Below are 57448 nucleotides of genomic sequence, written 5' to 3' on the forward strand. Positions count from 1 at the left end.
CGGCGATCGCGCCTGAGGTCAGCACGGTGGGCTGTCTCATGCACTGCGGACGACTTTAACACAGCCCAGCGGCGGGGTGGCACAACGGGGTGCCTGCTGGTCGGCTAGGGTAAGTGACGTGCTTCTTTCCGACCGAGACATCCGCGCAGCCCTCGGTTCAGGTGACCTCGCCCTGGACCCGTTCGACCCGTCCCTGATCCAGCCGTCGAGCATCGACGTACGTCTCGACCGCTACTTCCGGGTGTTCAACAACTCCCGGTACACCCACATCGACCCGCGCCTCCCGCAGGAGGACCTCACCACCCTCGTCGAGGTCGGTGACGGCACGGGGGAGGACGGTGTGCCCGTCAACGACGGCGGAGTGGAGTCTGAGGCGTTCATCCTGCACCCCGGCGAGTTCGTCCTCGGCTCCACGCTGGAGTTCGTCACCGTGCCGGACAACCTGGCGGCCCGGCTCGAGGGGAAGTCGTCCCTGGGGCGCCTCGGCCTGCTCACCCACTCGACGGCCGGGTTCGTCGACCCGGGCTTCAACGGCCACATCACCCTGGAGTTGTCGAACACGGCGAACCTGCCGATCGCCCTGTATCCCGGCATGAAGATCGGGCAGCTGGCGCTGTTCAACCTCTCGAGCCCCGCGGAGGCTCCCTACGGCTCCGGCCCCCTGGGCTCGAAGTACCAGGGGCAGCGCGGCCCCACCCCGTCGAAGGCGTACCTGAACTTCCGGAAGTAGCCCCAGAGCTTCTCCGCACACACCTCGCCCCCGGGAGCATTGCTGCTGCCGGGGGCGAGGTGCTGACGTTTCAAGAGGAGAATGCTCAGCTACCGTATACGGGTCCTTTCGCCGGGACGTGTCTATGCGATGATGACGTTTCACTGCGTAGGTTCCGGTGACCACCGTGACTGTGGTGTCTCAGCGACCTCCGGAGGCGCTGATATTCAATCTACGAACCCAGCATTAAAGGATCATGGCAACGCGGTGCGGTGTCGCTGGGGGCTCACTGCCGTGTCTGTAGGACGTCGTCCGGACGGAATCCGGCCTCGGTCGCCAGCACGGCGAGCTGCACGCGGGACGACGCCCCGAACCGGCCCAGCAGCTGCGAGACCTGCTTCTTCACCATGCTGGACGACCGGCCGGTCTTCCTGCTGATCTCCGCGTTGGACATGCCGACGCACAGCAGGGCCAGCACGCGCTCCTCCGAGGCGGGCAGGTGCGGGAGCGTCGGGGCACCCGGATACCGGGGCGGCTCGGCTGCAGGTGGCGCGTGGTTGGCGCCCTGCAGAGCCGAGTTGTCCGGGGAGTCCTGGGACAGGTGCCGAACCAGGTTCGACGCCGGCTGTGGACTGACCACAGTTCCGCCGCCGACGGTGGCGAGCACCGTATCGATGATGAACTCGGGACGTGAACTCTTCAGAATGTAACCCCGCCCGCCCTGGGCGAGGACGGAGAGCATCGTCTCCTCCTCGTCCAGAGCGGTCATCGCCACGAAGACCGGGGGGTCCGGTAGCTCCTGGATTCTTCCCAGGAGTTCCACGCCGTCCATACCGGGCATGTGGATGTCGGCGAGGACGACGTCGACAGGGGTCTCCGGGGTGCAGGCGTCGAGGATCTCGAGTGCGCCTTGGCTTGTGGACGCCTCGCCGACGACCTCGATCTGCTCGCCCGCAGGCGAGCCGAAGTAGAGGCGCAGCGACGAGAGGACGAGTGGGTCGTCGTCCACGATCAGTAGGCGGACAGGGCTTGAGTGCATGTCAGACAGATTGCTGGTGATATGTCTCAGCGTCCGCGGCACCACGGGTGGTACGGGTGGTACTTGCAGTTGAAGATGTCGAAGGCGGCGCGCTTGGCGTCAACGGTCCACGACCCGGAAAGGCCCGAGGATACGGCTGACGACGAGGTGGTGGAAGCTTCGGGGAGTGCGGTGTCTGCGGATGCCACGCCGGAAAGCAACCCGCCTGTGAGGATCGCGCTGGTGGCTGCCAGGACGAGCTTGCGGCCCAGTGGTGTCGAGTGGGACATAGGTGCTCCTTGGATCGAGGTGAGGGGTGTTTATCAAGATTTGGTAACAACTATAGGCAGTCTGAGGGTTGTACGCCAGAAGTACGTTTCCCCTCCCCCCGCTCCGGGTAGCTCGGGGGCTTCAACAGTGCTATCACCGGTGCGCCCGCCGTGAAGTCGGGCGGTCAACGTACCCCCGGCCTTTGTCGCTCGGGCTCGCATGGAACCCAGCCCCATACCCCCGGACGTCAATTCGTCCGGCGGGGTGGGGCGTCGCGTCGGGTTCGTCATACTGACTTCGAACACGTCGCCATCGACCCGGCACTCCAGGTGGATGGTCGCGCGAGGAGAGGAGTGCTTCGCCGCGTTGGACGTCATCTCCGTGAGGACCTTGATGACGGTGTCGCGGTCTGTCCACGCGGCGGCATCGGCCTTGGTTGACTCCGCCGGTGCAGGGTCGTTCAGTACCGCAGCTATGCCTGGTGGCAGTTGAAGTCTCGCGCGGAGTTGCAGCGAGTGAGCCTCGAGTTCCTGCTCGATCCTTCCGACGGCGACATCCAGGGGAGGACTGGCGGTGCGGGTGCGGAAGGACACTCTGTTCGGCTTCTCGTTGAGCAACTGCAGCATGGTGCGGAGATTCGACAACGCTTCGCGTGAAGACTCGGAGATATTCTCCAGACTCTGCCGATGGTTGTGCTCCTCGCCGGGGGGCAGCAGGGTGAGCGCCTGGGCCTGCATCACCACGCTGGTCAGCGAGGTGGCCACCGAATCGTGCAGCTCGCGGGCCAGCTCGAGGCGCTGTTCACGCTCCTGTTCGGCGAGCGAAGCCCGCATGTTCTTCTGCTGACGTTGGTGCCGGTCGCGGGTGTATCCGAGCAGGAGAGCGGCGGTGAGCATGATGCCACCGACCGTGAGCGAGACTATGTCAGTCATGAGTGCCTGGGCCACCGGATCGATCGCGGCGAGGACCCAATGGGCGAAAGTGAGGCAGACCGCAAGCAAAATCTGGCCACTGGCGGCGACGATCTCCACGATCAGCATCGTGAAGAAGACCGAGTACAGCGGAAGGAGATCAGCTACCAGAAAGGACGACAGGACCATCAGCAGGGACAACGTCGAGACTGCCACCGGGAACTTTGCGGCGCAGGCGATGAGCGCCAAGGTGACTACCGCGTAGCCCGTCGTTCCTGCCGAGGCGGGGCTGGGGGCCTCCATCAGCTCGAAACCCATGAGCGATGCGGCGAGCACGGTCTCGACCACACCGAGCCGGGTGATCCGGCTGGCCCGCAGCATGCGGAGCAGCCGGTTGGGGCGGTGAGGCGCCCGGGTTGGAGAGTTCACGTTCGGTGCGTCCTACTGCCGGTACGAGGACAGGAAGTTGCCCAGGCGCTCGATCGCCTCGGCGAGGTCCTGCTTCCACGGCAGGGTGACCACCCGGAAGTGGTCCGGAGATGGCCAGTTCATGCCCGTGCCCTGCACCATCTGGATCTTCTCCGAGCGCAGCAGGTCGAACATGAACTGCTCGTCGTCGTGGATCTCGTGGACCTCGGGGTCGATCTTCGGGAACGCGTACAGCGCACCCATCGGCTTGACCACGCTGATGCCCGGGATCTCGTTGAGCTTCGTGTAGGCGGTGTTGCGCTGCTCCAGCAGGCGGCCGCCGGGGAGCACCAGGTCGTCGATGGACTGGCGTCCGGACAGGGCGACCTGGATGCCGTACTGGGCGGGCACGTTGGCGCACAGACGGGTCGACGCCAGCAGCGTGAGCCCCTCGATGAAGCCCTTCGCGTGTTCCTTCGGTCCGGTGATCACCGCCCAGCCGGCACGGTAGCCGGCGACACGGTAGGCCTTCGACAGGCCGTTGAAGGTGATGCACAGCAGGTCGGGGGCCAGCGACGCGGTGTTCACGTGCACGGCGTCGTCGTAGAGGATCTTGTCGTAGATCTCGTCGGAGAGCAGCAGCAGGGAGTGCTCGCGGGCGATGTTCACGATCTTCTGCACCACCTCGCGGCTGTACACCGCGCCGGTGGGGTTGTTCGGGTTGATGATCACGATCGCCTTCGTGCGCTCGGTGATCTTCGACTCGATGTCCTCGATCGAGGGGGCCCAGTCGTCCTCCTCGTCGCAGAGGTAGTGCACGGGCTTGCCGCCGGACAGGGTCGTCGCCGCAGTCCACAGGGGGTAGTCCGGTGCGGGGATGAGCACCTCGTCGCCGTCGTTGAGCAGCGCCTGGGTGGTCATCGTGATCAGCTCGGAGACACCGTTGCCGATGAAGACGTCGTCGATGTCGAAGCTGGGGAACCCGGGCACGACCTCGTAGCGCGAGACCACGGCGCGACGTGCCGAGGGGATGCCCTTGGACTGGGAGTAGCCCTGGGCGAACGGCAGGGCGGCGATCATGTCCTGGACGATCGTGTCCGGGGCGTCGAAGCCGAAGGCTGCCGGGTTACCGGTGTTGAGCTTGAGGATCCGGTGCCCGTCGGCCTCCATCCGCTCGGCCTCGGAGTTCACCGGGCCACGGATCTCGTACAGGACGTTCTGGAGCTTCGTCGACTGGTCGAGCGGACGGAGTTGACCGGATCCGCCGAGCCCCTGCGCGTTGTTCTCTTCAGTGCTCATTCCAGTAATTGTGCCAGTCCACCTGTCGCCGTGACAGCCGACTACCGGAACTGGGGCACCGATCCGGCCGAAAAGGTCGGCGGAACCGGTGGCTCGCTACTGGGGGCTGTCCTCCCCTGACTCCCCGCCGCCGGTTCCGGCACCGCCGGACTCGCCGTTGTCGGTGCCGTCACCGGTGTCGGTGCCGCCACCGGTGCCATTGCCGGTACCGCCGCCGTTGTTCCCGGTACCGGTCCCGTTTCCGGAGTTGTTTCCGGAGTTGTTGCCGTTCCCCGAGTTGTTCCCGTTCCCGTTCCCGTTGTTGCCGCTGTTGCCGCTGTTGCCGCCACCGGAGTTTTCAGAGGGGGAGGACGGTGCCTGCGACGACGGTGACGCCGGCGCGGAATCCTCGGACTCCTCCGGGGAGGGGGAGTAGTACTCGTCGGGCTCGTCGTACTCGGGTTCGTAGTAGGTGGAACCGGAGTCGGAGCCACTGTTCGGCTGCGCGGTGGGGATCGGGCTGCTGGGGTCCCAGGCCTCGCGGGTGGGGTAGTTCGGTTCCACGCTGCTGTAGGGCGACTGGCGCTCCTGGTCGCTGCCGGAGTTCATCATGGCGACGGCGGTCGCCGCCCCGCCGACGGACAGCACCCCGCCGATCACGAGGATCCACCCCCAGGTGGGGAAGCGCCCGTACCAGGGGCGCGAGGAGTTCTTCGTGGACGTCCCGTCGCCACTACCACTGCCGCCACTGCTGCTGCCGGTCCCCGTGCCGGACGCCGCGGCGGCGCTGCCGGACGCGGCCGACTCTCCGGTCCCGGTGGACGCTGCGCTGGACGTGGTCGGGGCGTCGGCTGACGCTTCGCCCGACGTTCCGGTCGACGCGCTGGCCGCGCCTGCCGACCCTGCGGCGCCAGCCGCTCCCGCCGCACCGGCGACACCGGCCAGGGGGAGGACGCTGGTCGCGGAATCCTCGTCGGAGCCCGCGTCCGTGCTTGGGCCGGCATTCGGGCCGGCGTCCCCGCCCGGGGCGTGCTTGAGTTCGTGGCCGGAGATCTGCTCGTCGTCCACGACGGGGATGATGCCGGTGACCTCGGGGTCGTTGGTGGACCCCAGGGGCGCCTCGGCCTCCCCGGCGTCCCCGGTGTCGTCGGTCACCTCGGCGGATTCGGCGTCGATGACCTCGGTGTTCTCGTCGGAGTCGTCGCGCGCGCCGGAGTCGTCGATCTCGGCGGCGAAACCGTCGGTGCCGTCGGAACTCCCGGAACCGGCGGCATCGCCGCCCATGGTGAACTCGGTGTCCTCGAACGCGTCAGTGTCGCGCGGGAGGTCGTCACCATGGTGGCGGTGGGGGTCTGAGGGGTTGCTCATCTGGTCTCTTCGTCTCGTCACACGGTTCTGCGACGTGCCGAGTGGCACCGGCGCGGGGAACGGTCGCGTCCATTCTAGCCCCCGTCGACCGTCTCACTAACCCACGGCGGCGTCGGACGTGTCGCCGGCACCGCTCACGGGGCCAGCCAGGACAGGATCTCGGCGCGTCCCGCCCGGCCTTCGGGGACGGGCAGCAGCGGGTAGTTGTGCAGTGCACCGTCCACGACGGTGGCCTCGCAGCCGGTGCGCTGCGCCAGCAGCACCGCGTCCGCGTGCAGGACGTCACGGGTGCCGCTCCACACGCGGACCGGGGGTAGCGTCCCCAGCTGGGCGTCGGACGCCGCGAGCGGGCTGACCAGCGGGTCGTCGACGCCCACGTGGCGTCCCCACGCCTCCCCGGCGACGCGTAGCGCGTCCGGGTGCAGCAACGGGTCGGTGTCGACGAGGTCGTCGGTGCCGGGGCTGTGGCAGGTGGCGTCCAGCCAGGGGCTGATCAGTGCGATCCGGTCGATCCTGCCGGCGGTCCCGGACCGGTCCTGCCGGTCGATCAGCCAGCCCAGGGCGAGTCCGGCGCCGGCGGAGTCCGCAGCGAGGGTGACGCGCAGGCACGAGGTCCCGGCCTCGGCGAGGGCCCGGTCCACGACCACGTCGAGCAGACGTGCGGCGGCGGTGGCGTCGAACTCCGGGGCGAGCCCGTAGTCCGGGACGACGACCTTCATCCCGGCGCCGGCGATCTCGCTGACCAGTGACCAGTGCCGGGCGCTCAGGCCGTTCACGTAGCCGCCGCCGTGCACGTACACGCAGATGTCCAGCGGGGTGTCTCGCGGGGCGTCGGTCGCGGGCACCAGGGAGTAGGTGTCGAAGTCCCCGTCGTCGGTGGTCAGCGTGTCCAGGACGACATGGTTGACCTGGTAGAGCTCGTGGGGGACCGGGGTGGAGGTCCGCGGGGTGGACATGAGTTCGCGGACCTTCGCCGGCGAGCGCCAGGACGTGCCCCCGGCCAGACCGGAGAGGCCGGGCAGTCCGGGGGCGGCGGCGAGGAGGCGCATCTGCAGGCTCATGGGGGTCGATCCTAGGGCAGCGGGGGTGGGCCCCAAAACAGGCCCGTGGAAAAAAGTTGAGCGGATCGGGAACAACTTTGCGGTGCGGCGAGTTGTACAGGATGTCAGACATTGAGTCGCAAGCACTCAACTCAGGTTGACACCTCGGAATGTCAGGTGCAGACTTGAGCGCGGCTCACTTAACAAGCTCAAGAACAGCAGGAGGAAGTCACCATGGGACGTGCAGTTGGAATCGACCTGGGAACCACGAACTCGGTCGTCAGCGTGCTCGAGGGCGGCGAGGCCACGGTCATCGCCAACTCCGAGGGCTCCCGGACCACCCCGTCGATCGTCGCCTTCGCCAAGAACGGTGAGGTGCTCGTCGGGCAGTCCGCGAAGAACCAGGCGGTCACCAACGTCGACCGCACCATCCGCTCCGTGAAGCGGCACATCGGCGACGACAGCTGGACCACCAGCGAGATCGACGGCAAGAAGTACACCGCGCAGGAGATCTCCGCGCGTACCCTCCAGAAGCTCAAGAGGGACGCCGAGGCCTACCTCGGTGAGGACGTCACCGACGCCGTCATCACCGTGCCCGCCTACTTCAACGACGCACAGCGTCAGGCCACCAAGGACGCCGGCCAGATCGCCGGCATGAACGTCCTGCGCATCGTCAACGAGCCCACCGCGGCCGCCCTGGCCTACGGCCTGGAGAAGGGCGACGCCGAGCAGACCATCCTGGTCTTCGACCTCGGTGGCGGTACCTTCGACGTCTCCCTGCTGGAGATCGGCGACGGTGTCGTCGAGGTGCGCGCCACCTCCGGCGACAACTCGCTCGGTGGCGACGACTGGGACCAGCGCGTCGTCGACTGGCTGGTCGAGAAGTTCAAGACCGCCAACGGCGTCGACCTGTCCAAGGACAAGATGGCCCTGCAGCGTCTGCGTGAGGCCGCCGAGAAGGCGAAGATCGAGCTGTCCAGCTCCCAGCAGGCCAGCATCAACCTTCCCTACATCACCGTCGACCAGGACAAGAACCCCCTGTTCCTCGACGAGACCCTGACCCGCACCGAGTTCCAGCGCATCACCCAGGACCTCCTGGACCGCACCAAGAAGCCCTTCGAGGCCGTGCTGCGCGACGCGGACTTCAAGCTCGCCGACATCGACCACGTCGTGCTCGTCGGTGGCTCGACCCGCATGCCCGCCGTCTCCGAGCTCGTCAAGGAGCTCACCGGCGGCAAGGAGCCCAACAAGGGCGTCAACCCGGACGAGGTCGTCGCCGTCGGCGCCGCCCTGCAGGCCGGCGTCCTGCGCGGTGAGGTCAAGGACGTGCTGCTGCTCGACGTCACCCCGCTGTCCCTCGGTATCGAGACCAAGGGTGGCGTGATGACCAAGCTCATCGAGCGCAACACCACCATCCCGACCAAGCGGTCGGAGACCTTCACCACCGCAGAGGACTCCCAGCCCTCCGTGCAGATCCAGGTCTTCCAGGGTGAGCGCGAGATGGCCCAGCAGAACAAGCTGCTCGGCTCCTTCGAGCTCGGCGGCATCGCACCCGCCCCGCGCGGCGTGCCGCAGATCGAGGTCACCTTCGACATCGACGCCAACGGCATCGTCCACGTCACCGCCAAGGACAAGGGCACCGGCAAGGAAACCTCCATCACCATCCAGGACGGCTCCGGCCTCAGCCAGGAGGAGATCGACCAGATGGTGAAGGACGCCGAGGCCCACGCCGACGAGGACAAGAAGCGCCGCGAGGAGCAGGAGGTCCGCAACTCGGCAGAGTCGATGGCCTACCAGACCCGCAAGTTCCTCTCCGACAGCGAGGACAAGGTCTCCGAGGAGACCAAGACCAAGGTCGAGGAAGCCGCGACCGCCGTCGACGAGGCACTCAAGGGTGACGACATCGAGGCGATCAAGGACGCCGTCGAGAAGCTGTCCGCCGAGAGCCAGGAGATGGGCAAGGCCATCTACGAGGCCGAGGCCGCCAACGCCGAAGGCGCCGAGGGTGCCGAGGGTGCTCAGGCCGAGGACGACGTCGTGGACGCCGAGGTCGTCGACGACGAGACCGACGGCAAGTCCGGGGATGATGCCAAGTGACCATGCCCGACAACCCCGGCGACCCCGCCGCGACCGACGAGGAGTACACGGCGCCGGAGATGGCCGAGACGACCCCTGAGGAGGATGCCGTGATCGACGCTGAATCCATGGACGCCGACGGTGTGACCGTCGACGCCGAGACGGTGGACGCGGAGGAGGCCGCCGAGGAGGCGACCGAGGCTCTCGCCGGTGATGTCGAGGACGGTGTCGCCGACACCGCCGACGCCGACCTCGACGGCTCCGGGGAACTCTCCGACGCCGAGGCCCAGCTCGCCGAGCGCACCGCCGACCTGCAGCGCGTCAACGCCGAGTACGCGAACTACCGTCGCCGTACCGAGCGTGACCGGGTGGGTATCGGTGAGGCCGCGAAGGCGGACGTGGCGTCTTCGCTGCTCCCGATCCGGGACGACCTGGACCTCGCCGAGCAGCACGGCGACCTCACCGGCCCGCTGAAGGCCGTCGCTGACAAGTTGGACTCCGTGCTCGGCGGCCTGAAGGTCGAGACCTTCGGCAACGAGGGCGACGAGTTCGACCCGTCGATGCACGAGGCCGTGCAGGACACCTCCAGCGGCGACGACACCGTGGTCGGTACCGTCCTGCGCAAGGGCTACCGGCTCGGCGACCGCGTTCTGCGCAGCGCCATGGTGGTCATCGCGGACCGGTAGACCGGTCGGGGCCTCGTAGGGGCCTCGTAGGGGCCTCGTAGGGGCCTCGTAGGGGCCTCGTGCCCCACCCCTCATCGACACGACGCGCGGCCCCGGGACACCTTCACCACATGAAGGTGCCCCGGGGCCGCGCGTCGTGCTGTGCCTGTACCGGCCGATGTCACCTGAGCCATGCCCCAGGCTGATTCTCGGCCGTTTTCCTACCTGGGGCATGAGTCAGATGACATGAGGGGCCCAGGAGCATCAGGGACCCGGCACGGCCCCTACCTGCCGGTGATGAGGGCGGTGAGGTGGGCGTCCGGATGGATGCCCACGGTCCGACGGCCGCGTCGGTCGGTGGTGACGGTGGTGAACGCGGCGGTGGCACCGTCGTGGTGCAGGTGCAGCCGGGGGCTCAGCGGGCCCGGGTTCGACCCGTGGCGTTCGAGGGCCACGGTGGACATCGCGGTGATGCCGTCGAGCAGGTCCTGGCCACTGTCGACACCGCGTACCAGCATCAGGTGACGGTGCGGCACGGCGAAGATCACCCCGTCGGTGGCGTCGAGCCCCGGCACCCAGCTCGGCAGCAGTTCGTCGAGGAACAGTGGGGCGCTGGCGAGGAAGAAGGAGTCGGACTCCACGGTCCAGAGGTGCGCGGTGGTGCCACGGTCCTGGACGGGTGCGTGCAGCGGGGTGACGGTGACGCGGGCGTCGGCGAGTTCCTGCCAGGTGTTGCGGCGCGCCACATGGTGGAGGTCGGCGAGCTCGGTGCTGGTGGCGGTGCCGTGGGTGGCGAGGGCGGGGTCGTCGAGCACGGTCACGGCGTCGGGGCCGTCGAGGACGAGGGAGGTGCACAGGTCGCCGGCGAAGTCGCGGGAGGCGTCGTCGACGGGGCCGTCCAACGCGTCGAGGATGTCGCGTGGGGCGAGCCGGACGCGCAGACGGCGCAGGAACTCCGCGTCCGTCAGTGTTGAGGCGCCGGACGGGCCGGACGCGCCGACCGTGTCGGATCCACCTTCCACACCCGCGTCGTCCAGGTCGGTGACGTCACGGACGTGCCGGCGGATGAGTTCCAGCAGTTCGGAGAGGTTGGCGTGGGCCCCGGCGTCGGCGAGCTGCAGGGAGAGGGTGTGCAGGCTGACGGTCAGGGTGGTGGTGCCGCGGGCGCGGATGCGTCCGTCGGGCAGCCAGGTGGTGGTGAAGCCTTCCTCGTGGAGCAGGCGGATCGTCTGGTCCCGGAGGAAGTCCGCGCGGTGCCGTGGCAGGTGCGGGAACATCCGGTCGGGCGCCGTGGGCGCGGTGTGGGCACCGGAGTTCCGCGGGGCGTGTCTCCTGTGGTCGCGGCGGAACATGTTCACCAACACTAACAGCCCGGGCGGTCACACCGTGCGGTAGAACTCCGCCCGGTAGGCCTGCGCCTCGGCGGCGTCGGCGTGCACCTTCTCCCGACGCTGCGCCAGGACGCGCACCTGCGGGCGGGCCTCACGGGCGCCGACGGTGGTGGCGGTCGGGTTCTCGGAGTCCTCGGGCATCGCCTCACCCATGTCCACGGTCTCGGAGAACTCACCGGTGGGCACGGTGACGGTCTTCTCGTCGAGGGCGCCGTCGACCTGGCGGCCGAGTACGCGCAGGACGAGCCGTCCGTCGGTGTCGTTGACGCCCTCGACGATCAGCGCGTCCTGTCCGTTCTCGTCACCGCGGCGCACGGTGACCTCGCGCAGGGCGACGGACATGTCGCCGGTGACGTCCTCGGGGCCGGTGAGGTCGGCGTCGATGTCACCGGTGACGACCACGGGGGACGCGGTGACGGTGACGGTGCTGCCGTCGCGGGCGCCCTCGCGACCCAGCACGTCGCGCACCGTCTTCACCCCGGGGACGGTGACCTGCAGCGACGAGGCGTCCGGCCGGATCCACGCCTCGGGGTGGGGGAAGTAGCTGTCGGTGCCGTGGGCGGCGTTGTTGAGGTAGCCGTCCTGCCTGCTCCACAGGACCCAGTAGGTGGAGTCGTCACGCGAGAAGCGCAGTCCACGCAGGTCGGGGTGGGGGGACTCCAGCCAGCCGAGGAAGGTCGCGCCGTCGAGCATCTCGGCGGCGAAGGCGAAGGCGGGGAGGGCGGGCTTCGGGGAGCGGTCCACGTGCACGAGCCCGTAGTGGTACTCGGGTTCGGTGGGGTTCACCCCGTACTTGTCGTGCCAGAGCCCGTCGGTGAGCTGGAACCAGTGCACGCCGGTGACGCCCTCGGCCTTGGCGAGCATGAGCGTGAGCAGGACGGAGTCGGCGGCGGTGCGCTCGTCGTCGTACCACCAGGCGTTGGGGCGGGTGCAGGCGTAGGTCTCGGTGAGCCAGAGTTCGCTGGGTGCGTCCCCACCGTCGCCGGCACCGTGGCCGTCGAGGTAGGCGCGGGCGGTGCGCACCTGGCCGAGGAAGTTCCACTTGCCGCCGTCGTAGTCGACCACGTAGTTGCCGCGTCCGGCGTGTTCGGCGATGCCGTCGAGCAGGTCCCAGCCGTCGCGGTCGCGGATGGTGTCGAGGAAATCGGCGTCCCAGCCGGCCAGGGGCATGGCCAGCAGTTTGGCGTCGGTGCCGCGGCGGTCCATCTCCGCGCGGAAGGGCTTGAGCCACTGGTCGGTGTACTCGGTGGCCAGTTCCACGGTGTCGGCGTCGGAGAGGCTCCACTCGTTGAGCAGTTCGTAGTGCTCCACCCCGGCGTCCTCCCCGCGGTCGAGGGCCTTGCCGGCCCACTCGGTGAAGGTCTCACCGCTGCTCTCACCGTCACCGTCGTCGTCGAACTTGCCGGGGGCACCGCCGGGCTGGGAGCCGGTGTTGATGCCGAGGTCCTCGGACTCCTCGGCGGTGAGCCAGGGGTTGCGCAGGTGGCGGATGCCCAGACGGCGCCACATCGCCCGCTCGGCACTGCGGGACTCCAGCCCGTCTGCCTGGGAACTGCCGGCGGAGGCGGTGGAGGCGAAGCCGCCGAGACCCACGATGGACTGGTCGGCGGGGCCGAAGTCGTGACCGGGCCACACCGCGGCGGTGGTGCGGGCGAAGGAGTCGGCGCAGGTGACCTCCACCGAGCACCAGGAGCGCGGGCCGGGCAGGTCGATGTTGACCGCGGTGTCGGCGTAGGCGGCGTCCTGCGGGATGGCGACCTCGTGGCGGGAGCGGTGGAACTCCGCGCCGTCGAAGTCGCGGGCGGTGACCTCGAGCACCGTGGTGCTGCGTGCGGAGCGTCCGGCGAGCCCGACGGTGAACGTCCTGCGCCCGTCGTCGGTGAAGACGTTGTAGGTGGCGGAGGTGGTCACGTCCACGGTGGGGTCGGGCAGGCCGGTGCCGCCGAGGACCGCGCCGGCGAGCAGGGTGCGTCCGTCGTCGACGAGGCGGCGGGCGGTGCCGACGGTGGTGTCGGCGCGGAACTCGACCTGGGCGCGCCACACACCGTCATCGGAGCCTGTGTCGCCGGGGGCGGACGGCGCGGCGTGCAGCATCGAGGAACTGCGCGACATGCTGTTGCGCGTGGTGATGCAGCCGTAGAGTCGTTTCGGGTCGTCGTCGGTGGTGTCGGGGACGTCCCACTCCACGAAGTTGAGCTCGGTGACGCGCTCCTGGACGGGCACGCCGCCGCCGGTGTCGTGGACCCATTTCGTGGCGGGGACGTGGAACTCGGTGTCCTCCCGGGCGTCGACGAGGGTGCGGTAGATCCGCCCACCGCGCAACAGGGCACGGTCGGAGTCGTCGAGACCGTCACCCGGGACGGTGAACTCCCAGTCGGCGGTGACGCGCCCGCCGTCGGCGCGGTAGGTGACCGCGGCGGTGTAGTCGGGGTCGGTGACCTCGAACTCCACGCGCACCGGCCCGGAGGACGGTGCGCCGTCACCCGGGTCGTCCACGGTGGCGCCGCGGGTGCCGGTGGAGGACGACAACCGGTAACCGTCGAAGTGGACGAGCTGTCGTCCGGCGCTGGTCAGCACGGTGACGCGTCCGGGGTGGTCGGCGTCGCCGACCTGCAGCTGCAACGGTCCGGGATCCACGGCCGGGGGCGGGCCGGACGCCTCGTCGTCGCGGTTGCGCAGCACGGCGACGCCGCCGACGGTGGCCACGGCACCGGCGCCGAGCACGCCGCCACCGATGAGGAAGGAGCGGCGGCTGATGCCGTTCTTCTGGGTGCTCACTACTCCTGGTCCTCGCTCTCGAGCCGGGACATCAGGTAGTCGTCGGGTTCGACCTGCAGCACCTGTTCTCCGTCCTCACCGGTGGTGACGTTGGTGAACACGCGGAACTCCCCCTCGTGCGCCAGGTGCAGGCGCGCGGTCAACGGTCCCGGGTTCGCGGCCAACTGGCCCAGGGCGACGGAGGTCATGGTGTTGATGCCGTCGAGCAGGTCCTGGCCGGTGGTGACCTCGCGGACGAGCATGAGGTGACGGTGCGGCACGGTCACCATCACCCCGGCGGAGGCGTCCAGCTCCGGCAGCCAGCGTGGCAGCAGTTCGTCGAGGAACAGCGGTGCGCTGGCCAGGAAGTAGGAGTCGGACTCCACCACGTGGAAGTGTGCGGCGGGGGATTCCTGGCGGGCCTCGGCGCGCACCTCGTTGACCTCGACGTCGGCGTCGAGCAGCTCCTGCCAGGTGTTGCGGTAGCCGGCCTGGTAAAGGTCGGCGAGCTGTTCGCGGGTGGCGGTCCCGTGGGCGGCGAGTGTGTCGTCGTTGAGGGTCACGACCGCGTCCGGGGTGTCCAGGACCAGGGAGACCAGCAGGTCGCCGGTGAACTCGCGGGAGGAGTCCTCGACGGTGCCCGACGCGGCGTCAAGGGTGTTGCGGGACACCAGCCGGACGCGGAGCTGGCGCAGGAACTCCGCCTCGTCCAGCCCGTCGACGTCGATGTCGGTGAGCACGGTGCCGAGGAAGTGGTGGATCATCTCCACGACCTGGGCCGGGGTGGACCCCGGGGCGGCGGCGATCTGGAGGGAGAGGTTGTCGAGGCCGATGAGGCGGCGTGACGGGGGTGTGTCCGGCTCTGTCCCTGTGCCCGTTGCCGGCTCCGTCGCGGGGGTGGCGGCGATGTAGCCGTCGGGGCGCCAGGAGGTGTCGTATCCTTCGGCGTGCAGGCGGCGCATCGTCTCCTCGCGCAGCAGGTCGGCGCGGTGCCGGGGCAGGTGGGGGAACATCGCGTCCGGCGCCTCCGGGTCGACGACCCGCCGCGGTGTGGGGCGCTTACGGCCGTCTCTGGAGAACATGGGAACTTACCCTAACAGCCGGGAATGTCTGCTGCGCGTCATGCGTTGCATGCAGGAGATAGACCTTAGCGTGATAGGCTCAAGTTTCATGTGACGGGTCCCGTGGGGTCCTGTGGGGCCCACGGCGGCAGCCAGGCCCTGAAATAGAGCCGAGACAGAACCCAGGAAGAGAGGAACCAGGTGGCCCAGAAGGAGTGGATCGACAAGGACTACTACGCCGACCTCGGCGTGTCGTCCACCGCGGAGGCCGACGAGATCAAAAAGGCCTACCGTAAGCTCGCGCGCGAGAACCACCCTGACGCGCACCCGGGCGACACCGCGGCGGAGAACCGGTTCAAGACCGCCTCCGAGGCCTACTCCGTGCTCGGCGACAAGGACAAGCGCGCCGAGTACGACGAGCTCAAGCAGATGGTCGCCTCGGGCGGCTACGGCGCGCCGGGCGGCGGGTACGGCACCCCGGGCGGGACGTCCGGCGGTTTCGGCGGGTTCGGCGGCGGTGCCGGCGGCACCGGCGGTTTCGACCTCGGTGACCTCTTCAACCGTGCCGGTGGATCCGGTGGCGGTGCAGGTGGGTTCGGTGACGTCTTCGGCGACATGTTCGGCGGCGGCTCCGGCGGTGGTGGCGGTGGTCGTACCCAGCGTCGCACCCGTGGTGCGGACGTGGAGACCGAGATTACCCTGGACTTCCGGGAGGCCACGAAGGGCGTCACCGTCCCGATCCGGCTGACCAGCCCCGCGGCGTGCACGACCTGCCACGGCTCCGGCGCCACGCCGGGGACCTCGAGCGCGAGGTGCGGCACCTGTTCGGGTGCCGGGGTCGTCTCGGAGAACCGCGGCGCGTTCGGGTTCTCCCGCCCCTGCCCGGACTGCAACGGCACCGGTACCCGTATCGAGGACCCGTGTGCCGACTGCAGCGGGTCAGGCCGGGTGACCCGTACCCGCACGATCACCGTGCGCGTGCCCGCCGGTGTGGTGGACGGCCAGAAGGTCCGCCTCGCCGGGCAGGGTGAGGCCGGTGAGCGTGGGCGTCCGTCCGGTGACCTCTTCGTCACCGTGCACGTGCGCGCGGACAAGCTGTTCACCCGCAACGGCGACGACCTGAAGATGACCGTGCCGGTCAGCTTCACCGAGCTCGCCCTCGGCGGGGCGGTCACCGTGCCGACCCTGGACACCCGCGTGCGGGTAAAGATCCCAGCTGGGACGGCGGACGGCACCACGCTGCGCGTGCGCGGCCGCGGCGTGACCAAGCGCAATGGCGCGTCCGGCGACCTGTTGGTGACGGTGAAGGTCGCGGTGCCGAAGAATCTCGACGAGGGCGCGGCGAGTGCGTTGCGTCACTACGCTGAGGAAGAGAAGCGGACCGGTTTCGACCCCCGTGCGGGCTGGTCCGGGAACTGACGGACAGTTGGTGGTTGAAGATGAGTGACAGGAACGGAGACGTCCCGGGTGAGCCCCGGGAGGTGTTCGTGATCTCCGTCGCCGCGGAGATCACGGGCATGCACGCGCAGACGCTGCGCACCTACGACAGGTTGGGGCTGGTCTCCCCGGAGCGCACCAGCGGCGGGGGGCGGCGCTACTCGCGCGACGACATCGAGCAGCTCCTGGAGATCCAGCGGCTCAGCCACGACGAGGGTGTGAACCTCGCCGGCATCAAGGCGATCATCGGCCTGCAAAACAAGGTCCGTGACCTGCGTGACGAGGTGGACGTGCTGCAGGTCCGCCTCGCCGCCGCCGAGCACGACGCCGACGAGGCGGGACGCTCCGGCGGCGGGCGCCGCCGTGGCGAGATCGTCCACGTCCCGCGTTCCACCGCGGTGGTCCTGTGGGAGCAGCGCCGACGCCGGGGACGGGATGGCCGTGACGGTCGCGACGGGCGCGGCGGCAACGGGTCCGACGGCCGTCAGGGCTGAGGCTGGGGGAATTCCGCGTGACCGTGGAACAGGGTGGTCGTGGCGCCACCGACCAGGACGTTGCGTCCTGACCCGACCGGGGTGACGCTGATGCGTCCCGTGCGGCCCAGGACGGTGCCCTGGGCGGCGGTGTAGGCCTCGGTGATCTTCCCGCTGCGCAGCAACCACTGGCCGACCGAGGCGTTGAGCGACCCGGTGACCGGGTCCTCCGCACCGGCGGCGCCGGGCACGAAGGCGCGGATCTCCAGTCGGCACGCCGCACCGTCCGGGTAGAGGCCGAAGACGCCGACCTTCAGGTCGGGGTGGGCGCTGAAGTCCGGACGCAGGTCCAGGACGTCCTGCGCGTGGGGCAGCTGCACCGCCGCCCACCCGGGGCCGTTGTCGGCCCACTGGTGGTCGACGATCAGCGACCGGTCGATCCGCAGCGCCTCGCTGATCCGGGCGAGGTGTTCCTCCTCCAGCGGCCCGGTGCGGGTCGTCGGCGGGGCGGTGAAGGACAGTGCGCCGGTGCCGGGATTGCGGTGGACCTCCACCAGGCCGGCGGCGCACTCCTGGATGATCACGTCGTCCTGGTGCGGCTCGCCGCCGACTTCGAGCCAGGCGTGCGCGGTGCCGAGGGTGGGGTGTCCGGCGAAGGGGAGCTCGCCTTCTGGCGTGAAGATGCGCACCCGGTAGTCGGCCTGCGGTGCCGGTGCGTCCTGCGCCGGATCCGGGGTGGACGGGGAGAGGACGAAGGTGGTCTCGGAAAGGTTCGTCCAGCAGGCGATGCGCTGCATCTGCTCGTCGTCGAGGTCGTCGGCGTCGAGGATCACGGCGACCGGGTTGCCGCGGTAGGGCTCGGCGGAGAAGACGTCGACCTGGGCGAAACGGTGCTGGCGTGCGGGGTCGTGAGGCATGCACGCATCGTACAGCGGGGCAGTTACAGGCTCAGCGTCCCCTGCGCGATGAGCACGATCGCGACGATCGCCGCCACCGAGACCCCGGTGGCGATGACCCACTCGAAGGCGTTGAACACCCGGCCGCCGGCGCGGCGACGGGTCACCACGTAGGCGATCATGCCCGGCACGATCAGCACCATGCCCATGAGCACGTACTTCACGTCCGCGGCGTAGAACAGCCACAGCGAGTAGACCAGCGCCAGCACGCCGGTGAGCAGGTGGACGCGGTTGGTCCGGCGGTCGACCGAGGGGCCGGAGAGGTCGAACTTCGTACCGGCGTCCGGGTGCGACAATCCGGCGCCGCGGGTGCACAGGAACACTAGGTACAGCGCGGAGAACAGGTAGGGGATCAGGTACAACGACGTCGCGAGCTGCACCATCGTGGTGTAGGCGGACTCGTTGAGGTAGAACACCACGATGAACAGCTGGATGACCACCGCGGAGAACAGCTGGGCGACCACCGGGGCGCCGCGGTGGTTGATGTAGCCGAGTTTGCGGGGCAGCAGACCGTCCTGCGCCATCAGGGTGATCGGTTCGGCGCACAGCATCTGCCAGGAGACGTAGGCGCCCAGCACTGAGATGCACAGGCCGATCGACACCAGCCCGGCCCCCCACGGGCCGACGACGAGTTCGAGCACCTCGGCCATGGAGTTGTCGCCCATCGCGGCGAGTTCCTCGCGCGGGGCGACACCGTAGGACAGGAAGCTCACCATCACCAGCAGCAGGAAGACGGTGAGGAATCCGAGCAGGGTGGCCAGTGAGACGTCCTTGCGGCGGCGTGCGCGGCGCGAGTACGTTGACGCGCCCTCGACACCGATGAACGCCCACACGGTGAACAGCATCATGCCCTTGACCTGGTCGGACAGGCTGGACGCCTGGTCGGCGTTGTCTCCGAAGGTCTCGGCGGAGCCCCAGAAGTCGGCGGTGAAGACCTCGGTGTGGAACCCGGCGAAGGCGACGATGCCGAGGAAGGCGAGGATCGGCAGCAGCTTCGCCGCGGTGGTGACCACGTTGAGTACCGCGGCCTGGTGCACGCCGCGGGACAGGGCCAGGAAGATCACCCAGTTCAGTCCGGAGACGAAGAACGCCTGCACGAGTGACTGCCCGTCGGAGAACAGGGGGAGGAAGTGGCCGAGTGAGCCGAAGAAGAGGGTGGCGTAGCCGACCTGGGCGATGATGCTGCCCAACCAGTAGCCCCAGCCGGAGGCGAAGCCGACGAAGTCGCCGAGTCCGCCGCGGACGTAGCTGTACACCCCGGAGTCGAGGTTGGGTTTGCGGTGCGCCAGAGCCTGGAAGACGAAGGCGATGCACAGCATGCCGATGCCGGTGACGACCCAGCCGATGACCGCGGCGCCGGGTGAGGCGACGGCGGAGATGTTCTGGGGCAGGGCGAAGATGCCGGCACCCACGCAGGAGCCGACGATGAGCGAGACCAGCGTCGGCAGGCGGACGGTGTCCCTGCGGGCTGTGGACCCCCGGGTGTCGGGGTCGGCGGAGAGGCCGGGGTCGGCGGAGGTGTCAGTCACGGGGAGTCAGAGTATCCCGAGTGCCGTGGTGCACACGAATGCGGTGCGAGGTGGTGGCCGGGGAGGGACGTCGCTCCAGGTGGTCAGTGGTCGCTGGTCAGCGCACGCAGGTGGCGCAGGATGGCGGCACCGTCCTGGCTGATCCCGTTGTGCTCCCACCGGTTGGTCACGTGGGGGCGCAGGCCACGGATCGTGGCGGCGGTCTCCATGGACAGTTCGAAGGGGACGAAGATGTCGTCGAGGTACACCGCGGCGGCGGTCGGGACCTCGGTGCGGCGCAGCTGCGCGGCGTCGTACAGGGGCGTCCAGTCGTCCTTCGCGGCGAGCAGGTCGGCGACGGCCTTCCACGGGCGCAGCGCGGGGTCCTCGTCGAACTGCCAGGGGAAGAAGTGCTCCGCGGTGAGGTAGAGCGGAGCGTCGGTGTCACCGTCGGTGCGTCCTGCGTTCTCGGCGAAGCCGGGGACCTCCTCGCGGATGCGGTCGGCGGCCCAGTTCGTCGCGGTGTCGATGCCGTAGATCGTCTCGTGGACCACCGCGTACAGCGGTGCGTCCGACACGGAGAGGTGACCGGCGAGTTCGGTGAGGAAGGGGGTGCGCAGCCGGCGACGTCCCGCGATGCCCGGGCCGCCGGGCACCGCGCGGAAGGGGTCCTCCAGCAGGTATGCGAGCATGTCGAAGCCACCGGTGCGGCCCAGGTTCATGCCCACGGTGCGGAAACGGCGGGACGTCAGACGTTCCCCGGTGGGCAGCGTCTCCTCCGTGTCGTCCAGGTGCCGGCAGATCTCGGCGACACGGTCGGCGGCCCAGGGGAAGCGCTCGTAGAAACGCTCGTTGCGCACGGCGGTCTTGGCGAAGGTCGCCCGGTAGATGTCGTCGACGCTGGTGTGCGGGGCACCGACGTAGCCCGGCAGGCCGCCGGTGAAGAACGCCTCGCGGACGCCCTCGGGGCGGAAGGAGAGGTAGGTGGTGATGCAGAAACCGCCGAAGGACTGCCCGAGCAGTGTCCACGGCTGCTCGCCGAGGGCGTGGCGTAGCAGTTCGGCGTCCTCCACGATGCTGTCGGCGCGCAGGTGGGTGAGGTATTCGGCCTGGTCGTGGGGTGTGGGGCCGAGGGCTTCGGGTGCGGCGACGTCGACCGGGGTGGAGCGGCCGGTGCCGCGCTGGTCGAACAGGATCACCCGGTAGTTCTTGAGCGCCTCGCCGAGCCAGCCGGACAGCACGCCTCCGTCCCCGTTGGCGACAGGGCGCGGCGAGCCGTGGCCGGGGCCGCCCTGCAGGAAGAGCAGGGCGGGGCGGTCCTCACCGCCGTCCGGGACGTACTCGCGGGCGTAGATGTCGATGGTGCGGGGGTCGGTACCGCCGTGGACGAGCGGTGCGGTGAGCACGTGCTCGCGCACGGTGTGCCCGTGACGCCGGGTGGAGGTCGTGTGCAGGTCGGTACCGGAGGAGGCGGGGGAGTTCATGCCCTCAAGTTCTACCCGAGAGCACGGACATGGACGGAGCTGACTCATAGCGACACTTGTTGACCGGGATCACCCCAGGTCGTAGTCCACGACCACCGGTGAGTGGTCGGAGAGCCGGACCCCGCGGAAGTCACGGTCGACCTGCGTGGTGACCGCGGCGCGGGCCAGGCGCGGCGACGCCAGGTGGTAGTCGAGGCGCCATCCCGCATCCTTCGCGAAGGACTGGCCGGCCCACGACCACCACGAGTACGGGCCGTCCTCGTCCGGGTGCAACCGGCGGACGACGTCCACCAGTGTGCGGGCCGAGAGCTGTTGGCCGAACCACTCGCGTTCCTCCGGGAGGAAACCGTCGTTCTGCTGGTTCCGACGCCACGCCGCGAGGTCCTGCCTGGTGTGCGCGATGTTGAGGTCACCCATCAGCAGGAACTCCCTGCCGTCGGCCATCGCGGCGCGCCGGGTGAGTGTGAGGTAGCGGGCGAACCCCGCCAGGAACCCCATCTTCCGGTCGTAGCGGGCACCGCCGTCCGGTGCCTCACGCATTCGCCCGGGGCGTTGCAGCTCCGCAGGGAGCCCACCTTTGGGCAGGTAGAGGCACGCGATGGTGACCGGGGCATCGGCGAGATCGACCTCGATGTAGCGGCCCTGGGTGGTGAAGGGCCGTAGCTTCCTCGCCAGCGGCACCCGGTCGTCCGCGGGGATGTCCCGGAGGTCAGCGGCAGTGCAGTGCGGGGTGCCGCGCAGTGCCGAACCGCTCCACGTGCGAACGGCCACCGGCGGGCGGCGGGTGAGTACGGCGACGCCGTTGCGTCCTGCGATGGAGCCGGTCTCCAGGGCGACGTGGTAGTCGCCGAAGGCGGCGTCCGGCACTTTGTCGGCCTGGGCGCGGACCTCCTGGAGGGCGACGACGTCGCAGTCGCGTCCGGCCAACCAGTCGCCGAAACCACGTCGGTGGGTGGCGCGGATGCCGTTGACGTTGGCGGTCGCGATGCGCAGCATTCCCTGAGGTTACCTCCCGTGGGCCGGGAGCTCTCGAGAGGCTGGAAGGTACCGGAAGGCACCGGAAGGCACCGGAAAGCACCGGAAAGCACCGGAAAGCTAGGAGAGCCTCTTGGAGAGGTGGATGAGTGAATAGTCCCCGACAAGCGTGCGAGCCGTCTCGACGTACCCGCTGCGCTCGTACAGGCGGATGTTTGCCGTCGAGTGTTCGCCGGTGAAGAGCCGCATCTCCAGGGCGTGGGGGAACGCCGTCTCTGCCTCGTCGAGCAGGAAGCTCCCGACCCCCTTTCCCTGCATGTCAGGAACCACGGTCAGGCGTCCCAACTCAACGGTGGAACCGATCCGACGAAGTCGCACAGCTCCGATCAGGCGTCCGTTGTACCGGACGCCGAGTGCGGCGACGTCCGGGGCGGCCAGTTCGGTGCGTAGCTCGTCGAGGGTCTGGGTCAGTGGTGGCAGGTCGAGATCCTGGTGTGCCCGAGCCTCTGTGACGTAGGCGGCGCGCTGGAGGGTCATGACTTCCCCGGCGTCGGCGTCGCCCAGCGCGGTGATCGTGTACGTGGTTGTCTTCGGCATACCGTGACTCCAGTCCTTGGGGTGATCGTGATCCTACGGGACCGGGGGGGATGCTGTGCTCGGTGTGGAGTACAGGGGCGTGGAGGTATCGTCGGCCCGGTGTACAGCATCTCCGCGGCGGACCTCGACGACCCACGTGTCGTGCAATTCATCGGTGAACACCTGCGGGATCTGGCTCCGACAGCTCCTGTCGAGAGTCAGCATGCGCTGGGTCTGGCTGAACTGAAGGCTCCCGGGGTGAGGGTGTGGGTCGCCGTCAGCGACGACCGTGGTCATGGTGTGGTCGGCTCGGTGGCGCTTGCGCCGGTGGGCGTGGGCCATGAGGAGCTCAAGAGCATGCGGACCGATCCCGCCCGGCGCGGTGAGGGGATCGCCGCCAAGCTGCTTGGACATGCGCTCGCTGATGCAGGACGGAGAGGCGTGGGGCGGGTGTCGTTGGAGACCGGGAGCGGGGACTTCTTCGCACCGGCCCGAAGGCTCTACCGCAGGTCGGGGTTCCTGGAGTGTGCCCCGTTCGGTGACTACGGCGAGGACGCGAACAGCGTCTTCATGACGGTCGAGGTCACCGGGAGTCACCTATCGCGGTCGGCTCAGAGCGGGTAGCCGGTGACCGGGCCGGCGGTGTTGGGCTGCCAGCCGAGTTCCGGGGCGACGTGCTCGGCGAAGGCGGAGAGGATCCGCAGGTTGGCGTCCACGCCCAGCTGGCTGGGGATGGTGAGCATCAGGGTGTCGGCCTCCATCACCGCGGCGTCGTTCTTCAACGCCTCGACCAGTTTGTCGGGCTCGTCGGCGTAGGTGCGTCCGAAGGTGGCGGTGCTGTCGTCGATGTACCCCACGCCTCCGGAGTCGCCGGAACCGAACATGCGCCGGTCGGTCTCCGAGAGGATCGGGAAGATCGATCGGGACACCGAGGTCCGCGGCGTCCAGGTGTGGCCGGCCTCCTTCCACGCGGTGCGGAACAGTCGCAGCTGGTCGGCCTGCAGGTCGGCGAACTCCTCGCCGTTGGCCTCGGTGAGCAGCGTGGAGCTCATGAGGTTCACACCCTGCTGTGCGGCCCACACCGCGGTGTCGCGTGAGCCCGCACCCCACCAGACGTGCCGGCGCAGCGTCGGGGAGTTCGGCATCACCGGGACCTGCACGTTCGGCTGGTACATGCGTGGGTACTGCTCGTCGAGGGGGAGTGAGGTGGCGATGCCTTCACCGTCCACGGCGGACATGAAACGGTCGAACTTCTGCCGTGCCATGGCCGCCCCCTTGGGGTCGTCCGGCTCGGGGACGTAGCCGAACTCGGCGTAGCCACGGTCGACGGGTTCGGGTGATCCCCGGGAGACGCCGAGGGCGACCCGTCCGTCGGCGAGGAGGTCGAGCTGGGCGGCTTCCTCGGCCAGGTGCAACGGGTTCTCGTAGCGTAGGTCGATCACGCCGGTGCCGACCTCGATGCGGCTGGTGCGGGCGGCCGCGGCGGAGAGGATCGGCATCGGGGCGGCGTGCTGCGGGGCGAAGTGGTGCACCCGCCAGTACGCGCCGTTGACACCGATCTCGTCGGCGCCGACGGCGATGTCCACGGCGTTGCGGATGTTCTCCTTCGCGCCGGGCATGCCGCGGCCCGGGGTGGACGCCCCGGACGCGGCGAGGTCGTAGTGGCCGAAGCTGAGGATGCCGAATGCCTTCATGGTGTCTCCTGGAGGAGGGAAGGAGTTGACACGTCAACTATATGCCTGCGGGTGCGGACGGTGCAAGGGTCGGCGCCTACCCCGCCAGGCGCCGCGCGGCGACCTGCCCGGCGAGACGCCCGGCACGGTTCGCGCCTACCGTCGAGGCCGTCGACCCGTAGCCGGCGAGCAGCACCCGGTCGTCGCGCACCACCTCCACCTCGTTGGTCACGGTGATCCCACCGCCGGGTTCGCGCAGGTGCAGTGGGGCGAGATGGGTCAACGCCGGGCGGAAACCGGTGTTCCAGAAGATCACGTCCACCGCCTCCTCGTGCCCGTCGGGGAAGGGACTCCAACTGTCCGGCTGGACCAGGCCGGCCGTGCCTTCACTGCCGCCACCGTCTGCGCCACCAGCACCACCGAAGGTCACCGAGTGCTCGTTGATGCGGGTGAACATGCCGCGGGAGACCAGCGTCCCGTCTGCCACACCCGCCAGGTACTCGGGCAACGCCGGGATACCGGTGTTGGCCACCACCGAGGCCGGACGCCGCCCGTGCTCGGTGTCCTCGCGCACGTGACGTTCCACGTCCCGGCCCCAGGAGGCCTTCGAGTTGTCGAAGGTGTAGTCCACGAAGTTCGGCGGACGGCGCGTGGCCCACACCGTCGACAGCGCACTGCCGGCGCTACCGGATCCCGGCGCGAGTTCCAGCAGGAACTGCACCGCACTGAGCCCACCGCCGACGACCAGCACCTTCTCGCCGGCGAAGTCCTCGCGACGATGGTAGTCCGCGGTGTGCAGCTGCCGTCCGGCGAAACGCTCGATGCCGGGGACGTAGGGGATGTAGGGGTGAGTCCACGTGCCGGTGGCGTTGATGAGCAGGCGGGTGGTGATGCGGGTGCACCGCCCGTCCAGCACCACGGTCAAGGTCAGCGGGCCACTTTCACCACCCTCACCGCCCTCCTCGTCCTCGACACGGATGACCCGCGCCGGGCGCCGCACCCTCAGGTCGAAGGCCTCCTCGTAGTTGCCGTAGTAGTCGGCGACCAGGGAGGACGCCGGCACACCCTCGTCCGGTCGTGGCATCGGCATGCCCGGCAGGTCGGCGATACCGTGGGCGCGGCCCAACGTCAACGAGTCCCACCGGTGACGCCACGCACCGCCGGGCCCGTCGTTGCCGTCGAGCACGAGCAGGTCCCCGCCGGGGGTGTAGCCCTTGCGGACCAGGGCGTGGGCGGCGGCGAGCCCGGCCTGCCCCGCACCGAGGACGACCACCTCGTAGCTCTCCACCGGTGGTCCCGCGTCCGCGCCCATCTACCGGACCTGCTCCAGCACGAGGTCGTCGGCGAGGTAGCTGCTGTGCGAGTCCCACTCGCCCTGCGTCCACAGGTAACCGTCGGTCATGCGGCCCAGGATACGTCCGGCCCACCCGTCCTGCTGCCCCGCCGGTGCACCGTTGACGGTGTCCGCCCCGAACCCCGCGGACGTCGGGTCGCGGCCGTGCACCCCGCCGTTGGCGCCCGTCGTCGCCCCGATCAGGTCTCCCGGCGCGCGCCAGGCGTGGACCTCGGCGTGCCCGTCCAGGGCGTCGACGTGCAGCTCCCCGGTGTCGCGGACCCCGGTGCCGGGGCTGCCGAGCAGGTGGATGGTGTCGGCATCCAGTGGGGTGGACGGGTCGCGTGCCGCCGCGCCGAGCAGGGTGGTGCCGTAGCTGTGCGCCACGACCTGCAGCTCGGCACCGTCGGCGGAGCGTTCGCGCAGCGCCGACTGCGCCCCACGCAGTGCTGGTGCACCGACCCCGGCGTAGGACGGGTTCAGTCCCTGCCCCAGGTCCGCCGGCGCCCGGTAGCCGTGCCAGGCGACGACGGCGTGGCCTGTGCCGCCGATGCGTCCGGCGTTCCCCGCGGAACCCGGCAGTGCCCCGTCGCCGGACGATCCGACGCCGCTGACCAGCGTGGTGACCTTCGGTGCGGTGTGCAGGTCGCCGACGACGACCACCGGCTGCCCGTCGAGTTCCTGCACCGTGACCCCGACGGCGTCCGGGTCCAGGCCGCGTAAGGCCAGCTCCCGGCGCGCGGCGCCGACCGCCTGACGCAGGGAGTCCTCGGTGGCGGCGTCCAGCGGGACGGCCAGGCCGGAGGGCATGGTCACCGCCGCGGCGGCGGCCTGCGCGGCGGCCGGGTCGACGAGTTCGGCCACCGTCGCGGCGTCCAGCGCCGTACGGTCCACCGCCGTGACTGTCGGGGCCTGACCCACTGCGCTCGCCGCCTCGACGACGGCGGCGGTCGCGGTGTCCAGGGCGTCGGTGAGCATCCGGCAGGCGTGCAGGACCATCGACCACGCCGCGGCCAGAGTGAGTAGCGGAGGTAAGGGCGCCGGCGGGGTTACTGTGCCGTCCGCCGAAACGCGCATCCGGAAGGTTCGCGCCATCCCCAGCACGGGCGCGGCCTGATTGCGCGCCGCGGCGAGCAGGGTGGCGTGGTGGCCCAGCACGACCCCCACCCAGTGCGCGGCGATGCAGGACGCCAGGACCCGGTTGGCGCAACTGTCGATACGGTGGCCCATCGCCTCGGCCGCACCACCCGACCAGCCCGGCAACCGGCCGTGCCCGCGCACCGCGCCAGCTGCCTCGCGCATCTGCCCGGACGCCGTGGCCCACTGCCGGGCGGTGGCGGCCGCCTGCTCCAGCGGGGCGTCGGCCAACTCCTGCATGTCCATCAGCGCGCTCCCGCCGTACCGGAGAGGGACCTCGCGGCGTCCTGCTCGGCGGTGCCGACCACCCCGGCGAAGGTCAGCAGGTCGGTGGCGATGACGTCCACCACCACCGACTCCCCGTCGACGGCCTCGGCGACCCGCGTGGTGCCCGCCGCCAGGGCGGCGAACGTCCGGCCCCCGGGCAGGCAGGACGCCGCGGGCAGCGAGCCGGCGACGGCGCGCGCGGCGCCGGCCACCGCGGACGCCTCGGCGTCCAACGCCTGTGAGGTGGTTCTGACCTGGGACAGGTCGATGCCGAACACGGTCATGGTGCCTCCTGGGCTGATGCGCTGGTGCGGTGCTGCCTGCGGTCCCAGGAGAGTACGACGCGGCGGTGGTCGTGGGGAAGCGTGGTCCCCAGGGGCGGGAAAGCTGTGGACAACTTTCGTCAGGTTTCACCTCCGACCCCGCAGGGCTGTGGATAAACCTTCGGCGACCGACCCGGGGCACGCTCAGCCGAGACGGCCCTCCAACCGCTCCACGTAGGCGCGGCTCGTGGCGTCCAATCCCGTGAACGTCACCGACTTGCCGCGGCGTTCGTACTGCTCACGCACGCCCTGCAGCGCGGCCACCGTGGAGGAGTCCCACACCGTGGCGTCGGTGAAGTCCACCGTGACCTGTGCCGGGTCGCCGGCGTAGTCGAACTGGTACACCAGGTCATTCGACGAGGCGAAGAACAGCTGGCCCGTCACCCGGTAGCGGCCGGCACCGGTGTCCCCGACCCGCTCGACGCGCGTCAGGTGCGCCACGCGCCGGGCGAAGGCCACCATCGCGGTGAGCACACCCAGAATCACCCCGACGGCCAGGTTGTCCGTCAGCACCGTGGACACCACCGTGACCAGCAGCACCACCGTCTCGGAGACCGGCATCACCCGTAGAGTGCGCACACTGTTCCAGTCGAAGGTGGTGAACGCCACCACCAGCATCACCGCCACCAACGCCGCCATCGGGATGCGCCCCACCACGTCCGACAGCGACACCGACAACACGATCAGAAACGCCCCGGCCAGGAAGGAACTCACCCGGGTGCGCGCACCGGCCTGCTTCACGTTGATCATCGTCTGGCCGATCATCGCGCAACCGCCCATGCCGCCGAAGAAACCGGTGACCACGTTCGCCACACCCTGGCCCAGTGACTCGCGGGTCTTGTCGGAGTGGGTGTCCGTGAGGTCGTCGACCAGCTTCGCCGTCAACAACGACTCCAGCAGCCCCACCAGCGCCAACGCCACCGCGTACGGGGCGATGATCCCCAGCGTCCCCATCGACAACGGCACGTCCGGCACCCCGAAGCCGGGGAACGACGACGGCAGTTCGCCCTGGTCACCCACCGTCGGCACGTCCCAGCCGAAGACCACCACCGCCAGCGTGATCAGCAGGATCGACGCCAACGGCGCGGGGAACTTCGAGGTCAACCGTGGGAAGCCGATAATCACCAGCAGGCCCACGGCCGTGAGCGGGTAGACCAGCCACGGCACGTCGAAGAGGTGCTGCAGTTGCGCGGAGAAGATCAGGATCGCCAGCGCGTCCACGAAACCCACCATCACCGACCGCGGGATGAACCGCATCAGCTTCGCCACCCCGAGCGCACCCATGACCATCTGCAGTACACCGCCGAGGATCACCGTGGCCAGCAGGTACTCCACCCCGTGGTCGCGGGCGACGGGGAAGACGACCAGGGCGATCGAACCCGCCGCGCCGGACACCATGCCCGGGCGTCCGCCCAGCACCGCGGTCACGCACGCCATGGTGAAGGCCGCGTAGAGGCCCATCATCGGGTCCAGGCCCGCCACGATGGCGAAACTCAACGACTCCGGGATCAGGGCGAACGCGGTCACCAACCCGCCGAGGACCTCGACGGTGAGCAGTTTCGGGCTGCGCAGCGCGCCCAGGACGCTGGCCGGGGAACGTTCGGCGGGAGAGGAGCTCACCCGACAATCCTAGGTCGGTGACGTACCCTTGGCAGCATGCGCATCGCCGTCATCCAGATGAACTCCGTGCCGGACGTCGACAAGAACCTCGAGAAAATCAGATCCTATATCGCCGGGTCCGCCGAGAATGGTGCTGACCTGGTGGTCTTCCCTGAGGCTGCGATGTTCCCCTTCGACGCGGGACGCCTCGACATCATCGCCCAACCGCTGGACGGCCCGTTCGCCCGCGCCGTGGAGAAGGCCGCGAAGGACGCCGGGACCACCGCCGTGGTCGGCATGTTCACCCCGGCCGACACCGTGTACCGCCTGCCGTCCGGTGAGTTGCAGACCGACCCGGTGGAGGGCTCCGGTGAGGCGAACAAGTTCCGCCGCGTGCACAACACCCTGCTCATCACCGGTCCCGGGGGAACCGAGCACTACCACAAGATCCACACCTTCGACGCCTTCGGCTACCGGGAGTCCGACACCGTCAAGCCCGGCACCCGCCGGGTCACCTACGACGTCAACGGCGTGACCATCGGCCTGGCTACCTGCTACGACATCCGCTTCCCCGGGCACTTCTACGCCCTGGCGGAGGCCGGCGCCTCGGTGATGGTGGTGCCCACGGCGTGGACGGACGGGCCGGGCAAGCTCGACCAGTGGCGCACGCTCACCGCCGCCCGCGCGCTGGACACCACCAGCTACGTGGTCGCCGCCGGTCAGGCGCGTCCCGGTTCCCCGGACCGTTACGGGCAGAACGACGGGCCGACGGGCATCGGCCACTCCGTGATCGTCAGCCCGGGCGGGGCGCGCCTGGCGGAGACCGGCTACGTCGCCCAGATCCTCATGGTCGACATCGACCCGAACCACGTGGAGAAGGTCCGCAAGGGCCTGCCCGTGCTCAAGGGGCACCGGCAGGACCGCGAGATCGGGAAGGCCGGTGCCGCCGGCGAGTAGCGGGCGGCACCGGCGGCGCCCCGCCCTTCCTCACGTGCGGCGCAGCAGCCACACGAAGTACGGCGCGCCGACGAGGGCGATCATCAGGCCGGCGGGGATCTGGGCCGGCGCGATCACGGAGCGGCCCAACCCGTCGGCGAGGCAGACCATCGCCGCGCCGAGCACCATCGCCACCGGCAGGACGCGCCCGTGGCGTCCTCCCACCAGGGAGCGGGCCAGGTGCGGGGCGACCAGGCCCACGAAGCCGACGACACCGACGGCCACCACGCTCACCGCGGCGAGCACGGCGGCCAGGGTCAGCAGGCCCAGGCGGGTGCGTTCCACGGGCACGCCGAGGATGCGCGGGGTGTCCTCGTCGACGGACATCAGGTCGATCTGCCGGCGCATGGCCAGCAGCACCGGCAGGGTGAGCAGCAGCACCACGGCGACGGGCACCACGTCGGGGAACGTCCTGCCGTAGGTGGTGCCGGACAGCCAGGTGAAGATGCGCGGGGTGTCGTAGGGGTTGGCGCGCAGCAGCAGGAAGGTGGTCACCGAGGAGATCCCGTAGCCGCAGCCGATGCCGATGAGCACGAAACGGTCGGGCAGCAGGCCACCACGCCACGACAGGGCAGCGACCAGGGCGAACGTCGCCAGGCCGGTGGTCACGGCGAGGGCCACCAGCACGGTGCGTCCGGAGCCGGGCAGCATGGTGGTGGCGATGACCGCGCCCAGGCCCGCGCCGGCGGTGATGCCGAGCAGCCCGGGTTCGGCCAGCGGGTTGCGCACGGTGCCCTGCACCACGGTGCCCGCCACGCCGAGGGCGGCACCGGCCAGCACTGCGGCGGTCACGCGCGGGGCGCGGGTGTCCAGGGCACCGCCGACGAGTCCGGGGGCGGCGTCGCGCAGCCACAGGGCGATGTCACCGAGGCGCAGCCACAGGCTGCCGGCGAGCAGTCCGTAGACCACCGCGGCGACGAGCAGGACCACGGCGGCGACCAGGACGACGAGGAAGCGTCGTCGTGCCTGGGCGGGGGTGGACGTCCCGCCGCGGGCACCGGCGTTGGCGCGCGCGGCGCGCACCACGCCCTGGTCACGCATGCGCATCGCCAGCACCACGATCACCACCGCGCCGAGCAGGGCGGTGGGGATGCCGGTGGGGATGGACGCGGCCTGTTCGGCGCCGAGCACGGCGCGCAGCAGTGCGTCGGCGAGCAGGACGATCAGGGCGCCGACCAGCCCGGTCACCGGGATGAGCACGGCATGGCGGCGCAGTCCGGGCACCTTCGTCGACAGCAGGCGGGCGAGCACGGGCGCGCCGAGCCCGATGAAGCCCAGCGGCCCGGCGACGGTCACGGACAGGGCGGTGAGCAGGACGGCGAGCACCACGGCGATGGTGCGCGTGGCGCGCACCGGCACACCGAGGGTGGTGGCGGTGTCGTCGTCGCCGAGGGACAGGACGTCCAGACGCCGCGACAGCAGCACGGCGGCGAGCAGCACCGCCACGATGACCGGGACGGCGCGGGCGGAGGCGTCCACGCTGAGCTGTGACAGGGAGCCGGAACCCCAGGCGAACAGGCCGGTGGTGTTCTGCTTGAACAGGATCAGCAGCATGCCGGTGACCGCGTCGAGCGCCATGGCGATCGCCGAGCCGGCGAGGATGAGTTTCGTGGTGCCGGTGGCCCCGCCGCGTCCGGAGCCGGCGCCGGTGAGGCTGAGCACCAGGGCCGCGCTGGCCAGGCCACCGCAGAAGGCGACCAGGCCGGACGCCCAGAACGGCACGGTGAGACCGAACGCCGCCACCGCGGTCAGTGCCACGTAGGAGCCGGCGGTGACCGCGAGGGTGTCGGGGGAGGCCAGCTGGTTGCGGGTCACCGACTGCAGCAGGATGCCGGCGACACCCAGGGCGAATCCGACGGTGATCCCGGCGAGCAGGCGTGGCACCCGCGAACCCGACAGCACGCTGTCCACCGGCACACCGTTGACGCTCTGCGGGGCGTCCGGGTGGCCGACGGCGTAGAGCACCAGCTCACGCATGCCCAGTCCGGAGGTGCCCTGGGTGAGGTGCCACAGTCCGACGACGGTGATCGCCACGACGAGCGCGACGATGAGCGCCAGTGGCGCGACGAGCGGTGCGGCGTGCGTCCTGCCGCGGGTCACCTGCCGTGTCACTCTGCGTCGGAGGCAGCCTCGACGGCCTTGACGGCCTCGACGAAGGCGTCGATCAGCTGGATGCAGGAGCGCGGTCCGCCGGCGGCCCACAGGTCGTTGGGGAACTCGTAGGTGTGGTCCTCCTCCACGGCGGAGAGGTTGTTCCAGATCGGGTTGGACGTCATGGCGGCGACGTAGTCGTCCGCGCCGCCCTGGGAGCCGGTGTAGAACAGGTTGGCGTCGCCGACGGCGGTGAGGCCCTCGATGTCGGTCTGGGCCAGGCCGTACGCCGGGTCGACGCCGCCGTCACCGTAGGACTCGTTGACGTCGTCGGTCCAGGCCGAGGTCATGCCGAGCTCCTCGCCGAGCTGCGTCATCAGCGCGCCGCTGGTGTAGGGGCGGATGGTGAGGTTGCCGCTCTCGACCCAGCCGTCGAAGTAGAGGAAGTCGGTCTGGTCGCGGTCCTCGAGGGTGGCCACGGTGTCGGCCAGCTCCTCGCGGGCGGCGGCGAGGTGGTCGTCGAACTCCTGGTTGACCTCCTCGGCACGCGCGGAACGCCCGGTGGCCTCACCGATCATGGACAGGGTGTTCTTCACGGTGCCGATCTGGTCCTCGGCGTCCGCGCCGGTGACGGCCAGGACGGGCACGTCGCGGTCCTCGAGCTGGGTGAGCACGGCGTCGTCCTCGCTGTAGGCCTCGACGATGATGAGGTCGGGGTCGGCGCCGTAGATGGCGTCGAGGTCGGGTTCACCGCGCTCACCGGCGTTGACGACGTCGTCCGGCAGGGCCTCGGCGCTGACGTAGGTGCCGTAGTCGTCGGGGGACGCCACGGCGACGGGGTCGACGCAGAGGCTGATCGCGTCCTCGATCTCCTGCCACTCCAGCACGGCGACGCGGCTGGCGGGCTTGTCGAGTTCCACGGTGCGGCCCAGGCCGTCGGTCATCGACACCGGGTCGGTGCTGGTCTCGACGTCGGCGTCGCAGCCCTCGGCGTTGGAGGTCGGTGCCTCGGAGTCACCGTCGGACGAGCCTGTGTCGGTGGTGCCGCAGGCGGCGAGGGTGAGCGTCGCGGTGGCGACGGCGGCGGTGAGCGCGGTGGCTGTCGCCGGGAATCGGGCCGGGAATCGGGCGGGGAAGCGGCGGCTTCTCGGGAGGTGCATGGTGGTCCTTTCAGGGGGTGGTGCGGACGCGTCCGCGGTCGGCGTGTCGTCCGATGGGGTCGATGCGCAGGCGGCCGGTGCGGGGGTCCACACCGACGTCGACGGGGATGTCGTAGGCGGCGGCGATGTTGTCGGCGGTCAGGACGTCCTGCGGTGGCCCGGTGGCCAGCACGCGGCCGCCGGCGAGCAGGACGAGCCGGTCGGCGACGCGCAGGGCGTGGTCGAGGTCGTGCAGGACGACGCCGATGGTGACGGGCTGGTCGCCGCTAGTGCCGCCGGTGCCGTCGGCCCCGTCCGCGAGGTCGCGGACGAGGTCGAGGATCTCGGTCTGGAAGCGCAGGTCGAGGTGGTTGGTGGGCTCGTCGAGCAGGACCACGCCGGTGTCCTGGGCGAGGCAGGCGGCCAGCCAGGCGCGCTGGACCTCGCCGCCGGAGAGTTCGCCGGCGCTGCGGTCGGCCTTGTCGGCCATGCCCGTGACCTGCAGGGCGTGGTCGACGGCGGCGACGTCCTCGGCGCCGAGCCCGGCGAAGCGACGCCGGTGCGGGTGGCGTCCGAAGCTGACGACCTCGCGCACGCTCAGCCCGTCCGGGGTGGGACGCGACTGGGAGAAGAGGGTGACGCGGGTGGCGAACTCGCGGGGGCTGAGCAGGTGGACGTCGCGGGCGGTCTCACCGTCGCCGAGCCGGACGCTGCCCTGATCGACCGGGTGCAGGCGTGCCAGGGAGCGCAGCAGCGTGGACTTGCCGGAACCGTTCGGGCCGACGAGCGCGGTGACCGTGCCGGGCTCGAGGGTGACCGAGACCCCGTGGACCACCGTGGAGCGGCCGTAGCCGAGGGTGAGGTCGTCGCCTGCCAGGGTCCGGGCGTCGTCAGTGCCTGTCTCGGGGCCTGTCTCTGTGCCTGTCTCAGGGCCGTCTTCAGTGGCAGGGGACATGGGGGTGCTGGGGTCCTTCGGGAGGTGGGGTTCCGGTGGCTTCTTTAGCCTAACCTCAAGAAGCGTAGGGGAACGTAACCCGTGTCCGCAATCTCGTTTTCAGGACATTCGATCCTGGTTTTCGGACATGCCGGACGCGCCGGACGTGCTCGCGGGGAGGTGCGTGCCGGGCGTGGTGCCCATCGTGCGGCGGAAGGTGTCGATGAAGGTGTTGGTCTGCGCGTAGCCGGGCTGTACCGCCACGTCCTGCACCGGCGTCCCGTCGCCGAGCAGGGTCAGGGCGCGCTGGATACGCAGCGTCATGCGCCAGCGTCCGAACGGCAGGCCGGTGGACTCGCGGAAGGCCCGGGTCACGGTGCGTTCGCTGGTGCCCAGGCGCCTGGCCCACACGTCCAGTCCGGAGTGGTCGCCGGGGTTCTCCAGCAGCGCGCGCACCACCGGGGCGATACGCGGGTCGTCGGGGACCGGCAGGTCCAGCGGGGTGTCGGTGGGGTGCAGGACGTCGAAGACGACGGCTTCGGCGCGGCCACGTGCGGCGTCGCTCAGCGTGTCCTGGCCGAGGTACGTCAGCAGCAACTCCAGCACCGGGGTCATCACCACCACCGTGACCTGGGCGGGCGCGGTGAAGTCGCCGGGCGTGCGGTCGGGCGCGAACAGGGTGCCGTAGAGGGTGACGCCCGAGGTGACCTCGCCGGAGTGCTCGGTGCCGGCGGGCAACCAGATGCCGCGGCCCTCGGGCACGGCGAAGATGCGGTCGTGTGCGCGGGTGATCATCGCCCCACGGCGCGCCCACACCAGCTCGTGGGAGTCGTGGCTGTGCGCCGGCCAGCTCGTCGGCGGGTTCGTCGCCCCGGCCGTGACGATGGAGGACGTCCCGGCGCTCACGGTTCGCCGCTCACGGTTCCGCGATGATCTGCTCGGCGTCCACGCCGGCACGCGTGAGGACGCCGACCGCGTCGCGGACGCCCGCGACGTCCTCCCCGGAGACCAGCACGAGGGTGCCGGGACGGTGGGTGACCGGATCGTCGGCGGCCGCCGCGGCGGCGCCGGGGTCGCCCTCGTCGGCGACCAGCGGAGTGAACGTCAACCACGGGAAGCCCTGCGCCAGACCGCGAAGGTCGGTCAGTCCGTGCAGGTCGCGGGAGTGATCCACGCCCCAGAACAGGTGCACCGGCGGTGAGTCGTCCATCGCCGAGACGTCCAGTACGAGGGCGCGCAGCGCGGCGAGGCCGGCGCCGAGGGCGACCATGGCCACGGCGTCCGGGGCGTCCTGCCCGGTGGGCACGCCCAGCCCGCCGGCCGGGTTGGCGACGACCCAGGTCTCGCCGACGTGCGCGGTGAGCCCGGGGCAGTGGAACTCCAGGTAGCCGGCGTCGTTCGGCGGCAGCGTGGAGGCGAACTGGTGCCAGACGTCCGGGTCGGACGGGGTGCGGACCTCCAGGCTCTGCCCCGGCCAGCCGGTCTGCGGCGACGACGCCTGCAGTCGCACCACCGTGACCTGCGGGGTGCGCGGCACGACCTCCAGGACCTCGGCGGTGATGCTGGCGGGCACGCCGGCCTCGTCGTCCTCCACCGCCCCGAGCGCGACGATGCGCACCGCGTTGTCCACGGCCTGCAGGAGCTCGGTCAGTCCGTCGGGGATGCCGAGCTCCTCGGCGCGACGGTAGGTCAGGTCCGCGCCCGGGTAGGGCACGTCGAAGGCCTCGCACACCGCCCGGCCGGCGGCCTCCGCGGCGGCCCCGTAGTGGGCGGTCGTCACCCCGTACTTGCGCAGGTCACGGCCCAGCGTGGCGAGGTGGAAGGTGCACTCCTCGGTGAACTCCGCACTGTCGCCGACGAGTCCGTCGGCGGCGTAGAGTGCTGCGCGGCGCAGCATCGCCGGGTCTACGGCCGGTGGTGGTACGGGCGTGCCGGCTGTACCGTCTGCTCCTGCCGGGTGGGACGGTACGGCGGTGGGGGAGAGGGGGTCGGCGAGGCGGGCGAAGTGGGCGCGGGTGCGCGCGACAATGCTGGCGGTACCGTCCGCGCCGTCGTCGAGGCGTCCGCGGGCGGTGTCGACCGCACTGCCGAGGTCGGCGGGGCCGGTGGTGGCGGTGGTGCCGTGGCTCTCCTCTGTCATGGGGACCATTGTGGCATGTTCCACTGCCCGGAATGTCGGGTCTCGTCGAGTCCCGTTGAGACCCGTGGGGTTCAGGGGGTCGGGTTATTTCCATTCGTCGGGAATCGAGGTGTTTCCCCGGCCCGTCTCCGCCCGCTAGCGTGACCCGTCATGCAGACAGCTCGGTCTACACGAAGGCCCCTCCTCATCACCGGCGCGGTGCTCCTGTCGTCCGTCCTCGTCAACGGGGCCCTCGTGGCCTGTGGCCAGGCAGGCGCCGACCACGGAGACGACTACGACGGTCCACCGATCAGCGGCGGGACGCTCCGGGCGGCCTTCGACACCGACATCAAGTGCGCGGACGGCCAACAGGTCGGCAACAACACGGCCCTGAACGTGTCCCGGCAGATCACGGACTCGTTGACCGACCAGGACCCCGAGACCGGGGAGATCGTCCCCTGGCTCGCCACCTCCTGGGACATCAACGACGACTCCACCGAATTCACCTTCCACCTCCGCGACGGGGTGACGTTCCAGGACGGCACCGCCTTCACCTCCGCCTCGGTCAAGGAGAACTTCAGGCAGATCGTGGACCTCGGCGCGAAGTCCTCCCTCGGGTCGACCTACCTCGCCGGACTCGAGGGGGTCGACACCCCGGACCCGCACACCGTCACCGTGCGCTTCGCACGACCGAACGCACAGTTCCTGCAGGCCAGCTTCACGATGACCCTGGGTTTCTACTCCCCGGCGACCTTCGGGAAGACACCGGAACAACGGTGCACCGGGGACCTGGTCGGCACCGGTCCCTTCTCCCTCACGGACTTCAACGCCTCCGCCAACGCCACCCTGGAACGCAACGACGACTACGACTGGCCGTCCTCCCTGGCCGACCACGCCGGGCCCGCCTACCTCGACGGGATCGAGTTCACCGTGGTGCCGGAGGCGGGGGTGCGAAACGGCAGCCTCGCCTCCGGGCAGATCGACGTGGACACCGCCGTACAACCCCAGGACGAGGAGCTGCTGGAGCAGTCCGGCTACCCTCTGGTCGAACGGCCCAACCCCGGGGTGAACTACTCCTTCTTCCCCAACTGGTCGACAGGACCGTTCCAGGACGTGCGTGTGCGGCAGGCGGTGAACAAGGCGATCAACCGTGAGGAACTCACCGCCGTGCTCTCCTCACGGCAGAACCCGGCGACCTCCGTGCTGGCGAGCACCACCCCGGGCTACACCGACCAGTCCGACCTGCTCACCTACGACCCCGAGGCCGCGTCGACGTTGCTCGACGAGGCCGGCTGGACGCGCGACGACGACACCTCGACACGCACCCGCGACGGCGAAGCCCTGGAGATCCCCGTGGGCTACTGGCAGACCGCGCCGTTCCTCGAGGTCGTGCAGCAGCAGCTCCGGGCCGTCGGCGTGGACCTGCAGCTGCGCAGGCAGACGATGAGCGAGAGCGCCGCCGACCAGGAGTCCGACACCAACGACATCGACTTCTACAACCTGACCAGGTCGGACCCGGACGTGCTGCGCACCGTCTTCGACGCGTCCGGCCGCAACGTCAACAACCGCGGACCAGGTCGCGCCGACGACCTGCTGGAGAGCAGCCTCACCACCCTGGACCCCCGGGAACGCGCCGACATCGTCGCCGACACCACCACCGAACTCGTCGAACAAGGCCACGTGATCCCCCTCACGGAGCTTTCCGGCATCTCCGCCACCGCCCCTGAGGTGCACGGATTCCGGTACGAGGGGTCCAGTCGGCTGCAGCTCCACGACACCTGGTTGAGCACCGCCGTCACCGAGGGGGACCCGACGTGAACGCCCGTGAGATCGTCCGCCGGACCATCCACGGCACCCTCGTGGTGTGGGCCGCGTACACCCTGACGTTCCTGCTGCTCTACGTCCTGCCGGGTGACCCGGTGACCACGATGCTCAGCGGAACCGGTCAGGTCGAGGCCACCCCGGAGCAGGTCGCCGAACTACGCGCGGCCTACGGGCTCGACGGGTCCCTGCCGTCGCAGTACCTGCGCTCGCTCGGCGGCGTGCTCACCGGCGACCTCGGGACGTCCTACCTCACCGGTGAGGCCGTGACCACGCAGCTGGCGCAGACGGTCCCCGGCACCGTCCTGCTCGCCCTCACGGCCCTGGTCATCGGGGTCGGCGTCGGGGTCCTCACCGCCGTCGGGGCGGTGTACACCCGGCGGCCCCGGGTGGCCGGGCTGCTCGCCGCCCTGCCAGTACTGGGGATCTCGCTGCCGACGTTCTGGGTGGGCCTGTTGCTGCTGCAGGTCTTCTCCTTCCGCCTGGGCTGGGTACCGGCCCTCGGCGGTGGCGGCGTCACCGGTGCCGTCCTGCCGGCACTGACCCTCGCGGTCCCGGTGGCCGCCACCGTGGCGCAGGTCCTGCTGCGCAGCCTGACCGCCACCTGGCGTTCACAGTTCATCGGCACCTTCCGCGCCGCCGGGTTCCCCCGGTGGCGGCTGACCGTCACACACGCCCTGCGGGCGTCCCTGGGCCCGGTGCTCTCCGTCGCCGGCGTGCTCACCGGGGAACTGCTCGGCGGCGCGGTCGTCGTGGAGACCGTGTTCACCCGCAACGGCGTCGGGCGCCTGCTCACCACCGCGGTGACCTCGCAGGACGTCCCGGTCGTGCTGGGCGTGGTGCTGTTCTCCTCGGCCGTCTTCGTGGCCGTGGTCGTCGCCGCCGACCTCCTGCGACCGCTGGTGGACGCCAGGACGGCCCAACCACGCACCGCAGGTGCCCGGGCACCCCGCCCGTCCGCCGTGACCACCGGAAAGGCAACCGCATGACCGCCCCCGCACACCTCCCCCGCGCCCGCCCGGCCACCGCGGTGGCTCCTGTGGTGGCCTCTGTGGCGGCTTCCGGGGTCGTCCTGGTGCTGATCGCCTGGGTCCTCGTGCCGGGCCTGTTCACCTCCGCCGACCCGTTGACCGGGCAGCCGCTCGACCGGCTGCAGGCGCCGGGGACCGAACACCCCTTCGGCACCGACCACCTGGGTCGTGACGTGTGGGGGCGGGTCGTCCACGGCGCACGCGGCTCGCTGGGCACCGCAGCCCTCGCCGTGGCGGTCGGCGCCGTCGCAGGAAGCCTGGTGGGGGCGGTCGCCGGATACGCCGGTGGTGCCGTCGACACCGTCCTGTCCCGCGGCACCGACGTCCTGCAGTCGGTCCCCGGGCTGCTGTTGTCGATCGCGGTGGTCGCCGGGCTCGGCTTCGGCCCCGGAAAGGTTGCCGTGGCCGTCGGTGTCGCGGCGCTGCCGACGTTCGCCCGCGTCGCCCGCGGCGAGGTGCTGCGGTGGCGGACGAGCGCCTTCGTCGAGGCCGCCCGCCTCAACGGTGTGGGGTCCGCCCGGATCCTCTCCCGGCACGTGGCACCGCACGCCCTGGGTCCCCTGGCGGGCCTGGCGATCCTCCAGTTCGGTTCCGCCCTGCTCGCCGTGGCGGCACTGAGCTTCCTCGGGCTGGGAGCATCACCACCGGCACCGGAGTGGGGGCTGCTCGTCGCCGACGGACGCAGCTACCTCTCCAGCGCCTGGTGGCTGACGACGCTCCCGGGGCTCGTCGTCGCGGCCGCCGTCCTCTCCGTCAACATCCTCGCCAACGCGGTGACACGCCGCGCGGCGTCCCCACCACAAGGAGGTCACCATGACCGTCGTACTACATCCCGAAGCACACCCCGAAGAGTCCGTCCGACCGGCGGAGACAAGCAAACAGAATCAGAACCGGCACGTCCCGCCTGAGACGGCCCGGCCACCGGCCCTCGACCTGGCGGGCCTGACCGCCACCTACCGCACCCGTGCCGGGTACTCCCCGGCCGTCGCGGACGTCGACCTGGCCGTCGGGGTGGGGGAGACGGTGGCCCTCATCGGCGAGTCCGGGTCCGGCAAGTCCACCACCGCGCGCGTTGCGGCGGGCCTGGCACAGGACGGCCCCGGCGGTCCCGACGGACTCGCCGTGACGATCTCACACCACCGCATCCTGGGTCGCGACGTCTCCACCGCAGGGCCGGCGGCGTGGAACAGGCTCCACCGTTCGCACGTCGGCTACGTCCCGCAGGACGCCGGCGAGGGGCTCAACCCCGTGCGCACGGTCGGCAGCCAACTCGCCGAGGCGTTCCGCCTGCACGGCGGGGGACGCAGGGACGCGGTCCGTCGGACCGCCGAAGCCCTGCGCGACGTCGGCCTGGACGCGGCGGTGCACGCGCGCCGCCACCCGCACCAGCTCTCCGGTGGACAACGCCAACGCGTACTCATCGCCCTGGCGCTGATCGGCGACCCGGCGCTCGTCGTCGCCGACGAACCCACCTCCGCCCTCGACGTCACCGTCCAGAAGAAGGTCCTCGACCTGCTGGAGGCCCGCGTACGGGATTCCGGCGCCGCCCTGCTGCTGATCACCCACGACCTGGGTGTGGCCCACGGCCGGGCGGACCGCGTCGTGGTCCTCAAGGACGGCCGCGTGGTCGAGGAGGGGGAGACGGCCACCGTGCTGAGCTCCCCGCGGCACGCCTACACCCGGGAGCTCGTCGCCGCCGTCCCCGAGGCCCGACCCGAGGCCCGCCCCGAGGCGCCGCTGCGACGTCCGGACGCCCCGGCGGTGATCAGGGCGAGTGGTCTTACCAGGGTGTTCGTCCCCGGAGCCGCCCCGGCGGTCGACGCCGTCGACCTCACGGTCCGTTCCGGCAGCACGCTGGGTATCGTCGGTGAATCCGGGTCGGGCAAGTCAACGACCGCGCGGATCCTGCTCGGGCTCGAGCCGTTCGACGGCGGCGCCGCGGAGGTGCTCGGCCGCAGGCTCGACGGCAGGGGGAGCCGGGGTCGGAAAGGCGGGGACGCCGTCGCCCTGTCGCGACGCGCACGGCTGATCCACCAGGACCCCACCGGGGCGCTCGACCCCAGGTTCACCGTCGGACGGTCCGTCGCCGAGCCCCTCGACGGATTCGGCATCGGCGACCGCGCCTGGCGTCGACGGCGGGTCGCGGAGCTGCTGGACCTCGTCGCCCTGCCACGGGACACCGTGGACCGGCGTCCGTCCGAACTGTCCGGTGGACAGCGCCAACGCGTCGCCCTCGCCCGCGGTCTGGCGGTCGACCCCGAACTCCTCGTCCTCGACGAACCGGTCTCCGCCCTCGACGTCTCCGTGCAGGCCCGCATCCTGGACCTGCTGGTGGACCTGCGCGACGAACTGGGGTTGACCTACCTGTTCATCAGCCACGACCTCGCCGTCGTCCGCTCCATCGCCGACGAGGTCGCCGTCATGGCGGCGGGTCGGGTGGTCGAGTACGGAACCACGGCGCAGGTCTTCGACGACCCGACCGACGAGGTCACCCGGGCGCTGCTCGCGGCGGCCCCCAGCATCCCCCGGAAGGAGCCCCACCATGTCTGACAGCACGAACACCACGAAACGCCAGGTTCACCTGGCCGCCCACTTCCCGGGCGTCAACAACCACTCCGTCTGGTCCGACCCCGAGTCCGGCTCCCACATCGACTTCGACAGTTTCGAGCACTTCGCCCGCAGCGCCGAACGCGGCCTCTTCGACTTCCTCTTCCTCGCCGAGGGACTCAGGCTGCGGGAGCACAAGGGCAGGATCTTCGACCAGGACGTGGTTGGACGCCCCGAGACCGCCACGGTGCTCGCCGGGCTCGCCGCGGTCACCGGGCACATCGGGTTGACCGGGACCTTCTCCTCCACCTTCAACGAGCCCTATGACCTGGCCCGCACACTGGCCACCCTGGACCGGGTGTCCGGGGGACGGGCGGCGTGGAACCTGGTGACCACCCACAACGCCTTCACCGGGGCGAACTTCCGGCGCGGCGGCTTCCTCGACGGCGCCGACCGCTACCGTCGGGCCGAGGACTTCCTCGCCCTGGCCAGGACGCTCTGGCACTCCCACGACCACGGCGCCGACGGCTCCTTCGCGCACACCTCGGAGTTCTTCGACGTCCGCGGGCACTTCCCGGTGCCCACGACGCCCCAGGTCAGCCCGGTCATCTTCCAGGCGGGCGACTCCCCTGAAGGGCGGGACTTCGCCGCACGCAACGCGGAGGTGATCTTCTCCCGACACTCCGAGGCAGAGGCGGGACGGGAGTTCCGGAAGGACATCGACCGGCGTCTCGCCGCCGTCGGACGCGATGCCGGGGACCTGAAGATCTACCCCGGGATCTCCGTCATCCTCGGTGACACCGCCGCCGAGGCGCAGGAGCTCCACGAGGACGTCCGGCGTCGCCAGGTCACCGGGCCCGGTGCGATCGCCTTCCTCGAACAGGTCTGGGGCACCGACCTCACCCACCTCGACCCGGACGGGCCCCTGCCGGAGCAGGACCCCGACACCGGCAACGCCGACATCACCCGCGGTCGGGTGCGCCACGACAAGGACCCCCGCGCGGTCGCCGACCGGTGGCGCGAGCTGGCACGGGAGCGCGACCTGTCGATCCGCGACCTCGTCACCGAGGTGTCCGGACGTGGCGGCACGCTGGTGGGGACGCCACACCAGGTCGCCGAGCAGTTCGACGAGCTGACCCAGGCACGAGCGGCGGACGGCTTCATCCTGGTTCCGCACCTCTCGCCGGGCGGGTTGGACGGGGTGGTGGACCGTGTGGTCCCTGAACTCCAGGACCGTGGCGTGTACCGGGAGTCCTACCCGGACACGTTCCCGGACAACACCCTGCGCGGCAACCTCGGCCTGCCCGCCTACGACCACCAGTACGCGGAGGTGCCGGCATGACCGTGGTGATCCGGGTGGCCCCGCAGGCCGCCCTCGACCTCCCGGCGCTGCGCGCGCTGGCGCTCGCGCTCGACGGTGCAGGCGGTGCAGACGGTGCAGGTCCCACCGACATCCTGCTGCTCGAGGACGACTTCTCCTCCGGGCAGAACGCGGTCACCGTCGCCGCCTGGCTGGCCGGGCAGACCACGGACCTGAGGATCGTGCCGGAGGTGCCGCTGACCCACACCGAACCCTTCCACGTCGCCACGTCCACCGCCACGCTCGACCACGTCAGCAGGGGACGCGCCGGCTGGTCGCCGACGGTGCAGACCGACACCACGTCCGCCGCGCTGGTGGGCCGGCGTCCCGCCTCGCCCGACGGTGTGTGGCGTGAGTTCGGGGACATCGTCTCCGCCGTGCGCAGATTGTGGACGTCCTGGGAACCGGACGCCGAGATCCGTGACGCGGCGACCGCGCGTTTCATCGACCGTGACAAGGTCCACTACGTCGACGTCGAGGTCACGGACTCGGTGGGGGAGGTGTTCACGGTGAAGGGCCCGTCGATCGTGCCCCGCCCGCCACAGGGCGAACTGCCCACGGTGGTGACGGTCGCCGAGCCGGCGTCGGTGACGGCGGCCGGGGAGGTGGCGGGGGAGGCGTCCGGCGTCCTGATCGTCGGTGACCGGTTCGTCACCGGCGACGGTGGCACCGGCGAGGTCCTGCGGCTCGCCGACACCGCCGACGTCCTCGCCGCGGCCTCCCGGTACTCCCGGGCAACACGGTGAGGGACCTCGGACCCCCGGTCGACTCCGTCGTACTGGTCGGAGCGGGGCCGCGCGCCACCGGGGTGCTGCAGGCCCTGGCCGGTGAACTCGACGGCTCCCGACGGCTGACCGTGCACGTCGTCGACCCGTACCCCTGCGGTGCCGGACGGATCTGGCGGGCGGACCAGCCCGGTCAACTCTGGATGAACAACACCGCCGACGAGATCACCGTGCACCCGGACGGGACCGGCCCCACGCTCGCCGACTGGTCCGGGTCGCCGGGGGCGTTCCTGCCGCGCCGGGAGGTGGCGTCCTACCTGCGCGACGCCTTCGCCCGTGCGGTCGACGCGTTGCCGGAGTGCGTCACCGTGTGCACCTGGCGCACGCGTGCGGTGCAGGTGTCGGTACCCGGTCCCGGCGCGGGCCGGCAGGTCACCCTGCAGGACGGGACGGTGCTGCGCGCCGACGTCGTCGTCCTGGCCCAGGGGCATCTGGACGTCCGGTCCGGTGCGGTTCCCGGTCAAGGCCACACACCGCAGGGCCACACACCGCAGGGCTACACACCGCCGGGCTACACCGCCGACCAGGACCTCACCGGGGTTCCGGCGGGTGCGGACGTCCTGGTGCGTGGTTTCGGTCTGGCGTTCATCGACCTGATGATGCTGCTCAGTGAAGGGCGCAGTGGCCGGTTCGACCGTCGCGACGGCGGCCCGGTGCCCACCTACCGGCCCTCCGGGGAGGAGCCGGTGCTGTGGGTCGGGTCCCGCCGTGGTGTGCCGTACCGGTCGAAGATCGCCGGGGGTGTGACGCCGCGCAGTCCCCGCTACCTCACCACCGACGCGGTGGCACGCCTGCCACGGACGCCGGACGGTGCGCTCGCCGACGGTGCGGTGCGCACGCTGCTGTCTGCGGAGGTCACCGCCGCCCACTACACGGCACTGGCCGACCTGGGCGACCGCGGCAGGTGTGCGGTGGATGCCGGAGGCGTCCACGAACTCACCGACGCCTGGGCAGCGGGCACTGCCGGTGTCACGGCACGAACGGTCTCCGCGTCACTCGGGCACGCCGTCCCCGACCCGGCCGACCGGCTACGGCCCGACCGGTTGGACCGCCCGCTCGCCGGACGCGTGTTCGCCGACCGGGAGGCCCTCGAGGATGCGGTGGTCGGCAACACCCTGACCAACCTTCACCGCGCCACGGGGGGACGCCACCCGCAGGACGCCGCGCTGTACGCCACGCTGGTGGGGGTGCTCCCGGTGCTGCGGGGGCTACTGCGCGCCGCAGACGGGGCACGTCTTTCCGCGCAGGACGAGGCGTTCGTCCGGCAGGTCTGCGCCTCGTTCTCCTACGTGTGCTCCGGGCCGCCGCCGGAGCGGCTCGGCAACCTCCTGGCCCTGCACCGCGCCGGTCTCGTGCGTTTCCTCGGCGCCGACGCCCGGGTGGTGGAGCTGCCCGGGCACCGCGGTGGAGGTTTCCGTGCCACCAGTCCGTCGCTCCCCGGTGAGGCGGTGGAGGCCACCCGTCTCCTCGACGCACGCCTGGCGGACGTCACGGCCTCGCAGGTGTCGGACGGACTCCTGCGTGGGCTCCTGGCGTCCGGCGAGGTGGCCACGGGCCACGGGGACACCGGCGAGGCCGGTGCGGAGGTGTTCCTCGTCGACGCGGAGGGTCGGGCGGTCGGACGGGACGGGCAGGTGCGGGACGACCTCTTCCTCGTCGGTCCGGCGACGTCCTCCCCGGTGCGGGAGGGTTTCGCCAGGCCCGGCACGGACGCCCGGGTCTTCGCCGCGAACAGGTCGGTGGCGCGGTCTGTGGCCAGGTCGCTGGAGGGGACCCGTCTGCTCAACAATGTGATCTAGATCATAGTGAGAACTCTAGGTTGAGTGGAACAGACTCAAGGTTTCCGACGTTGGAACTACCGTAAGCGAAAGTTGACACGAACGCGCTAAAGTAGACACCGGCACGCACACGCAGAGAAGGAGACTGACGATGAGCGGATTCACCCCCACCACCCGAACCCAGGAGGCCATGCAGGCTGCACTGCAGTCGGCCAGCGCCAACGGTAACCCGGACATCCGTCCGGCGCACCTCCTCGTGGCGATCCTCGACCAGGAGGACTCCATCGCCCGCCCCGTCCTGCAGGCCGCCGGCGTCGACGCCGACGACGTCCTGCGCGACGCCCGCGACCTCGTCGCCGGCTACCCGCAGGCGTCCGGCTCCGGGATGGCCAACCCCAACTTCAACCGGGACGCCCTCAACTCCCTGACCGCCGCACAGGAACTCGCCGAGGAACTCGGCGACACCTACGTCTCCACCGAGGTGCTGCTCGCCGGCATCGCCAAGGGCGATTCCGAGGCGGCCAAGGCCCTGCACGACCGCGGCGGCACGTTCGACGCCATCCGTGGCGCCTTCGAGTCCGTCCGCGGCAACCGCAAGGTCACCACCGAGGAGCCCGAAGGCCAGTTCCAGGCGCTGGAGAAGTACTCCACCGACCTGACCGCCCGTGCCCGCGAAGGCAAGATCGACCCGGTCATCGGACGTGACCAGGAGATCCGCCGTGTCGTCCAGGTGCTGTCGCGGCGTACGAAGAACAACCCCGTGCTCATCGGCGAACCCGGTGTGGGCAAGACCGCCATCGTCGAGGGCCTCGCCCGGCGCATTGTCGCCGGCGACGTGCCCGAGTCCCTGCGCGGAAAGAAGCTGATCAGCCTCGACCTGGGCTCCATGGTCGCCGGCGCGAAGTACCGCGGCGAGTTCGAGGAACGCCTCAAGGCCGTCCTCGACGAGATCAAGGAGGCCGACGGCGAGGTCGTCACCTTCATCGACGAGCTGCACACCATCGTCGGCGCCGGTGCCACCGGCGAGTCCGCGATGGACGCCGGCAACATGATCAAGCCGCTGCTCGCCCGCGGTGAACTGCGCCTCGTCGGCGCCACCACCCTCGACGAGTACCGCAAGTACATCGAGAAGGACGCCGCCCTGGAGCGTCGTTTCCAGCAGGTCTACGTCGGTGAGCCGACCGTGGAGGACACCGTCGGCATCCTGCGTGGGCTCAAGGAGCGCTACGAGGTCCACCACGGCGTACGGATCCAGGACTCCGCGCTGGTCAGTGCCGCGTCCCTGTCGGACCGCTACATCACCAGCCGGTTCCTGCCGGACAAGGCCATCGACCTGGTCGACGAGGCCGCGTCGCGTCTGCGCATGGAGATCGACTCGCGCCCCGAGGAGATCGACGACGCCGAGCGCATCGTCCGACGCCTCGAGATCGAGGAGATGGCCCTGAGCCAGGAGACCGACGACGCCTCCAAGGACCGCCTGGTCAAGCTGCGTGCCGAACTCGAGGACGAGCGCGAGAAGCTCAACGGGCTCATGGCCCGCTGGGAGAACGAGCGTGGCTCCATCGACCGGCTGCGCGAGCTGAAGGAGGAACTCGACGGCCTGCGCACCGAGTCCGAGATCGCCGAGCGCGACGGTGACTACGCCCGCGTCGCCGAGCTGCGCTACGGCCGCATCCCGGAGCTCGAGAAGCAGGTCGGCGAGGCGGAGTACGAGGCCGCCCAGGCCGAGGAGCAGCGCATGCTCACCGAGGAGGTCACCCCGGACACCATCGCCGAGGTCGTCTCCGCGTGGACCGGTGTGCCCGCCGGCAAGATGCTGGAGGGCGAGACCGAGAAGCTGCTGGCCATGGAGAAGGTCATCGGTGGACGTGTCGTCGGGCAGGACGAGGCGGTCACCGCCGTCTCCGACGCGGTGCGTCGCTCCCGCGCCGGCGTCGCCGACCCGGACCGTCCGACCGGCTCCTTCCTGTTCCTCGGGCCGACCGGTGTCGGCAAGACGGAGCTGGCGAAGTCGCTGGCGGAGTTCCTCTTCGACGACGAGCACGCCATGGTGCGCATCGACATGTCGGAGTACGGCGAGAAGCACTCCGTCGCCCGTCTCGTCGGCGCGCCCCCCGGATACGTCGGCTACGACGCCGGTGGCCAGCTGACCGAGGCCGTACGGCGCCGCCCCTACACGGTGGTGCTGTTCGACGAGGTCGAGAAGGCACACCCGGACGTCTTCGACGTGCTGCTGCAGGTCCTCGACGAAGGACGCCTGACCGACGGGCAGGGCAGGACGGTGGACTTCCGCAACACCATCCTCATCCTGACCTCCAACCTGGGCGCCGGTGGCAGTGACGAGCAGGTGATGAACGCGGTGAAGGCGGCGTTCAAGCCGGAGTTCATCAACCGGCTCGACGACGTGGTCATCTTCGATGCCCTGTCGCAGGAGCAGCTGACCTCCATCGTGGACATCCAGGTCGCCCAGCTCGCCGAGCGGCTCGCCGCCCGACGGTTCGACCTGCAGGTCACCGAGGACGCCAAGGCATGGCTCGCCGAGCGCGGCTACGAACCGGCCTACGGTGCCCGGCCGCTGCGCCGCCTGATCCAGAAGGCGATCGGCGACGCGTTGGCGAAGAAGCTGCTCGCCGGCGAGGTCCGCGACGGCGACACCGTGAAGGTGGACCTGCCGCGCGACGCCTCCGGGGTCGCCGACCCGACCACCGACGCGCTCACCATCGAGTCGGTCGCGCACGAGGCGTAGTCCGACCCGGACGAACCGACGGTTTCTGTCTGGTCTGACTGACGAAGTCTCCACTTCGCCGGTCATTCCGGACAGGAACCGTCGTTGGCGTTAGGGGGCAGGGGGGGCAGGGAGCAGGCTCAGCGCACCGGCGGGTCGAAGAAGGTCGCCGGGTCGATGTCCTCCAGCGCGATCCAGTCGGCGTCTGAACCGGCACCCGCCCCGCCACCGTTGCCGACACCGTCGGGGCAGCGCAGTTCCAGTGCCGTGACCGGACGTTCGTCGATGGTCGACACCAGGGTGTACAACGTCGCCAGAATGTGCGCGCACGGCCTCGACCGGGCACGGCACGTGCAGGTCGCCGTCTCGTCCGGTGCAGCGGGGACGACCGGGACGCCGGCATCGCCGAAGCGGCCGATCAGGTCGTCCGGCAGGTCGCCGCTGGGGTCCGGACGCAGGCCGGCCAGGACGTTCCCCGCAGCGTCCTGCTCGGCGGCGCTCCAGCCGCAGGGGGCGAGCGTCACGGTGTGGGTGGAGGACCCGTCGCGCACCGCCGCAGTCACAGCAGGCGACCCATCCGCCGCATCCGCGCCCGGCAGGACCAGGTCCACCTTGTGGTTGCGGGAGAGGCTGCGGGCCTTGGGCAGCTGGGCGCGCGGTGTCCCGTCGGTGCGTTCCACGGTGCGTAGCCAGGCGCGTCCCCACAGCGTCGCCCCGAACTCGGCCCCGGCCATCAGTACTCCTCCTTCAGGTCGACCACGTCGCGCAGTTCCTCGTCGGACATGCTGGTCAGCTCGGCGCTGTCGTCGCCGGTCACGGCGTCGGCCAGGCCCTTCTTCGCCCGGTGCATCTTCTCGATGTGCTCCTCGAACGTCCCGCCGACGACCATGGTGTGCACGCTCAGCCGGTACTTCTGGCCGATGCGGTGGGCCCGCGCGGTGGCCTGTTCCTCCACCGCCGGGTTCCACCACCGGTCGTAGTGGATGACGTGTGAGGCGCGGGTCAGGTTCAGGCCGAATCCGGCGGCGCGCAGGCTGAGGATGAGCACGGGCGGCGCGTCGTCGTCCTCCTGGAAGCGTCGGACCATCTCGTCGCGGTCGGCGGCGGACAGCCCGCCGTGGAGGAAGGGCAGGGCAGCGCAGCCGAGGTGGTCGGCGAGCCCGTCGGACAGCAGTTCGCCCATCGCCCGGTACTGGGTGAACACCAGGGCCCGCTCGCCGCCGGCGGTGATCTCGGCGAGCATCTCGGCGACCCGGTCGAACTTGCCCGACCGTCCCGGCGCAGGCGTGCCCTGGGCGTGGAGGTACTGGTCGGGGTGGTTGCAGATCTGCTTCAGGGAGGTCAGCAGCGCGAGGATCTGCCCGCTACGTCCTGCGCCGTGGTGGAAGCCGGTGCTGAAGGCGGCGGTGACCGCGTCGCGGTAGAGGCCGCGCTGCGCGGCGGTGAGGCCGCAGTACACGGTGGTGTCGAGGCGCGGCGGGAGTTCGAGCGCGACGCCGTCCTTCGTCCGACGCAGCATGTGCGGTGCGATCGTCGTGGAGAGCCGCGCCGCCGCCGTGCGCGACTGCCGCTGCCGGATCGGGGTGGCGAAGCGGGTGCGGAAGCGTGCGCGCGTGCCCAGGAGCTGCGGTACCGCGACGGAGAACAGCGACCACAGTTCGTCGAGGTCGTTCTCCACCGGCGTGCCGGTCATCAGTACGCGCGCCTCGGCGTCCAACGCCACTGCGGCGCGCGTGACCTGTGAGGACGGGTTCTTGAGCTGCTGGGCCTCGTCGAACACGGCGACGCCCCACGTCCGGGCGCGCAGCGCGGAGTCGGAGCGCACCAGCGGGTAGCTGGTGAGCACCACGGTCCCGGCGGCGATGTCGTCGGGCAGCTCGCGGGTGCTGCCGTGGTAGCGCAGCACCGGCAGCTGTGGCGCGAAGCGGTGCAGTTCGCGTGCCCAGTTGCCCAGCAGCGAGGTCGGGCAGACGACCAGGTGGGCGTGCGCGGGGCGGGACGTCGCGAGCAGCGCGATGACCTGCAGCGTCTTGCCGAGACCCATGTCGTCGGCGAGCAGCGCGCCGCCGTCGTCGCGCACCCGGGCGCGCAGCCAGGCCACGCCCTGCGCCTGGTAGGGGCGCAGGTCGGCGACGACCTGCCCGTCGAGGCGTCCTGCGGTGTCCAGGTCGTCGCGGAACCGGGCGAGGTGGGCGGCGGCGGACGGGATCGCCGCGGCGTCCTCGTCCGGGACCGCGTGCCCGGCGGGTGGCAGGACGCCCGCGACCTCGGCGAGTGCGGCGTCCGTGCCGCGTCCCGCACGGGGACGCAGGACGTTGCGGGACGCCGTGCGCCACGCCCGCGCCGAGGCGTCCAGGTGGCGCACGCGCGTGAGCGTGGACAGGCACCGCGCGGTGGTGAGCAGGTCGGTGACGCACACCTCCACGTCCTCCACCTGCAGACTCTCGCCGTCCGGCACGACGAGACGCGCGGTCGTCGCACGCCCGGTGGGAAGCCCTGCGGCGTCCATCGTGGCGGGAAGGTCGTCGACGCCCCACCAGGCGAAGCCGTGTTCTGCGGGGAGGTACGTGGCCTGGAGGCGGGAGACGGGACGTGGCAGGACGATCATCCTTCGTGCAGGCGGGGGCGGGTGCCGGGCAAGGCTACGGGACGCGCCGCACGCCGCGCATATGGCGACGCGGCTGGGTACAACACTTTCGGGGGTGCGGGGTGCCTGCCGTCGACGACTGGGGAGTCGGGGGAGGACAATCAGGCGTGGGGGGCGTCGTGTAAACGGTCCGACATCAGCAGGAGGTCGAACGGGCCGGCCCAGGACTGAGGGAACACGGTGATGCCGTCGACGAGCGGTGTCGGCCCGGCGCCGGCCGCTGTAGGGTCAGTAGCTGCAGCCGCAGCCGCCTCCGCCAGCGGAGCGTAGGGGCCCAGCGGGTAGCGGGCGCGTGGGTCGCCCGGGGTCCACAGTGCGCCGGCGACCCGGTAGACGCCGAGACCGCCGCCGACCAGGTGGGAGCCGAGGGAGCCGTCGAGCGTGGGGTCGAGGTGCTCGGTCTGCTCGAACAGCAGGATGCGTTCTCCCGGGTGTCCGTCGGCGAGACGGCGCAGGTTGTCGTACTGCACGCGGTCGCGCGCGGCGAGGTCGCGGTGGTCCCCGTCGAAGGAGTCGAGCCCGGTGAAGACGACACGGCGTGAGGACGCGACGCCGGCGTTGTAGGTGCGTAACCACCGCAGCAGCGCGGCGTTGTGCGCCAGCGGCGTGCGGTACCAGGACCACATCGCGGTGACCAGCGCGTCCGGCGGAGCGTCCGGCGGTGCGTCCGGCCCGTCGCCGGCGAGGTAGCGGTCCACGTCGCGGGCCCGTTCGGCGTTGGTCTCCGCGGCGATGAGGCGGAACGCCCCGGAGGTCACGCCGTGCACGATCACCGCGTTGCGGGCGGCGAGGTACTCGGCGCAGTTGTGCAGGCCCTCGGCCCAGCCGATGACGCGGGCGTCGGCGACGAGTGCGTCGACGGCGGCCACGCCGGCCGGGTGAGCGACGGGCAGCAGGTCGCCGTCCGTCACAGCGTCCGTCACAGGGTCCGTCACAGGGGGGAGTCGCCCTGCGCGGCGGACTGCAGCAGCGGCAGGTAGTTGTCCAGCATCCACGGCAGGCTCAGCACCGAGATCGCGCTGGTGGCGTACACCATCGGCGGGTCGACGAGGGGCACGTAGCCGCCGCGTTCGACGGCGGGGATGCGGGCGAAGCCGGCGTCGGACTCCAGCTCCTCCTGGATGTCCTCGCTGAGGTACCAGGAGACCAGGACGTCGGAGTCGATGGAGGACCAGTTCTCCTTGCTCACCGGCACGGAGAAGGACTCCCCGGAGGTCGGCACGCTCGGGGCGATGCTGAAACCGAGCTGCTCGAGCAGCGTCACCCGGGAGTCGGTGGCGAGGTAGGTGTTCAGGCCGTCGGCGCTGGTCCCGGAGGCGAAGGCGATGGTCTTCCCGTCGAACTCGGGGTGCTCGTCCTTGGCGTCGGCGATGAGCTGGTTGGTGTCCTCGACGAGCTGCTCGGCCTCGTCGCCGCGTCCCAGGGCCTGGCCCACGGTGGTGGTCTGGTCCTCCCAGCTGGTCTGCCACGCCTCACCGGGGTAGGCCACGGTGGGGGCGATGTCGCTGAGGCGTGAGTACTGCTCGTCGGTGACGCCGGAGTTCACGGCGAGGATCACGTCCGGCTCGAGGTTGAGGATGTCCTCGAAGGGCAGGTCGTCGGACGACGCGTCGAGCAGTTCCGGCTCGGCGCCGTCTGTGTCGTCGCTGCCGTCGAGCGCCTCCCGGTCCCAGGGCAGCACGCCGGTGTCGTCACCGGTGTCGCCGCTCATGTCCTGCATGCCGACGGGGGTCACGCCGAGGGCGAGGGCCACGTCCTGGCTGCCCCACCCGATGGTGACGACACGCTCGGGCTCCTCCTCGATGGTGGCGGCGCCGAGGGCGGAGTCGATGGTGACGGGGAAGGCGTCGGCGTTCGCGGAACTCGAGGATCCTGAAGAGCCAGAGTCGTCTGAATCATCGGAGCAGGCGACGAGCGAGACGGCGACCGCCGTGGCGCAGAGGGCCGCGGAGACGCGGCGCAGGGGGACGAATCTGACGGTCATGGTGATCCTCATTGTTCGGGACGGTGAATAGTCAAGAGGATAGCCTACACTTCACCGCGGACATGACATCTGTCACGTCGATCCCGTGACATCCGCGCACCAGCTCATGACAAACCCCTCTACCTGCACCGACCCCGTCCCGGCAGGATCAGGGGTATGAGTACAGCACCCGTCATCAGCGTCACCGACCTGACCCGCACCTACCAGGCGAAGAAGTCCAAGGACGCCTACACCGCCGTCAAGGGGATCTCCTTCGACGTGGACAAGGGCGAGGTCTACGGCCTGCTCGGCACCAACGGTGCGGGCAAGACCTCCACCCTCGAGATCGTCGAGGGCCTCGCCGCCCCGTCACAGGGCACCGTGCGCGTCCTGGGCATGGACCCGGTCGCCGACCGCGCGCGGATCCGTCCGGAACTCGGCATCATGCTGCAGTCCGGCGGGCTGCCCAAGGAGCTCACCGTCGCCGAGACGATGCGCATGTGGGCGGGCACGTGCTCCACCCCGTTGCCGGTCGACGACGTGCTCGGCGAGGTGGACCTGAACCACCGCACCGACGTGCGCGTCGGTTCGCTGTCCGGTGGCGAGCAGCGTCGCCTCGACCTCGCCTGCGCACTGCTCAACGACCCGGGCATCGTGATCCTCGACGAGCCGACCACGGGCCTGGACCCGGAGTCGCGCGCCCGCACCTGGGAGTTGCTCGCGGCGTTGAAGGACCGCGGCGTGACGATGATCCTGACCACCCACTACCTGGAGGAGGCGGAGCATCTGGCCGACCGGATCGCCATCATGGACGCCGGCGTGATCGCCGTCGAGGGCCGGCTGGACGACCTCGCCGCCACCGAGGGCGCCGAGATCAGCTTCACCCTGCCGGACGCCGGCGCCGCCGGCGGGAACCGCGCAGGACGCCCGCAGGACGTCTTCCCGTCCTTCCCCGGCGCGCAGGTCACCCGTGACGGGGTGCGGCTGCGTATCGAGACCTCCCGGCTGCAGGAGGACACCCACCGCCTGCTCGACTGGGCCGCCGCCAACGACGTCACCCTCGGTCACTTCTCCGCCCGCCCCGCCAGCCTCGAGCGCGTCTTCGCCAAGATCGCCGGACGCGACAGCACCGTCTGAAAGGACCCGTCATGACCACCACCGCACGTGAAACCACCCGTACAGAAGTCCACTCCACCGGCACCGCCGGAACCTCCCTCCGGCGCTTCGTCGCCCTGGCCCGCGCGGAGACCCTCCAGTTCCGCCGCAACAAGACCCTGCTCGTCAACGCCACGCTCATCCCCATCGGCTTCGGCCTGGCGATGTTCTTCATCCTCTCCGGCGACGACGAGCAGTCCAAGGTCGAGGCCGCGGCAACGGCGCTGGAGTACTTCCTGCTCTTCGCGCTGATGTTCGTGCAGTTCTACACCGTGCTGTCCATGGTGACCACGCGCCGGGACGAGGGCGTGCTCAAACGCCTGCGCACCGGTGAGGCGCGCGACGCCGAGATCCTCGGTGCGTCCTCCTTCCCCGGGGCGGTGCTGACCATCGTGTTCACGGTGCTGATGTCGGTGCTGCTCATGGTCTTCGGCGCGCCGGGACCGGTGAATGTGCTGCCGCTCATCGTCGCTGTGCTGCTCGGCCTGGCGGTCACCAGTGGTCTGGCCCTGGTGACCAGCGGGTTCACGAAGAACCCGGAGGCCGCGCAGATCACCTCGATGCCGGTGATGCTGCTGATGTTCGCCACGATGGGCAACTTCCGTCAGCTCTACCCGGAGGGTGTGGACGAGGTCCTCGCCCGCACCCCGTTCGCCCTGATCTTCGACCTGGCCCAGTACGGCTGGGCGGGCAGCACCACCGTGGGCCGGATGGACGGCGTCGCCGCGTTGGGTGCCGGGGAGGTCCTCGCCGAGACGTGGCCGATGATGCTGATCCTGCTGGCGTGGGCGGCGGTGTGCGTGTGGGCCGGTGCCCGTTACGTCCGCTGGGACGTCCGGCGCTGACGTCCGGCACCACTGCTTAAATGGGGACCATGAACCCGACCGTGCTGGAGTCCGTCACCCGCCCACGCAGGACGTGGCGCGAGCTCGGCGGCGGCGCGAAGCTCGCCGTGTACACGCGCCTGTCCATGCAGTTGATGGTCGCCATGTTCGGCGTCCTCGCCGTCGTTCTCCCGCTGGCCGTCGCCGGCCAGGGGCCCACGCTCAGCCTGTGGCAGCAGGCCCTGGTGGCCGGGTCGGGGCTGGTGCTGACCGTCGCGGCCCTGCTGGTCGTGGAGCGGCGCCCGGAGTTCAACACCCGTCCGCGGCGTCCCACCGGACGGCTCGTGGCCGCGACGGGCGCGGCCACCGCGGTCGTCTGGACGCTCGGCGTCCTGCTGTACGTGGCGGGTTCGTCCACCACGGCGGTGACGGGGCTGTGCCTGGTGTTCATCGCCATCATCGTCGCCCCGACGGCGGTGCTGCCGTGGCTGCCGTGGCGCTGGACGCTCACCCTGGTGCTCTCGGCGGCGACGTCGGTGCTCATGTGGGACGAGCTGGAGTGGCTGCCGTTGTTCTTCGGGACGTTCCTGATGACCACCGTGGTGGCCTCGGCGTGGACGGTCAACATCGCCAAGCAGCTCGACCGCGCCCGCCTGACGGACGCCGCCCTGCAGGTCAGCGAGGAACGGCTGCGGTTCTCCCAGGAGCTGCACGACACCCTCGGTCAGCGTCTGGCGGCGATGTCGTTGAAGGCGGAGCTGGCGCGTGCGCTGGTCGCGCGCGGCGACGAGCGTGCCGACGGTGAACTCGCGCAGCTCCAGGAGCTGGCGCGGACCTCCGTCACCGAGATGCACGAGGTGGTGGACGGCTACCGGGCGGTCAACCTGTCCACGGAGGTCGACGGCGCGCGGCAGCTGCTGCACAGCGCCGGCGTCCACCTGGACGTCGACGGCGACCCCACGACGCTGTCCGAGCCGATGCGCGAGCTGGCGGCGTGGCTGGTGCGCGAGGGGACGACGAACGTGGTGCGTCACTCCTCGGCCACGCGCGTGCGGCTCGACTTCACGCCCGGGTCGGCCGAGGCGGTGACGATGAGCAACGACGGCGTGACCCGCGGCATCGAACGGCTGTCGGGCCTGGCGGGGATCCGGCGTCGCGCCGAGCCGATCGGCGCGGAACTCGTCGCCGAGCGCGACGGTAACGTCTTCCGCGTGACCCTTCGCCTGCCCGGTGAGTAGAGAAAAAGGAGCAACCATGAGTGCAGAACCCGTCCGGGTGGTCGTCGTCGACGACGAGTCCCTCGTCGCCAGCTCACTGTCGACCCTGCTGTCGCTGGAGGACGACCTCGACGTCGTCGCCACCCTCGGCTCCGGCGAGGAACTGCTCGACTGGTGCCGGACGCACCACGCGCCGGACGTCGCCGTCACCGACCTGCAGATGGGCGGCATCGACGGGGTGGAGACCGCCGCCAGCCTCCCCGAGGGCGTCGCCGTGCTGATCGTCACCAGCCACGGGCGTCCCCGCCAGCTCAAGCGGGCGCTGGCCGCCGGCGTCGCCGGTTTCGTGCCCAAGACGTCCTCCGCCGCGGAGTTCGCCACCGCGGTGCGCACCGTGCACGCCGGACGCCGCTGCCTCGACCCGGAGCTCGCCGCCCAGGCGATCGGCGCCGGCGAGTCGCCGCTGACCGAGCGCGAGACCGAACTGCTGGAGGTCGCCGGGCAGGGCGGCTCCGTCGAGCAGATCGCCGAGACCGTGCACCTGGCGGCGGGCACCACCCGCAACTACCTGTCCTCGGCGATGTCGAAGACGGGGGCGGCCACGCGTTTCGAGGCCTGGCGCATCGCCCGCGACCGTGGCTGGTTGTAGGGGGCCGGTTGTGAGCTTCGCTATGCGGGGCGGCGGCGGCACGCTTTCCCTCGTAAACTGGTCCGCATGACCCTGAGCCAGCCCGACACCCCCGCGACAACGACCGCCGAACCCTTCATCTCCGCCACCGACCTCTTCGAGGGCAGCAGCCGTGGCGAGCGGATGATCGTCCTCGACTCCGACTGGGAGTGGGGCGAGCACGCCGCCTGGAACCTGTACGTGACCAGGCACATCCCCGGTTCCTTCTTCTGCGACCCCGGCACCATGCTGTCCGGCTCGCCGTCGGCGACCGCCGGGCGTAACCCGCTGCCCAGCCGGGCCGTCCTGCAGCACTTCGTCGACGACTGGGGCATCCAGCCCGGCGTCCCGGTGCGTATCTACGACCGCGGCGGGCTGATCTACGCCGCCCGCGCGTGGTGGATCCTGCGGTGGGCGGGCGTCACCGACGTGCGCGTCCTCGACGGCGGGACGCCGGCCTGGCTGGCGGCCGGCGGCGACATCGCCGCCGGTATCGGCTGCCTGCGTGGACGCGGGACGTTCGAGGTCCTCGCCGGTGGCGCGCCGAGCATGCCGACGACGTCGCTGGACGAGGTGAAGGAGATCTCCGCCGCGGCGTCCACCGGGGCGGCGGCACCGCTGCTCATCGACACCCGTCCGGCGGACCGCTTCGAGGGACGCCGCGAGCGGCTGGACCGTCGCGCCGGCCACATCCCCGGCGCGATCGGCGTCCCGGTCGCCGAGCTGCTCGACGACGGCCGCGTCCCGTCCCCCGAGGTCGTGCGTGGGCGTCTCGCCGAACACGGCATCACCGGCGACGACGTCGCCGCCGAGACCGTGGTCTACTCCGGGTCGGGCGTGAGCTCGGCCCTGTTCATCGCGCTGATGGAGCACGCCGGGCTGCCGGTGGCGCGCCACTACGTGGGTGGATGGTCGCAGTGGTCCTCCGACCGTTCGCGTCCGGTGGCGTTGGGGTA

At 70.6% G+C, this 57448-nt stretch carries 48 protein-coding genes and 1 tRNA gene (2 of these 49 cut by a window edge); 20 read left to right on the forward strand and 29 right to left on the reverse strand.

Annotated elements, in window-relative coordinates:
* Positions 1 to 4 (reverse strand) — tRNA-Gly (locus ACT3S3_RS03730); it reaches 70 nt to the left of the window's first position.
* Positions 5 to 118: 114 nt separating this feature from the next.
* On the opposite strand from ACT3S3_RS03730, the gene dcd reads away from it, so the two are divergent.
* Positions 119 to 730 (forward strand): dCTP deaminase, encoded by a 612-nt coding sequence (gene dcd, locus ACT3S3_RS03735; RefSeq protein ID WP_301442436.1) that lies wholly within the window; start codon positions 119 to 121, stop codon positions 728 to 730.
* A gap of 265 nt (positions 731 to 995) precedes the next feature.
* Here dcd and ACT3S3_RS03740 read toward each other — a convergent pair whose 3' ends face one another.
* From ACT3S3_RS03740 to ACT3S3_RS03765, 6 genes are all read right to left on the reverse strand, one after another.
* Positions 996 to 1748: a response regulator transcription factor gene (locus ACT3S3_RS03740; protein WP_301442437.1), complete on the reverse strand. Its 753-nt coding sequence runs from the start codon at positions 1746 to 1748 to the stop codon at positions 996 to 998.
* 26 nt (positions 1749 to 1774) lie between these two features.
* Positions 1775 to 2017, reverse strand: a complete 243-nt coding sequence (locus tag ACT3S3_RS03745) for a hypothetical protein (protein WP_301442438.1) — start codon at positions 2015 to 2017, stop codon at positions 1775 to 1777.
* Between the two features lie 33 nt (positions 2018 to 2050).
* The gene (locus tag ACT3S3_RS03750; protein WP_301442439.1) at positions 2051 to 3337 is read right to left on the reverse strand and encodes a sensor histidine kinase; all 1287 of its coding nucleotides are present in this window, start codon (positions 3335 to 3337) and stop codon (positions 2051 to 2053) included.
* 12 nt (positions 3338 to 3349) lie between these two features.
* Positions 3350 to 4615: a pyridoxal phosphate-dependent aminotransferase gene (locus ACT3S3_RS03755; protein WP_301442440.1), complete on the reverse strand. Its 1266-nt coding sequence runs from the start codon at positions 4613 to 4615 to the stop codon at positions 3350 to 3352.
* A 96-nt stretch (positions 4616 to 4711) separates the two neighbouring features.
* A complete protein-coding gene (locus ACT3S3_RS03760) occupies positions 4712 to 5962 on the reverse strand; it encodes a hypothetical protein (protein ID WP_441579577.1) in 1251 nt (416 codons plus the stop codon).
* A 134-nt stretch (positions 5963 to 6096) separates the two neighbouring features.
* Positions 6097 to 7023 (reverse strand): alpha/beta hydrolase fold domain-containing protein, encoded by a 927-nt coding sequence (locus tag ACT3S3_RS03765; RefSeq protein WP_301444203.1) that lies wholly within the window; start codon positions 7021 to 7023, stop codon positions 6097 to 6099.
* A 213-nt stretch (positions 7024 to 7236) separates the two neighbouring features.
* Here ACT3S3_RS03765 and dnaK point away from each other — a divergent pair, with 213 nt between their 5' ends.
* Together dnaK and grpE are read left to right on the forward strand one after the other, a co-directional pair.
* Positions 7237 to 9099 (forward strand): molecular chaperone DnaK, encoded by a 1863-nt coding sequence (gene dnaK / locus ACT3S3_RS03770; protein WP_444614810.1) that lies wholly within the window; start codon positions 7237 to 7239, stop codon positions 9097 to 9099.
* A 2-nt stretch (positions 9100 to 9101) separates the two neighbouring features.
* Positions 9102 to 9764, forward strand: a complete 663-nt coding sequence (gene grpE, locus ACT3S3_RS03775; RefSeq protein ID WP_301444224.1) for a nucleotide exchange factor GrpE — start codon at positions 9102 to 9104, stop codon at positions 9762 to 9764.
* A gap of 263 nt (positions 9765 to 10027) precedes the next feature.
* Here the strand turns inward: grpE and ACT3S3_RS03780 are convergent, their stop codons facing one another.
* Genes ACT3S3_RS03780 through ACT3S3_RS03790 form a run of 3 tightly spaced genes read right to left on the reverse strand, consistent with a single transcriptional unit; the run spans position 10028 to position 14973 of the window.
* Complete coding sequence (locus ACT3S3_RS03780) at positions 10028 to 11095, reverse strand: hypothetical protein (protein WP_301444260.1); 1068 nt, start codon at positions 11093 to 11095, stop codon at positions 10028 to 10030.
* 27 nt (positions 11096 to 11122) lie between these two features.
* On the reverse strand, positions 11123 to 13912 hold the full coding sequence (locus ACT3S3_RS03785) for a hypothetical protein (protein WP_444614809.1): 2790 nt from the start codon (positions 13910 to 13912) through the stop codon (positions 11123 to 11125).
* Positions 13912 to 14973, reverse strand: a complete 1062-nt coding sequence (locus ACT3S3_RS03790; RefSeq protein WP_301442178.1) for a hypothetical protein — start codon at positions 14971 to 14973, stop codon at positions 13912 to 13914. The genes ACT3S3_RS03785 and ACT3S3_RS03790 overlap by 1 nt, the downstream gene beginning before the upstream one ends.
* Positions 14974 to 15153: 180 nt before the next feature.
* Between ACT3S3_RS03790 and dnaJ the strand changes: the two genes are divergently transcribed.
* Both dnaJ and ACT3S3_RS03800 read left to right on the forward strand, forming a co-directional pair.
* On the forward strand, positions 15154 to 16371 hold the full coding sequence (gene dnaJ, locus ACT3S3_RS03795) for a molecular chaperone DnaJ (RefSeq protein WP_301442177.1): 1218 nt from the start codon (positions 15154 to 15156) through the stop codon (positions 16369 to 16371).
* Between the two features lie 20 nt (positions 16372 to 16391).
* Positions 16392 to 16883 (forward strand): heat shock protein transcriptional repressor HspR, encoded by a 492-nt coding sequence (locus tag ACT3S3_RS03800; RefSeq protein ID WP_301442176.1) that lies wholly within the window; start codon positions 16392 to 16394, stop codon positions 16881 to 16883.
* Here ACT3S3_RS03800 and ACT3S3_RS03805 read toward each other — a convergent pair.
* The 5 genes from ACT3S3_RS03805 to ACT3S3_RS03825 all read right to left on the reverse strand — a co-directional run bounded on the left by ACT3S3_RS03805 (position 16874) and on the right by ACT3S3_RS03825 (position 22382).
* Positions 16874 to 17779 carry a PhzF family phenazine biosynthesis protein gene (locus ACT3S3_RS03805; RefSeq protein ID WP_441579495.1) on the reverse strand — a complete coding sequence of 302 codons (906 nt, stop codon included), beginning with the start codon at positions 17777 to 17779 and terminating at the stop codon, positions 16874 to 16876. The two genes, ACT3S3_RS03800 and ACT3S3_RS03805, sit on opposite strands and share 10 nt — an antisense overlap.
* A 23-nt stretch (positions 17780 to 17802) precedes the next feature.
* Positions 17803 to 19347 (reverse strand): amino acid permease, encoded by a 1545-nt coding sequence (locus ACT3S3_RS03810; RefSeq protein WP_301442174.1) that lies wholly within the window; start codon positions 19345 to 19347, stop codon positions 17803 to 17805.
* An 83-nt stretch (positions 19348 to 19430) separates the two neighbouring features.
* Positions 19431 to 20780, reverse strand: coding sequence for an alpha/beta fold hydrolase (locus ACT3S3_RS03815; protein ID WP_301442181.1), 1350 nt, complete (start codon positions 20778 to 20780; stop codon positions 19431 to 19433).
* A gap of 99 nt (positions 20781 to 20879) precedes the next feature.
* Positions 20880 to 21803, reverse strand: coding sequence for an exodeoxyribonuclease III (locus tag ACT3S3_RS03820; RefSeq protein ID WP_301442180.1), 924 nt, complete (start codon positions 21801 to 21803; stop codon positions 20880 to 20882).
* Between the two features lie 102 nt (positions 21804 to 21905).
* Positions 21906 to 22382 carry a GNAT family N-acetyltransferase gene (locus ACT3S3_RS03825; RefSeq protein ID WP_301442173.1) on the reverse strand — a complete coding sequence of 159 codons (477 nt, stop codon included), beginning with the start codon at positions 22380 to 22382 and terminating at the stop codon, positions 21906 to 21908.
* Between the two features lie 99 nt (positions 22383 to 22481).
* Between ACT3S3_RS03825 and ACT3S3_RS03830 the strand changes: the two genes are divergently transcribed.
* Positions 22482 to 22985: a GNAT family N-acetyltransferase gene (locus tag ACT3S3_RS03830; RefSeq protein WP_301442172.1), complete on the forward strand. Its 504-nt coding sequence runs from the start codon at positions 22482 to 22484 to the stop codon at positions 22983 to 22985.
* Here the strand turns inward: ACT3S3_RS03830 and ACT3S3_RS03835 are convergent.
* The 5 genes from ACT3S3_RS03835 to ACT3S3_RS03855 form a co-directional block, all read right to left on the reverse strand.
* The gene (locus ACT3S3_RS03835; RefSeq protein WP_301442171.1) at positions 22973 to 24055 is read right to left on the reverse strand and encodes an LLM class flavin-dependent oxidoreductase; all 1083 of its coding nucleotides are present in this window, start codon (positions 24053 to 24055) and stop codon (positions 22973 to 22975) included. The genes ACT3S3_RS03830 and ACT3S3_RS03835 overlap by 13 nt on opposite strands.
* A 76-nt stretch (positions 24056 to 24131) precedes the next feature.
* A complete protein-coding gene (locus ACT3S3_RS03840; protein WP_301442170.1) occupies positions 24132 to 25346 on the reverse strand; it encodes an NAD(P)-binding domain-containing protein in 1215 nt (404 codons plus the stop codon).
* Entirely contained in the window at positions 25347 to 26750 is a 1404-nt protein-coding gene (locus ACT3S3_RS03845; protein ID WP_301442169.1) for an alpha/beta hydrolase, read from the reverse strand.
* Positions 26750 to 27055 (reverse strand): hypothetical protein, encoded by a 306-nt coding sequence (locus ACT3S3_RS03850; RefSeq protein ID WP_301442168.1) that lies wholly within the window; start codon positions 27053 to 27055, stop codon positions 26750 to 26752. Before ACT3S3_RS03850 ends, ACT3S3_RS03845 begins: the two co-directional genes overlap by 1 nt.
* Before the next feature lie 183 nt (positions 27056 to 27238).
* The gene (locus tag ACT3S3_RS03855; protein ID WP_301442167.1) at positions 27239 to 28714 is read right to left on the reverse strand and encodes a SulP family inorganic anion transporter; all 1476 of its coding nucleotides are present in this window, start codon (positions 28712 to 28714) and stop codon (positions 27239 to 27241) included.
* 36 nt (positions 28715 to 28750) lie between these two features.
* Between ACT3S3_RS03855 and ACT3S3_RS03860 the strand changes: the two genes are divergently transcribed.
* Entirely contained in the window at positions 28751 to 29650 is a 900-nt protein-coding gene (locus ACT3S3_RS03860) for a carbon-nitrogen hydrolase family protein (RefSeq protein WP_441579085.1), read from the forward strand.
* A gap of 30 nt (positions 29651 to 29680) precedes the next feature.
* On the opposite strand, the gene ACT3S3_RS03865 is transcribed toward ACT3S3_RS03860, so the two are convergent.
* The 5 genes from ACT3S3_RS03865 to ACT3S3_RS03885 all read right to left on the reverse strand — a co-directional run bounded on the left by ACT3S3_RS03865 (position 29681) and on the right by ACT3S3_RS03885 (position 35993).
* Positions 29681 to 31801: an iron ABC transporter permease gene (locus ACT3S3_RS03865; protein WP_441579084.1), complete on the reverse strand. Its 2121-nt coding sequence runs from the start codon at positions 31799 to 31801 to the stop codon at positions 29681 to 29683.
* Entirely contained in the window at positions 31798 to 32940 is a 1143-nt protein-coding gene (locus ACT3S3_RS03870) for an ABC transporter substrate-binding protein (RefSeq protein WP_301442164.1), read from the reverse strand. Before ACT3S3_RS03870 ends, ACT3S3_RS03865 begins: the two co-directional genes overlap by 4 nt.
* Positions 32941 to 32950: 10 nt before the next feature.
* Positions 32951 to 33874, reverse strand: a complete 924-nt coding sequence (locus ACT3S3_RS03875) for an ABC transporter ATP-binding protein (protein WP_441579083.1) — start codon at positions 33872 to 33874, stop codon at positions 32951 to 32953.
* 99 nt (positions 33875 to 33973) lie between these two features.
* A complete protein-coding gene (locus ACT3S3_RS03880) occupies positions 33974 to 34759 on the reverse strand; it encodes an AraC family transcriptional regulator (RefSeq protein ID WP_444626304.1) in 786 nt (261 codons plus the stop codon).
* A gap of 10 nt (positions 34760 to 34769) precedes the next feature.
* Entirely contained in the window at positions 34770 to 35993 is a 1224-nt protein-coding gene (locus ACT3S3_RS03885) for a hypothetical protein (RefSeq protein WP_301443807.1), read from the reverse strand.
* Between the two features lie 150 nt (positions 35994 to 36143).
* Between ACT3S3_RS03885 and ACT3S3_RS03890 the strand changes: the two genes are divergently transcribed.
* The 8 genes from ACT3S3_RS03890 to clpB all read left to right on the forward strand — a co-directional run bounded on the left by ACT3S3_RS03890 (position 36144) and on the right by clpB (position 48040).
* Positions 36144 to 37790 (forward strand): ABC transporter substrate-binding protein, encoded by a 1647-nt coding sequence (locus tag ACT3S3_RS03890; RefSeq protein WP_444626306.1) that lies wholly within the window; start codon positions 36144 to 36146, stop codon positions 37788 to 37790.
* Complete coding sequence (locus ACT3S3_RS03895) at positions 37787 to 38782, forward strand: ABC transporter permease (protein WP_301443805.1); 996 nt, start codon at positions 37787 to 37789, stop codon at positions 38780 to 38782. The genes ACT3S3_RS03890 and ACT3S3_RS03895 overlap by 4 nt, the downstream gene beginning before the upstream one ends.
* Entirely contained in the window at positions 38779 to 39732 is a 954-nt protein-coding gene (locus ACT3S3_RS03900) for an ABC transporter permease (protein WP_441579081.1), read from the forward strand. Before ACT3S3_RS03895 ends, ACT3S3_RS03900 begins: the two co-directional genes overlap by 4 nt.
* Positions 39638 to 41374 carry a nickel ABC transporter ATP-binding protein NikE gene (nikE, locus tag ACT3S3_RS03905; RefSeq protein ID WP_301444135.1) on the forward strand — a complete coding sequence of 579 codons (1737 nt, stop codon included), beginning with the start codon at positions 39638 to 39640 and terminating at the stop codon, positions 41372 to 41374. The genes ACT3S3_RS03900 and nikE overlap by 95 nt, the downstream gene beginning before the upstream one ends.
* On the forward strand, positions 41367 to 42713 hold the full coding sequence (locus ACT3S3_RS03910; RefSeq protein ID WP_441579080.1) for an NtaA/DmoA family FMN-dependent monooxygenase: 1347 nt from the start codon (positions 41367 to 41369) through the stop codon (positions 42711 to 42713). The genes nikE and ACT3S3_RS03910 overlap by 8 nt, the downstream gene beginning before the upstream one ends.
* The gene (locus tag ACT3S3_RS03915) at positions 42710 to 43477 is read left to right on the forward strand and encodes an LLM class flavin-dependent oxidoreductase (RefSeq protein WP_301443821.1); all 768 of its coding nucleotides are present in this window, start codon (positions 42710 to 42712) and stop codon (positions 43475 to 43477) included. Before ACT3S3_RS03910 ends, ACT3S3_RS03915 begins: the two co-directional genes overlap by 4 nt.
* On the forward strand, positions 43474 to 45315 hold the full coding sequence (locus ACT3S3_RS03920; RefSeq protein WP_301443820.1) for an FAD/NAD(P)-binding protein: 1842 nt from the start codon (positions 43474 to 43476) through the stop codon (positions 45313 to 45315). The genes ACT3S3_RS03915 and ACT3S3_RS03920 overlap by 4 nt, the downstream gene beginning before the upstream one ends.
* Before the next feature lie 130 nt (positions 45316 to 45445).
* Entirely contained in the window at positions 45446 to 48040 is a 2595-nt protein-coding gene (gene clpB, locus ACT3S3_RS03925; protein ID WP_441582446.1) for an ATP-dependent chaperone ClpB, read from the forward strand.
* Positions 48041 to 48159: 119 nt separating this feature from the next.
* On the opposite strand, the gene ACT3S3_RS03930 is transcribed toward clpB, so the two are convergent.
* The 4 genes from ACT3S3_RS03930 to ACT3S3_RS03945 form a co-directional block, all read right to left on the reverse strand.
* On the reverse strand, positions 48160 to 48753 hold the full coding sequence (locus tag ACT3S3_RS03930; RefSeq protein ID WP_301444192.1) for an SWIM zinc finger family protein: 594 nt from the start codon (positions 48751 to 48753) through the stop codon (positions 48160 to 48162).
* Complete coding sequence (locus tag ACT3S3_RS03935; RefSeq protein ID WP_441579078.1) at positions 48753 to 50627, reverse strand: DEAD/DEAH box helicase; 1875 nt, start codon at positions 50625 to 50627, stop codon at positions 48753 to 48755. Before ACT3S3_RS03935 ends, ACT3S3_RS03930 begins: the two co-directional genes overlap by 1 nt.
* A 140-nt stretch (positions 50628 to 50767) precedes the next feature.
* Positions 50768 to 51589, reverse strand: a complete 822-nt coding sequence (locus ACT3S3_RS03940; protein ID WP_301443122.1) for an erythromycin esterase family protein — start codon at positions 51587 to 51589, stop codon at positions 50768 to 50770.
* A gap of 8 nt (positions 51590 to 51597) precedes the next feature.
* Positions 51598 to 52650: an iron-siderophore ABC transporter substrate-binding protein gene (locus ACT3S3_RS03945; RefSeq protein ID WP_301443121.1), complete on the reverse strand. Its 1053-nt coding sequence runs from the start codon at positions 52648 to 52650 to the stop codon at positions 51598 to 51600.
* A gap of 156 nt (positions 52651 to 52806) precedes the next feature.
* Between ACT3S3_RS03945 and ACT3S3_RS03950 the strand changes: the two genes are divergently transcribed.
* The 5 genes from ACT3S3_RS03950 to ACT3S3_RS03970 form a co-directional block, all read left to right on the forward strand.
* Positions 52807 to 53766, forward strand: coding sequence for an ABC transporter ATP-binding protein (locus ACT3S3_RS03950; protein WP_301443120.1), 960 nt, complete (start codon positions 52807 to 52809; stop codon positions 53764 to 53766).
* A gap of 11 nt (positions 53767 to 53777) precedes the next feature.
* A complete protein-coding gene (locus ACT3S3_RS03955; protein ID WP_301443119.1) occupies positions 53778 to 54629 on the forward strand; it encodes an ABC transporter permease in 852 nt (283 codons plus the stop codon).
* Positions 54630 to 54658: 29 nt separating this feature from the next.
* Entirely contained in the window at positions 54659 to 55846 is a 1188-nt protein-coding gene (locus ACT3S3_RS03960; RefSeq protein WP_441579077.1) for a sensor histidine kinase, read from the forward strand.
* 16 nt (positions 55847 to 55862) lie between these two features.
* Entirely contained in the window at positions 55863 to 56474 is a 612-nt protein-coding gene (locus ACT3S3_RS03965; RefSeq protein WP_301443117.1) for a response regulator transcription factor, read from the forward strand.
* A 66-nt stretch (positions 56475 to 56540) separates the two neighbouring features.
* Positions 56541 to 57448, forward strand: partial view of a sulfurtransferase gene (locus tag ACT3S3_RS03970; protein WP_301443116.1) — the 5' portion only. It continues 1 nt past the right edge of the window; 908 of the gene's 909 nt are visible here — the first part of the coding sequence; it begins with the start codon at positions 56541 to 56543; the stop codon is cut by the window's right edge — 2 of its three bases fall inside, at positions 57447 to 57448.

This window comes from Corynebacterium sp. AOP40-4SA-5 (assembly GCF_052377355.1).
In the GTDB taxonomy this organism is placed as follows: domain Bacteria; phylum Actinomycetota; class Actinomycetes; order Mycobacteriales; family Mycobacteriaceae; genus Corynebacterium.

What these genes read in the sequence shown, in the direction of transcription:
- ACT3S3_RS03955 (WP_301443119.1), top strand. Translation starts at nt 53,778, where the DNA reads ATGACCACCACCGCACGTGAAACCACCCGTACAGAAGTCCACTCCACC.
- ACT3S3_RS03755 (WP_301442440.1), bottom strand. Translation starts at nt 4,615, where the DNA reads ATGAGCACTGAAGAGAACAACGCGCAGGGGCTCGGCGGATCCGGTCAA.
- ACT3S3_RS03780 (WP_301444260.1), bottom strand. Translation starts at nt 11,095, where the DNA reads ATGTTCCGCCGCGACCACAGGAGACACGCCCCGCGGAACTCCGGTGCC.
- clpB (WP_441582446.1), top strand. Translation starts at nt 45,446, where the DNA reads ATGAGCGGATTCACCCCCACCACCCGAACCCAGGAGGCCATGCAGGCT.
- ACT3S3_RS03835 (WP_301442171.1), bottom strand. Translation starts at nt 24,055, where the DNA reads ATGAAGGCATTCGGCATCCTCAGCTTCGGCCACTACGACCTCGCCGCG.
- grpE (WP_301444224.1), top strand. Translation starts at nt 9,102, where the DNA reads ATGCCCGACAACCCCGGCGACCCCGCCGCGACCGACGAGGAGTACACG.
- ACT3S3_RS03890 (WP_444626306.1), top strand. Translation starts at nt 36,144, where the DNA reads ATGCAGACAGCTCGGTCTACACGAAGGCCCCTCCTCATCACCGGCGCG.
- ACT3S3_RS03860 (WP_441579085.1), top strand. Translation starts at nt 28,751, where the DNA reads ATGCGCATCGCCGTCATCCAGATGAACTCCGTGCCGGACGTCGACAAG.
- ACT3S3_RS03870 (WP_301442164.1), bottom strand. Translation starts at nt 32,940, where the DNA reads ATGCACCTCCCGAGAAGCCGCCGCTTCCCCGCCCGATTCCCGGCCCGA.
- ACT3S3_RS03945 (WP_301443121.1), bottom strand. Translation starts at nt 52,650, where the DNA reads ATGACCGTCAGATTCGTCCCCCTGCGCCGCGTCTCCGCGGCCCTCTGC.
- nikE (WP_301444135.1), top strand. Translation starts at nt 39,638, where the DNA reads ATGACCGTCGTACTACATCCCGAAGCACACCCCGAAGAGTCCGTCCGA.
- ACT3S3_RS03745 (WP_301442438.1), bottom strand. Translation starts at nt 2,017, where the DNA reads ATGTCCCACTCGACACCACTGGGCCGCAAGCTCGTCCTGGCAGCCACC.
- ACT3S3_RS03950 (WP_301443120.1), top strand. Translation starts at nt 52,807, where the DNA reads ATGAGTACAGCACCCGTCATCAGCGTCACCGACCTGACCCGCACCTAC.
- dnaK (WP_444614810.1), top strand. Translation starts at nt 7,237, where the DNA reads ATGGGACGTGCAGTTGGAATCGACCTGGGAACCACGAACTCGGTCGTC.
- ACT3S3_RS03930 (WP_301444192.1), bottom strand. Translation starts at nt 48,753, where the DNA reads ATGGCCGGGGCCGAGTTCGGGGCGACGCTGTGGGGACGCGCCTGGCTA.
- ACT3S3_RS03765 (WP_301444203.1), bottom strand. Translation starts at nt 7,023, where the DNA reads ATGAGCCTGCAGATGCGCCTCCTCGCCGCCGCCCCCGGACTGCCCGGC.
- ACT3S3_RS03740 (WP_301442437.1), bottom strand. Translation starts at nt 1,748, where the DNA reads ATGCACTCAAGCCCTGTCCGCCTACTGATCGTGGACGACGACCCACTC.
- ACT3S3_RS03790 (WP_301442178.1), bottom strand. Translation starts at nt 14,973, where the DNA reads ATGTTCTCCAGAGACGGCCGTAAGCGCCCCACACCGCGGCGGGTCGTC.
- ACT3S3_RS03915 (WP_301443821.1), top strand. Translation starts at nt 42,710, where the DNA reads ATGACCGTGGTGATCCGGGTGGCCCCGCAGGCCGCCCTCGACCTCCCG.
- ACT3S3_RS03825 (WP_301442173.1), bottom strand. Translation starts at nt 22,382, where the DNA reads ATGCCGAAGACAACCACGTACACGATCACCGCGCTGGGCGACGCCGAC.
- ACT3S3_RS03960 (WP_441579077.1), top strand. Translation starts at nt 54,659, where the DNA reads ATGAACCCGACCGTGCTGGAGTCCGTCACCCGCCCACGCAGGACGTGG.
- ACT3S3_RS03935 (WP_441579078.1), bottom strand. Translation starts at nt 50,627, where the DNA reads ATGATCGTCCTGCCACGTCCCGTCTCCCGCCTCCAGGCCACGTACCTC.
- ACT3S3_RS03805 (WP_441579495.1), bottom strand. Translation starts at nt 17,779, where the DNA reads ATGCCTCACGACCCCGCACGCCAGCACCGTTTCGCCCAGGTCGACGTC.
- ACT3S3_RS03900 (WP_441579081.1), top strand. Translation starts at nt 38,779, where the DNA reads ATGACCGCCCCCGCACACCTCCCCCGCGCCCGCCCGGCCACCGCGGTG.
- ACT3S3_RS03800 (WP_301442176.1), top strand. Translation starts at nt 16,392, where the DNA reads ATGAGTGACAGGAACGGAGACGTCCCGGGTGAGCCCCGGGAGGTGTTC.
- ACT3S3_RS03910 (WP_441579080.1), top strand. Translation starts at nt 41,367, where the DNA reads ATGTCTGACAGCACGAACACCACGAAACGCCAGGTTCACCTGGCCGCC.
- ACT3S3_RS03850 (WP_301442168.1), bottom strand. Translation starts at nt 27,055, where the DNA reads ATGACCGTGTTCGGCATCGACCTGTCCCAGGTCAGAACCACCTCACAG.
- ACT3S3_RS03760 (WP_441579577.1), bottom strand. Translation starts at nt 5,962, where the DNA reads ATGAGCAACCCCTCAGACCCCCACCGCCACCATGGTGACGACCTCCCG.
- ACT3S3_RS03875 (WP_441579083.1), bottom strand. Translation starts at nt 33,874, where the DNA reads ATGTCCCCTGCCACTGAAGACGGCCCTGAGACAGGCACAGAGACAGGC.
- ACT3S3_RS03845 (WP_301442169.1), bottom strand. Translation starts at nt 26,750, where the DNA reads ATGGACATGCAGGAGTTGGCCGACGCCCCGCTGGAGCAGGCGGCCGCC.
- ACT3S3_RS03840 (WP_301442170.1), bottom strand. Translation starts at nt 25,346, where the DNA reads ATGGGCGCGGACGCGGGACCACCGGTGGAGAGCTACGAGGTGGTCGTC.
- ACT3S3_RS03965 (WP_301443117.1), top strand. Translation starts at nt 55,863, where the DNA reads ATGAGTGCAGAACCCGTCCGGGTGGTCGTCGTCGACGACGAGTCCCTC.
- ACT3S3_RS03885 (WP_301443807.1), bottom strand. Translation starts at nt 35,993, where the DNA reads ATGACAGAGGAGAGCCACGGCACCACCGCCACCACCGGCCCCGCCGAC.